We start from the raw sequence: 57,671 nt of genomic DNA on the forward strand, positions 1-57,671 counted from the left end.
AGGACGCGCAGCGCGGCGAGGAGTTCCTGGCCAAGCTGCGCGACTTCTGCGAGACGGAGATCGACGCGGCCCGCATCGAGCGCGAGGCCAAGATCCCCGACGAGACGGTCAACGGGCTCAAGGAGCTCGGCGCGCTCGGCATGAAGATCGACACGAAGTACGGCGGGCTCGGCCTCACCCAGGTGTACTACAACAAGTCGCTCGCCCTCGTCGGCTCGGCGTCCCCGGCCATCGGCGCCCTGCTCTCCGCGCACCAGTCCATCGGCGTACCGCAGCCGCTGAAGCTGTTCGGGACGCAGGAGCAGAAGGACACGTTCCTGCCGCGCTGCGCCCGTACCGACATCAGCGCGTTCCTGCTCACCGAGCCGGACGTCGGCTCCGACCCGGCCCGGCTGGCCACCACCGCCGTCCCCGACGGCGACTCGTACGTCCTCGACGGCGTGAAGCTGTGGACGACGAACGGCGTCGTCGCCGATCTGCTCGTCGTCATGGCGCGCGTCCCGAAGTCCGAGGGGCACAGGGGCGGCATCACCGCGTTCGTGGTCGAGGCCGCGTCCGACGGCATCACGGTCGAGAACCGCAACGCCTTCATGGGCCTGCGCGGCCTGGAGAACGGCGTCACGCGCTTCGACCAGGTCCGGGTACCGGCGGCGAACCGGATCGGTCCCGAGGGCGCCGGACTGAAGATCGCGCTCACCACCCTCAACACCGGACGGCTCTCGCTGCCCGCGATGTGCGTCGGCGCCGGCAAGTGGTGCCTGAAGATCGCCCGCGAGTGGTCGGCGGCGCGCGAGCAGTGGGGCAAGCCGGTCGCGTTCCACGAGGCGGTCGGCGCGAAGATCAGCTTCATCGCGGCGACCACGTTCGCGCTGGAGGCCGTCGTCGACCTCTCCTCGCAGATGGCCGACGAGGACCGCAACGACATCCGCATCGAGGCCGCCCTCGCCAAGCTCTACGGCTCCGAGATGGGCTGCCTGATGGCGGACGAGCTGGTGCAGATCCGCGGCGGACGCGGCTTCGAGACCGCCGAGTCGCTCGCCGCCCGCGGCGAACGCGCGGTCCCCGCCGAGCAGATCCTGCGCGACCTGCGCATCAACCGGATCTTCGAGGGCTCCACCGAGATCATGCATCTGCTGATCGCCCGCGAGGCGGTCGACGCCCACCTCTCCGTCGCCGGCGACCTCATCGACCCCGAGAAGTCCCTGTCCGACAAGGCGCGGGCGGGCGCGAAGGCGGGCGGCTTCTACGCCCGCTGGCTGCCCAAGCTGGTCGCGGGCCCCGGCCAGCTCCCGCGCTCGTACAGCGAGTTCCACCCGGCGGGCCACCGCGACCTGTCCGGCCATCTGCGCTACGTGGAGCGCTCGGCCCGCAAGCTGGCCCGCTCCACCTTCTACGCCATGTCCCGCTGGCAGGGCCGCATGGAGACCAAGCAGGGCTTCCTCGGCCGCATCGTCGACATCGGCGCCGAACTGTTCGCGATGAGCGCGGCCTGCGTACGCGCCGAACTCCTGCGCACCACCGAGGAGTACGGCCGCGAGGCGTACCAGCTCGCCGACGTCTTCTGCCGCCAGGCCCGCATCCGCGTCGACGAACTCTTCGACCGGCTGTGGACCAACACGGACGAGCCGGACCGCAAGGTCGTCAAGGGCGTCCTCGGCGGTACCTACACCTGGCTGGAGCAGGGCGTCGTCGACCCGAGCGGCGACGGACCGTGGATCGCGGACGCGTCCCCCGGTTCCAGCAAGCGGGAGAACGTGCACCGGCCCATCCGCTGATGCCGGCCCGGGCGTCCCGGCGACCGCCGCACGCGGACTTGCCGGGACGCCCTGTCGGCCACACGGCCCGCGCGCGCAAGAATGGGGCAATGACCGACAGCCCCGACAGCTCCGTCAGCCCGTCCCCGCTCGCGGACCCGCGCCTCGTTTTCGACCCGGCCCCCACCGACGCCCCGCGGGACATCGCCGTCCTGGGCTCGACGGGCTCGATCGGCACCCAGGCCATCGACCTGGTCCTGCGCAACCCCGACCGCTTCCGCGTCACCGCCCTGAGCGCCGCGGGCGGCAGGGTCGAACTCCTCGCCGAACAGGCCCGCCGCCTGGGCGTGCGCACGGTCGCCGTGGCCCGCGAGGACGCCGTGCCGGCGCTGCGCGAGGCGCTGGCCGCCCAGTACGGCGCGGGCGAGCCGCTGCCGGAGATCCTGGCCGGGCCCGACGCCGCCACCGAGATCGCGGGCCGCGGCGACTGCCACACCGTGCTCAACGGCATCACGGGTTCCATCGGCCTGGCCCCGACGCTCGCCGCGCTGGCGGCGGGCCGCACCCTCGCCCTGGCCAACAAGGAGTCGCTGATCGTCGGCGGCCCGCTGGTCAAGAACATCGCGAAGCCCGGCCAGATCATCCCGGTCGACTCGGAGCACGCGGCGCTCTTCCAGGCGCTCGCGGCGGGCACCCGCGCCGATGTGCGCAAGCTGGTCGTGACGGCGTCGGGCGGCCCGTTCCGCGGCCGGACCCGGGCCGACCTGGAGCGGGTCACCGTCGAGGACGCCCTCGCGCACCCCACCTGGGCGATGGGCCCGGTCATCACCATCAACTCCTCGACCCTGGTCAACAAGGGCCTGGAGGTCATCGAGGCGCACCTGCTCTACGACATTCCCTTCGACCGCATCGAAGTCGTCGTCCACCCGCAGTCGTACGTGCACTCCATGGTCGAGTTCACCGACGGCTCCACCCTCGCCCAGGCCACCCCGCCCGACATGCGTGGTCCGATCGCCGTCGGCATCGGCTGGCCCGAACGGATTCCCGACGCGGCTCCCGCCTTCGACTGGACGAAGGCCTCCACCTGGGAGTTCTTCCCGCTCGACACCGACGCGTTTCCGTCGGTGGGGCTCGCCCGGCACGTGGGAGAGCTCGCGGGGACGGCCCCGGCGGTGTTCAATGCCGCAAATGAGGAGTGCGTGGACGCGTTCCTGAAGGGCGCGCTGCCGTTCAACGGGATCATGGACACGGTGACGAAGGTCGTGGAGGAACACGGCACACCGGAAACGGGAACTTCGCTCACCGTCGCGGACGTCCTCGAAGCGGAGACCTGGGCACGCGCCCGGGCCCGTGAACTGACGCTGACGGACAAGACGGCCGCGGAGGCTCGTGCATGACGACCTTGATGATGATCCTCGGCATAGTCGTCTTCGTGGTGGGCCTGCTCGTCTCCATCGCGTGGCACGAGCTGGGCCACCTGTCGACGGCGAAGCTCTTCGGCATCCGCGTGCCGCAATACATGGTCGGCTTCGGCCCCACCCTCTTCTCGCGGAAGAAGGGCGACACCGAGTACGGCATCAAGGCGATCCCGCTCGGCGGCTACATCCGCATGATCGGCATGTTCCCGCCCGGTGAGGACGGCAAGATCGAGGCCCGCTCCACCTCGCCCTTCCGCTCGATGGTGGAGGACGCGCGGGCCGCGGCCTTCGAGGAACTCCAGCCCGGCGACGAGACGCGGCTCTTCTACACGCGCAAGCCGTGGAAGCGCGTCATCGTGATGTTCGCGGGCCCGTTCATGAACCTGATCCTCGCGGTCGGCCTCTTCTTCACGGTCCTGATGGGCTTCGGGATCACGCAGCAGACGAACACCGTCGCGTCCGTCTCGGACTGCGTGATCCAGGCCAGCGCCAAGCGCGACACCTGCAAGGCGTCCGACCCGCAGTCCCCGGCGAAGGCGGCGGGCCTCCAGGCCAAGGACAAGATCGTCTCGTTCAACGGGATCACGACGGACAAGTGGAACACCCTGTCCGACGAGATCCGCGAGAGCGCGGGCAAGACCGTCCCGATCGTCGTCGAGCGCGACGGACAGCAGAAGACCCTGACCGCGAAGATCGCCACGAACCAGGTGGCGAAGAAGGACTCCAGCGGCCAGATCACCGACGGCTACGTGAAGGCCGGCTTCCTCGGCTTCACCGCCGCCACCGGCGTCGTCCACCAGAGCTTCGGCGACTCGGTGTCCTGGATGACCGACCGGGTCGGCGACGCCGTCGACTCCATCGTCGCGCTGCCCGCGAAGATCCCCGCGCTCTGGGACGCCGCGTTCGGCGACGGCCCGCGCGAGGCGGACTCCCCGATGGGCGTGGTCGGCGCGGCCCGCGTCGGCGGCGACATCGCCGGGCTCGACATCCCCGCCACCCAGAAGGTGGCGATGTCGCTGATGCTGGTCGCCGGCTTCAACCTCTCGCTGTTCCTCTTCAACATGCTCCCGCTGCTGCCGCTGGACGGCGGACACATCGCGGGCGCGCTCTGGGAGGCGCTGCGGCGCAACTTCGCGCGGGTGTTCCGGCGTCCCGACCCGGGCCCCTTCGATGTCGCGAAACTCATGCCGGTGGCCTACGTCGTCGCGGGAATCTTCGTCTGTTTCACGATCCTGGTGCTGATCGCCGACGTCGTTAACCCGGTGAAAATCTCCTGATCGCGTGAGGTTCAGGGCGGCCGGGCACCCTGGGTGCCCGGCCACCCACCTTTGAGTGGTGCAGCGGGGCGCGATGTGCTCCACCGTGCGCCGGTGACGTAATCTCGGAAACCTCTGGACTCGATCCTCGATCCACACCTTGGGGTTGCACAGCAGATGACTGCGATTTCTCTCGGCATGCCGGACGTACCGACCAAGCTCGCCGAGCGGCGCAAGAGCCGGCAGATCCAGGTCGGCACGGTGGCCGTGGGCGGCGACGCCCCGGTGTCGGTGCAGTCGATGACGACCACGCGGACGTCCGACATCGGCGCCACGCTCCAGCAGATCGCCGAGCTCACCGCGTCCGGCTGCCAGATCGTGCGGGTGGCCTGCCCCACGCAGGACGACGCCGACGCGCTGCCGATCATCGCGAAGAAGTCGCAGATCCCGGTGATCGCCGACATCCACTTCCAGCCCAAGTACGTCTTCGCGGCCATCGAGGCCGGCTGCGCCGCGGTCCGCGTCAACCCGGGCAACATCAAGCAGTTCGACGACAAGGTCAAGGAGATCGCCAAGGCGGCGAAGGACCACGGCACCCCGATCCGCATCGGGGTGAACGCGGGCTCGCTCGACCGGCGCCTGCTCCAGAAGTACGGCAAGGCGACCCCCGAGGCGCTCGTCGAGTCGGCCCTGTGGGAGGCGTCGCTCTTCGAGGAGCACGACTTCCGCGAGATCAAGATCTCGGTCAAGCACAACGACCCGGTCGTCATGGTCAACGCCTACCGGCTGCTCGCCGAGAAGTGCGACTACCCGCTGCACCTCGGCGTCACCGAGGCCGGGCCCGCCTTCCAGGGCACCATCAAGTCGGCCGTCGCCTTCGGCGCGCTGCTCTCCGAGGGCATCGGCGACACGATCCGCGTCTCCCTCTCGGCCCCGCCGGTCGAGGAGATCAAGGTCGGCAACCAGATCCTGGAGTCGCTGAACCTCAAGCCCCGCCGCCTGGAGATCGTCTCCTGCCCGTCCTGCGGGCGCGCCCAGGTCGACGTCTACAAGCTCGCCGAGGAGGTCACCGCCGGGCTCGACGGCATGGAGGTGCCGCTCCGCGTCGCCGTCATGGGCTGCGTCGTCAACGGCCCGGGTGAGGCCCGCGAGGCCGACCTCGGCGTCGCCTCCGGCAACGGCAAGGGGCAGATCTTCGTCAAGGGCGAGGTCATCAAGACCGTTCCCGAGTCGAAGATCGTGGAGACGCTCATCGAGGAGGCGCTGAAGATCGCCGAGCAGATGGAGAAGGACGGCGTGGCCTCCGGCGAACCGTCGGTCGCGGTCGCCGGCTGATCACTCATCACCGTCTGCCGCGCTCTCCCGTCGGGAGGGCGCGGCTTTCGTCGTGGCCGGTCGCGCAGTTCCCCGCGCCCCTGAAGCGAGCGAAGCTCGCCCTTCAGGGGCGCGGGGAACTGCGCGAGAAGAGGCCACCGGCCGGTGGCCGCCGACGCACGAGCACCCGGCAGACGCCCTGGCGGAAGGCAGCCGAAGGCAGCCCCAGTACACCCGCTGCCACCGCCAGGTACAGTGCGGAGATCAGCCCTCCCCGCCAAAAAGGCCCCGCACGTGTTGACTCAGACCACCACCCGGGTCCTCGAACCGAGTGACCTCGACGCAGCGCTCGCCGTCCTCGACCGCGAGCCGGTCGTGAACGCCTTCGTCACGGCCCGCGTCCGCATCGCGGGCCTCGACCCCTGGCGACTCGGCGGCGAGATGTGGGGGTGGTACGAGGACGGCATGCTCCGCTCCCTGTGCTACGCGGGCGCCAACCTCGTCCCCATCTGCGCCACCGAGCGAGCCGTCAGAGGCTTCGCCGACCGCGCCCGCAGAGCCGGCCGCCGCTGCTCCTCCATCGTCGGCCCGGCGGAGCCCACGGCCCGCCTGTGGCAGCTCCTCGAACCGTCCTGGGGCCCGGCCCGCGAGGTCCGCGCGCACCAGCCCCTGATGGTCACCGACCGGCTGCCGGCCCACGTCGAGCCCGACCCCTACGTCCGTCGCATCCGCAAGGACGAGATGGAAACGATCATGCCGGCGTGCGTGGCGATGTTCACCGAGGAGGTCGGCGTCTCCCCGCTGGCCGGTGACGGCGGCCTGCTCTACCAGGCGCGCGTCGCCGAACTGGTCGGCTCGGGCCGCTCCTTCGCCCGCCTCGACGAGCACGGCAAGGTGATCTTCAAGGCGGAGATCGGCGCCGCGACCCCGGAGGCCTGCCAGATCCAGGGCGTCTGGGTGGCCCCCGAGCACCGCGGCAAGGGCCTCGCCGCCCCCGGCATGGCGGCCGTGGTCCGCTACGCGCTCGCGGACGTCGCCCCGATCGTCAGCCTCTACGTCAACGACTTCAACACCCCGGCCCGCGCCGCCTACCGCAGGGTCGGCTTCGAAGAGGTCGGCGCCTTCATGAGCGTCCTGTTCTAGAACCCCGTCGGCGACCCCGTGTGGTGCCCGTCTCATCTCTTAGGCGGCATTTGACATTAGTGAGTCTTATGAACAATAAAGGGAGGGCTTTGGTTTAAAGTTCACTGACTGTAGGTGCCACACGATGTCTGATTCCGGTTCCGGCATAGCCGCCTGGCAGGAATGGCGTGCCGACCGGCACCGCTCCGTCACCGCCCCCACCGGCAACCTCGCCCTCGTCGAGACCCGCTGGCTGCCCGCCGGCGAGCCCCCCGACCTCGACGCCGCCCGCGAGGGACAGCCGGAGACCGTGACGGTCACCGCCCTCGAACGCACCGACATGGTCACCGGCGCACCCGAGCACGGCCTGCGCTTCTGGGACGCGCAGTCCCCGGCGATCCGGGCCTTCGACCGCGTCGACGCCTTCCCGTACGACCCCGCCTGGGTCCTCGACGCCACGTACACGCCCGTCGAGGGCGCCCGCCAGGTCGCCTTCGAGCACCTCCGGGACAACGGCGGCACCCGCGACAAGGTCGTCCCCGGCGACATCGCCCTGACCGTCGACGGCACCGCGTACACGCTGTCCGCCTTCGACGACGACGGCACCCTGCTCCTCGTCTTCGGCGACCCGACCAACGGCGACTCGACGTACGGCGCCGGCCGCTTCCTCTTCGTCGAGCACACCGGCGAGGGCCGCGTGCGCCTCGACTTCAACCGGGCCTTCGTACCCCCATGCGGCTTCTCCGATCAGTACAACTGTCCGATGCCGCCGCGCCAGAACCGCTTCCACCTGCCTGTCGAGGCGGGCGAGAAGCTCCCGGTCCTGCGCGGCGGCGGCGCCGACAGCGCTCACTGATCACCCTCCCCGCACCACTCCTCGTAAGGCCCCCTCATGAACCTCCCCAAGAAGCCCCTGTCCGCGGGCGTGCTCACCGTCGCCCTCGCCGTCACGCTCGCGGCCTGCGGCGGTGGCAGCGGATCCTCGAACTCCGGCTCCGCGAACGGCAGTTACGACAAGAACGCCACGGTCGACATCGGCTCCCTCTACGAGCCGCAGAATCTCGACAACACCGCGGGCGGCGGCCAGGGCGTCACCGAGGCCCTCAACGGCAACGTCTACGAGGGCCTGTTCCGGCTCACCGACGACGGCAAGGTCGACAAGCTCCTCGCCGACGACTACAAGGTCAGCGGCGACGGACTCACGTACACCTTCACCCTGCGCGACGGCGTCACGTTCCACAGCGGCAAGGCGCTCACCAGCAAGGACGTCAAGTACAGCCTGGAGAAGGTGCTCGCGAAGGACTCGCAGTCCGCGCGCAAGTCCAACCTCGAGGTCATCAAGGACGTCGCCACCCCCGACGCGAAGACCGTCAAGGTCACGCTGTCGAAGAAGTCGATCTCCTTCGTCTACAACCTCTCCTACGTCTGGATCATCAACTCCGACGCGAAGAACCTGAAGACGACCGAGGACGGCACCGGGCCCTACAAGCTCAACAAGTGGACCCGCGGCTCCGCCCTCAGCCTCGACCGGTTCGCCGGCTACTGGGGCTCCGCCGCCAAGAACAAGCAGGTCGCCTTCCACTACTACAAGGACGCGACCGCCCTCAACAACGCGCTCCTGACGAACGCCGTCGACGTCGTCACCAGCGAGCAGTCGCCGGACGCCCTCGACCAGTTCAAGTCCAACCAGAACTACAAGGTCAACGACGGCGACTCCACCACCAAGCTGCTCCTCGCCTTCAACGACAAGGCCAAGCCCTTCACCGACGTCAAGGTCCGGCAGGCCGTCTCCGCCGCCATCGACGACAAGAAGCTCCTGGAGTCGGTCTGGGGCGGCTACGGCAAGGAGATCGGGTCGATGGTGCCGCCCACCGACCCCTGGTACGAGGACCTGACCGACGTCAACGCGTACGACGTCACCAAGGCCAAGAAGCTGCTGAAGGAGGCGGGTTACGCCAAGGGGTTCAGCTTCACGCTCGACACCCCGAACTACGACCCGCACCCCACCGCCGCGACCTTCATCAAGTCCCAGCTCGCCAAGGTCGGCATCACCGTCAAGATCAACACGATCACGCCCGACGAGTGGTACACGAAGGTCTACAAGAACCACGACTTCTCGGCCACGCTCCAGGAGCACGTCAACGACCGCGACCTCGTCTGGTACGGCAACCCCGACTTCTACTGGGGCTACGACAACAAGCAGGTCACCAAGTGGGTCGAGCAGGCCGAGGCGGCCTCCAGCACCCAGGCGCAGACCGACCTGCTGAAGAAGGTCAACCGCAAGACCGCCGAGGACGCGGCCAGCGACTGGCTCTACCTGTATCCGCAGATCGTCGTCGCGAACACGAAGCTGTCGGGCTACCCGCTCAACGGCCTCAACTCGCAGTTCTTCGCGTACGACATCAAGAAGAGCAGCTGACCCTCCCATGGTCAGGTACCTCCTGCGGAGGCTGGTGTTCCTGCTGGTTTCCCTCGTCCTCGCGAGCATCGTGCTGTTCGTGCTGCTCCGCATGCTGCCGGGCGACCCGGCGAACGCGCTCACCTCGGTGGGCGCCTCGCCGGAGCAGATCGCCGCGGCCCGGCACGCGATCGGCTCCGACAAGCCGCTGCCCGAGCAGTTCACGCACTGGATCGGCCAGTTGGCGAGCGGTGACCTCGGGACGTCCTTCGTGTCGTCCCTGCCGGTCGGCCCCGAGGTCTCGCAGCGCCTGAACGTGACGCTGCCGCTGACCCTGTCCGCCTTCGTGCTCGCGGTCCTCGTCGCCGTGCCCGCCGGGTTCGTGGCCGCGTACAAGAAGCACACCTGGTACGGGGCGCTGCTCAGCGGTGTCTCCCAACTGGGCATCGCCGTACCGGTGTTCTGGCTCGGCATGATCCTCATCGCGGTCTTCGCGCTCAACGCCGGCTGGCTGCCCTCGGGCGGCTTCCCGCAGGACGGCTGGGACGCACCGGCCGACGCGATCCGCTCCCTCGTCCTGCCGGTGCTGACGGTGGCCCTGGTGATGTCGGCGTCCCTGATCCGCTACGTGCGGTCGGCCACGCTCGACGTCCTGGACAGCGAGTACCTGCGCACGGCGCGGGCGCTGGGATCGTCGTTCGGCCGGGCCATGTGGCGGCACGGGCTGCGCAACGCGTCCGTGCCGGTGATCTCCGTCCTCGGCATCGAACTCGCCTCCACCCTGCTCGGAGCCGTCGTCGTCGAGTCCGTGTACGCGCTGCCCGGACTCGGCTCGATGCTCGCCACCGGGATCGCCCAGCACGACTACCCGGTCATCCAGGGCGTGCTGTTCGTCTCGACGTTCGGCGTCCTCGTCATCGGGTTCGTCGCCGACCTCGTCCAGCGGCTCGTGGACCCGCGGCTGCGCGGACGGCTCTCCGGAGGCGCCCGATGAAGCGACGCCGTACCTCACTGACCTTGTGGACCGGCGGAGTCCTCGCGGGCATCGTCGTGCTCCTCGCGCTCGTCTCCCTGTTCTGGCTGCCCTACGACAGCGACGACACCTCCGGCGGCCGGCTCGCAGGACCGGGCGACGGACACCTCCTCGGCACCGACAAGCTGGGGCGCGACCTGTTCACCCAGCTCATGACGGGCTCCCGGATCGCCCTGGAGGCCGGTCTCGGATCGGTCGCCGTGGCCGCGCTGCTCGGCGTGACCCTGGGCGTCCTCGCCGCCTTCGCGCAGGGCTGGTTCGACGACACGCTCTCCGCGCTCCTCGACATCCTCATCGCGTTCCCGACGCTGCTGCTCGCCATGCTGATCGTCGCCGCCCGCTCGGCGACCCTCGGCTCCGCGATCCTCGCGATCGGGCTCGCCCAGAGCGCGGTCGTCGCCCGGCTGACCCGCATCCTCGTCAAGCGGGTGCTCGCGCAGGACTACATCACGGCGTCCCGCACCTCGGGCACCTCCTGGCCGCGGATCGTCGGCGGCCATGTCCTGCCCAACATCTGGCCCACACTCGGCGTGAACCTGGCGCTCCAGTTCGGACTCGCCGTCCTCGCCGAGGCCGGGCTCTCGTACCTGGGCCTGGGCGCGCCCCCGCCCAACGCCTCATGGGGCCGCATGCTCCAGGAGGCCCAGGCCACCTTCACGACGGCACCCGCCGGAGCGCTGGCCCCCGGCATCCTGCTCGTCCTGCTGGTGATCGGCGTCAACCTCATCGCGGACGGACTGCGCGACGTCCTCGACCCGACGGCCCGGAAGGGAAGGGCGGCGGCATGAGCGAACCCCTGCTCTCGGTGCGCGACCTGACCGTCCGCACCGGCGACCGCGTCCTCGTCTCGGGGCTCGACCTCGACGTCGCGCGCGGCGAACGGCTCGGCCTGATCGGCGAGTCCGGCTCCGGCAAGTCCCTGACCACCCTGGCCGTCCTCGGCCTGCTGCCCGCCGGCATGACCGTGACCGGCAGCGTCGAACTCGACGGCACCCAGATCGTCGGGGCCCCCGAGAAGACCCTCGTCGGGATCCGCGGCCGGAGCGCGGCCGTCGTCTTCCAGGAGCCGCTGACCGCCCTGGACCCGCTCATGCGCGTGGGCCGGCAGATCGCCGAACCCCTGCGCAGGCGGCGGCAGTTGAAGGGCGCGGCGCTCAAGGCCGCCGTACTGGAACTGCTCGAACAGGTCCGGCTGCCCGACCCCGGGCGCATCGCCCGCGCCTTCCCGCACGAGATCTCCGGAGGCCAGCGCCAGCGCGTCGCCCTCGCCACGGCCCTCGCCTGCGACCCGGCGCTGCTCATCGCCGACGAACCGACGACGGCGCTCGACGTCACCGTCCAGGCCGAGATGCTGGCCCTCATCGAGGAACTCGTGCGCGCCCGCGGCATGGCCGTGCTGTTCGTCAGCCACGACCTGGCCGTCGTCTCGGCGGTCACCGACCGGGTCCTCGTCATGAAGGACGGGCGCGCCGTCGAGACCGGCGCCGTCACCGACGTCGTACGGGCCCCGCGCGAGGCGTACACCAAGGCGCTGGTGGACAGCGCACGGCAGCTGGAAGCGGCGCTCGACCTGGAAGGCACACGATGACGGCCCCTGTCCTGGAACTGGACTCCGTGTCCTACGCGTACCGGGGGAGCGCGGCGCCCGTCGTCACCGACGTGTCGGTGGCCGTCGAGCCCGGGCAGAGCCTGGCGCTGGTCGGCGAGTCCGGCGCCGGCAAGACGACCCTGCTGCGCATGCTGCTCGGCCTGGCCGCGCCCACGTCGGGCACCGTGCGCTTCGACGGCGACGCGCTGCGCCTGCGCGACCGTACCCGGATGAAGGCGTTCCGGCGCAGCGTGCAGTGCGTCTTCCAGGACCCGTACGCCTCGCTCGACCCGCGCCAGCGGGTCCGCCGCATCGTCGGCGAGCCCCTGCGCTCGCTGGGCGTCGCGTCCGGGGAGGCGGCCGAGCGGCGGGTCGCGCAGGCCCTGGAGCGGGTCGGGCTGCCGGCCGACGCCGCCGAGCGCTACCCGCACGAGTTCTCCGGCGGGCAGCGGCAGCGGATCGCCATCGCGCGCGCCACCGTCTGCGACCCACGGGTGCTGCTCGCCGACGAACCGGTGTCCGCGCTCGACGTCACCACCCGGGTCAAGGTCGTCGACCTGCTCGCGGAGCTGAAGGAGACCGCCGGTCTGACGGTGGTGATGGTCTCCCACGACCTGTCCGTCGTGGCCGCCCTGTGCGAACGCACCGCCGTACTGGAGCGCGGGCGGGTCGTCGAGGCGGGCGCCACCTCCGAGGTGCTCGGGGCGCCCGTCCACGCGTACACGCGGCGCCTGCTGTCGAGTGTGCCGAGGCTGCCGGCGCGGCCCTGACCCCGCCGGGCCCCGGCCGCGTCGAGCCCGCAGAACCCGTACAGAAGGGTGCCCGCCCCGGGGTACCCTCCCGGCATGCCGTACCGGAACCGGATGGACGACAACGCCGTCACCATCGGCCCCCTCGACCTGCGCAGCCGCGTCGACGAGGCCCTTGCCGTTCAGGCCCACGCCTTCGGCCTCAGCGACGACGAGATCGCGGTGCGCCGCCAGATCGTCCTGCGGCACATCACGTACCCGGGCGCCCGCGCCCTCGGCGCCACCACCGAGACCGGCCGCCTCGTCGGCTTCGTCTACGGCATGCCGAACGACCGCACCCACTGGTGGTCCACGGTCGTCGAGCCGTACCTGCGCTCCCGGGGCACCGACCACTGGCTCGACGACTCCTTCGTCATCACGGAGCTGCACGTCCACCCCGGCCACCAGAACCGCGGCATCGGCCGCACCCTGATCACGACGATCACCGACACCGCGTACCAGCCCCGCTCGATCCTCTCCGCGATCGACCATGAGAGCCCCGCACGCGGCCTGTACCGCTCCCTCGGCTACACGGACCTCGCCCAGCAGGTGCTGTTCCCCAGCGCCCCGAAGCCGTACGCCGTCATGGGCGCCCCGCTCCCGCTGCTGCGTCACCGCCCCTGACCGACAACCGATTTCCGGCCGCCGGGGCCGCACGGCTAACCTCCTGGGACCACCCTTTTCCAGCAGGAGTCAAGAATCATGGCCAAGGCCCAGGTCCAGCGCATGTCCCGGTTGATGGTGAAGACCCTGCGCGACGACCCGGCGGACGCCGAGGTGCTGAGCCACAAGCTCCTCGTGCGCGCCGGGTACGTGCGTCGCACCGCCGCCGGAATCTGGTCCTGGCTGCCGCTCGGCAAGAAGGTCCTCGCCAACGTCGAGCGCGTGGTCCGCGAGGAGATGGACGCCATCGGCGCCCAGGAGGTCACCCTCCCCGCCCTGCTGCCCAAGGAGCCCTACGAGGCGACCGGCCGCTGGACCGAGTACGGCGCCGAGCTGTTCCGCCTGAACGACCGCAAGGGCGGCGACTACCTCCTCGGCCCGACCCACGAGGAGATCTTCACCCTCCTGGTCAAGGACCAGTGCACGTCCTACAAGGACCTGCCCGTGATCCTCTACCAGATCCAGTCGAAGTACCGCGACGAGGCCCGCCCCCGCGCCGGCATCCTGCGCGGCCGCGAGTTCCTGATGAAGGACTCGTACTCCTTCGACCTGGAGGACGAGGGCCTCGCCCACTCCTACGCGCTGCACCGCGCCGCGTACCAGAAGATCTTCCAGCGCCTCGGCCTCGACCACCGCATCTGCGCCGCCACCGCGGGCGCCATGGGCGGCTCGAAGTCCGAGGAGTTCCTGGCCCCGGCCGCGGCCGGCGAGGACACCTTCGCCGACTGCCCGAACTGCGACTACGCGGCCAACACCGAGGCCGTCTCCTTCGCGCTCAAGCCGGTCGACGCCACCGGCGCCGCGGCCCTCGAAGAGATCCCCACGCCCGACACCCCCACCATCGAGACGCTCGCCGCGCACCTGAACGTCCAGGCGTCCGAGACCCTGAAGAACCTCCTCGTGAAGGTCGACGGCGAGATCGTCGCCGTCGGCGTCCCCGGCGACCGCGAGGTCGACCTGGACAAGGTCGAGGCGCACTTCGCCCCGGCCGCCGTCGAGCTGGTCACCGCCGAGGACTTCGAGGGCCGCGACGACCTGGTCCGCGGCTACGTCGGCCCGCAGGGCCTGGAGAAGGTCCAGTACATCGCCGACCCGCGCGTCGCCCCCGGCACCGCCTGGATCACCGGCGCCAACAAGACCGGCGTGCACGCGAAGAACGTCGTCGCGGGCCGTGACTTCGAGGTCGACGAGTACGTCGACGTCGTCGTGGTCCAGGAGGGCGACCCCTGCCCCGCCTGCGGTACGGGCCTGAAGCTGGACCGCGCCATCGAGATCGGCCACATCTTCCAGCTCGGCCGCAAGTACGCCGACGCCTTCCAGCTCGACGTGCTCGGCCAGAACGGCAAGCCGGTCCGCGTGACCATGGGCTCGTACGGCATCGGCGTCTCCCGCGCCGTCGCCGCCCTCGCCGAGCAGCACGCCGACGACAAGGGCCTCGTCTGGCCCGAGGAGATCGCCCCCGCCGACGTGCACGTGGTCGCCGCCGGAAAGGCGCTCCAGACCGAGCTGGCCCTGGAGGTCTCGGACCTGCTCGCCGAGGCCGGCGTCCGCGTCCTGGTCGACGACCGCCCGGGCATCTCGCCCGGCGTGAAGTTCACCGACTCCGAGCTGATCGGCGTCCCGAAGATCCTGGTCGCGGGCCGCCGCAGCGGTGACCGCGTCCTGGAGCTGAAGGACCGCCGCACCGGCGAGCGCGAGGAACTCACGGTCGAGGAGGCCGTGGCCCGCCTCACCGGCACCGTGTAGGGCCCGTCTGCCAGGCGCGGCTCTCGTCGTGGCTGGTCGCGCAGTTCCCCGCGCCCCTGAAGCGAGCTTCGCTCGCCCAGGGGCGCGGGTCTTCCTCCACTATCGTGACGCCATGCCCGAACTCCAGCGCCTGACCCCGGACCACGCGGCAGCGGTCCTCGTCTTCGAGCGCGAGAACCGTGAGTTCTTCGCCGCGAGCGTTCCCGACCGCGGCGACGCGTACTTCGACCACTTCGCGGAGCGCCACGCGGACCTGCTCGCCGAACAGGCCACGGGCACCGTCCACATGCACGTCCTGGTGGGCGACGACGGCGAGATCCTCGGCCGCTTCAACCTCTACGACCCGGCCGACGGCAGCGCCGAACTCGGCTTCCGGGTCGCCGAGAAGGCGACCGGGCGGGGCCTGGCCACCGCCGCGGTCCACCGCCTCTTCGAGGTGGCCGTCACCGACTACGGCCTGGACCGGCTCACCGCCGCCGCGGCCCGGACCAACCACGCCTCCCGCACGGTCCTCACCCGCACCGGCTTCCGCCCGGTCGGCGAGCGCCTCCTGAAGACGGGCGGCCCCGGCATCACGTACGTACGCGACCTGACCGCCTGAACTCTCAGAGCCAGCCCGCGAATTCGAGCAGGTTCTCGGCGTCCCGCTCGCGCCCCACGCGCAGCGCCCGCACCCCGGACTCCACCGCCCGGAACAGCGTCCAGCCGCGCAGCCGCTCCTGCTCCACGTCCAGCGACTCGGCGAGCTTCTTCACCCGGCGCCGGGTGATCGCCGGCCCCGACGGCGAGCCGATCAGGTCCTCCACCCGGTCGCGCACCAGCCGCGCCAGATCGAAGGCGCACTCGCCGACCACCGGGTCGGGGCCGACCGCCAGCCACGGCGTGCGCTCCCCGGACAGCACCTTGGACTGCCGGAACGTGCCGTGCAGCAGCCGCAGTTCGGGCGGCGCGGCCATCAGCTCGTCCCGCGCCTCCAGCGCCGCGTCCACCAGCGGCGCCACCTCGGGGAAGGCGTCCACGCTCGCGCGCATCGCCGTCGCCTGCCGGCCCGTGCGCTCGGGCACCGTCTCGCAGTTGCGCCCGGCCGGCGGGTCCACCCACAGCCGCCGCAGCGTGCCCGCCGCCTCCAGGAGCGCCTTCGCCTCCGGCAGCGTCCGCACCGAGACCTCCGGGTGCAGCCGCTCAAGCAGCAGCGCGCCGTCGTTCACCCCGGCATCGAGCAGCCGCACCGCGCCGAACCCGTTCCAGTGCGTCAGGGCCGCCCGCTCCGCCTCCGGCCGGAACCGCTCCGGCGCCAGCTTCAGGATCGCGGGCGCGCCGTCCCGGTCACGCACCTGGGCGACCAGACTGCTGCGCCCGCCGGGCACGTGCACCCGCTCCACGGTCACCGCGCGGCGGGCCGCCGCCTCGTCGAGCAGCGCGCCCAGATCGGCGAGCCACGCGGACGCCCCGTCGTCGCGCACCTCGCCGAGCGCGTTCACCAGCCGCTGCGGCGGTTCGAAAGCCATACGCGCGTGATTCCCTTCCGAAGACTCCTCAGGTGCCGGGCGTCGCCGTGGAACCGGAGGCGGACGCCGAAGGCGCCGCGGCCCGTTCGGTGAGCCCAGGGAAGGCTACGCTGCTGCCGCGCCAGCGCACCGCACGGACCGCCGCCTCCCGCAGTGCGTCGGCCGCCGCCCGCCGCCGCTCGCCGCTCGCGGCCCGGACGAGATCCGAGTAGACCCCGGCGACCTTGTCCTCGATGTCGGCCGCGAGCCGGGCCGCCGCGGCCGAGTCCGGCACCGGGAAGGGCAGCGCGTACGCGCCCGCCGACTCCTCGGGGGTGCCGCCCAGCTCGCCCACCGTGCGGCGCAGCTCGTCGCGCCGGGCGCGATGGGCGTCGTACGCGGACTTGGCCTCGTCGCCGCGGCCCGACCGGATCCGGCCGCCCACCACGCCGTACCCGTACACGGCCGCGTGCTCGGCACGCAGCGCCGCCTGCACGGCGGCCAGCAGATCCTGATCGGTCATCGCGACCCTCACCCCTCACCCAGCAGATACGCGTGCCCGGCACCGGCCGCCGCCACCGACGCGAGCAGCCGCGCCAGCTCCGCCGGGGTGTCCGGTTCGGCCAGGGCCTTCATCCGGCGGTCGGTCAGCTCCCGCTCGGCCGCCGCCAGCGCCCTCAGCACGTCCTTCTCGGCGACCGGCGGCGTCGAGGCGCTGCTCGCCGCGCTCGGCCGGGCGGCCCCGCCGAACGCCTTCACGTGCCGGGCGACCTCGTCCCGCAGCGGGTTCAGCCGGGCGGCCAGCGACGGCTGCGCCGCGAGCGCCCGGTCGTACTGGCCGAGCAGGTCGGCGCTCTCCCGGGCCGCCTTCGCCCGCAGCCGCTTCTCCCGGGAGACGGCGGGCGCCCCCTCGGCGCCACCGCCGTCACCGCCGCCGTCCGAGCACCCGGTGAGCAGCGCGGCGCCGGCCAGCGAGACCAGCAGACTCCTACGAGTGGTGAGCGGCACGGCGGACGTCCTTGGGGCAGGAGCGGGCGGGAAACGGGGAGTGACCGGTGATCACCGTACAGTCGGCCCCCGTCCGGTGGACGGCAACACCCCCCTGGACCGGATACCCTTTGACCTGACGCGCAGGGAATGTCAGCAACCACAACAGCACACGCGGCCGAGGAGTCACCCGGATGAGCACGACCCAGAACGAGAGGCTGCGGGAACTACTGGAACCGCTTGTCGGCTCGCAGGGACTCGACCTGGAAGAGGTCGAGGTGGCCTCGGTCGGACGCAAGCGTGTGCTGCGTGTCGTCGTCGACTCGGACGAGGGCGCCGACCTGGACGCGATCGCCGATGTGAGCCGCGCGCTCTCGGCGAAGCTCGACGAGACGGACGCCATGGGCGACGGCGAGTACGAGCTGGAGGTCGGGACGCCGGGCGCCGAGCGCCCGCTGACCGAGCACCGCCACTACGTCCGCGCCACGGACCGCCTCGTGAAGTTCACGCTGAACGACGGCGCCGAGCTGGTCGCACGCATTCTCACGGTCGACGACGAAGGTCTCGACCTGGAAGTACCGGGTGTGAAGGGCCGCAAGCCCACCTCCCGACGGCTCGACCTCGCCGATATCGCCAAGGCGCGCGTGCAGGTCGAGTTCAACCGCAAGAACAAGAACGACGTAGACGACGTAAACGACGTAACTGAAGAGGAGGCGTAGCCGTGGACATCGACATGAGTGCCCTGCGGGGTCTGGTCCGGGAGAAGGAGATCTCCTTCGATCTGCTGGTCGAGGCGATCGAGTCGGCCCTCCTCATCGCCTACCACCGCACCGACGGCAGCTTCCGCCGGGCGCGCGTGAAGCTGGACCGCGAGAGCGGCCACGTGACGGTGTGGGCGACGGAGGACCCGGCGGACCTCGAAGAGGGCCAGGAGGCCAAGGAGTTCGACGACACTCCCTCCGACTTCGGCCGGATCGCCGCCACCACCGCCAAGCAGGTCATCCTGCAGCGGCTGCGCGACGCCGAGGACGACGCGACGCTCGGCGAGTACGCCGGCCGCGAGGGCGACATCGTCATGGGCCAGGTCCAGCAGGGCCGCGACCCGAAGAACGTGCTGGTCGACATCGGCAAGCTGGAAGCGATCCTGCCGGTGCAGGAGCAGGTGCCGGGCGAGGAGTACCCGCACGGGCTGCGGCTGCGCTCCTACGTCGTCCGCGTCGCCAAGGGTGTGCGCGGTCCGTCGGTGACGCTGTCGCGCACGCACCCGAACCTCGTGAAGAAGCTCTTCGCGCTGGAGGTCCCGGAGATCGCCGACGGCTCGGTGGAGATCACCGCCATCGCCCGCGAGGCCGGCCACCGCTCGAAGATCGCCGTGCGCTCGACGCGGAGCGGACTCAACGCCAAGGGCGCGTGCATCGGTCCCATGGGCGGGCGCGTGCGCAACGTGATGGGCGAGCTGAACGGCGAGAAGATCGACATCGTCGACTGGTCGGACGACCCGGCGGAGATGGTGGCCAACGCCCTGTCCCCGGCGCGCGTCTCGAAGGTCGAGATCGTCGACATGGGCGCCCGCTCGGCCCGGGTCACGGTGCCGGACTACCAGCTGTCGCTGGCCATCGGCAAGGAGGGGCAGAACGCCCGCCTGGCCGCCCGGCTGACCGGCTGGCGGATCGACATCCGTCCGGACACCGAGCAGCCCGGATCCGACGCCGGGGAATAATTCCGGGCGCTGCGCGCTTGGATCACGACAGAATGTGACGTAGACGGCCGTTCGATTCTTCCCCCAAAGGGGTGAGGTCGCTGCGGGGAGGTAGACTTAACCGTGTCTGGCCGGACGCAAGCCCGCGCCTGCCCTGAGCGAACCTGCGTGGGATGCCGGGAGCGAGCGGCCAAGAGCGATCTGCTGCGGATCGTGATCGTCGAGGGTGAATGTGTCCCCGATGATCGCGGTACGCTGCCCGGCCGGGGTGCCTATGTGCATCCCGCCGACATCTGTCTCGACCAGGCGGTCCGCCGCCGGGCGTTCCAGCGGGCGTTCAAGTCCCCTGGTCCGTTCGACACAGCGGCCCTTCGCCGCCGCGTCGAGCAGGCAACACCGTAAGAAGCGCCGTACGGAACCCCCGTGCGGCCCTGGTACCCCGCGAGTTGGAAGTAGGTCGAGATTGCGATGAGCACTCGATGAGCACGCGATGAGTACGCCCATGAAGTAGCGACGGTCCGGCGTAACCCGGACCTAAAAGGAGCGAAGTGGCTAAGGTCCGGGTATACGAACTCGCCAAGGAGTTCGGCGTGGAGAGCAAGGTCGTCATGGCCAAGCTCCAAGAACTCGGTGAATTCGTACGTTCGGCGTCCTCGACGATCGAGGCGCCGGTTGTACGCAAGTTGACTGATGCCCTGAATCAGGGCAATGGCGGCAAGCCCGCCGCGAAGAAGGCCGCGCCCGCCAAGCCGGCGGCGCCGCGTCCCACCCCTTCCCCCGCGCAGGCCTCCAAGCCTGCCGCTCCGCGTCCGGGCCCGGCTGCGCCGAAGCCCGCCGCCGCGGAGAAGCCCGCTGCCGCGACCCCCGCCCCCGCGGCGCCGGGCCCGCGGCCGACCCCGGGTCCGAAGCCGGCTCCCAAGCCCGCTTCCCCGGCCCCGGCAGCGCCCGAGTTCACGGCGCCGCCCGCCGCCCCGGCCGCTTCGTCGGCCCCGGCGCCGGCCGGCCCGCGTCCCGGTGCCCAGGGTGCCCGTCCCGGCGCCCCGAAGCCCGGTGGCCGTCCGGCCCCCGGCCAGGAGCGCACCGACCGCGGTGACCGCGGCCAGGGCCAGCGCGGTGACCGTCAGGGTGCTCCGCGCCCCGGCGGCCAGGGCGCGCGTCCCGGTGGTGCCCGTCCCGCGGGTCCCCGTCCGGGCAACAACCCCTTCACCTCTGGTGGCTCCACCGGCATGGCGCGCCCGCAGGCGCCCCGTCCGGGCGGCGCCCCGCGTCCCGGCGGCCAGGGTGCCCCGGGCGGCCCCCGCCCGCAGGGTGGCGGCCAGGGTGGTCCCCGTCCCCAGGGTCAGGGCGGCGCCCGTCCGACCCCGGGCGGCATGCCCCGTCCGCAGGGCGGCGCAGGCGCTCCCGGCCAGGGCGGTCCCCGTCCCGGCGGCGGCAACCGTCCGAACCCGGGCATGATGCCGCAGCGTCCCGCTGCCGGCCCGCGTCCCGGTGGTGGCCCCGGCGGTGGCCGTGGTCCCGGTGGCGGCGGTCGTCCCGGCGGTGGCGGCGGCGGTCGTCCCGGCTTCGCCGGTCGTCCCGGTGGCGGCGGCGGTGGCGGTTTCGCCGGTCGTCCCGGTGGTCCCGGTGGCGGTGGCGGCGGTTTCGCCGGTCGTCCCGGTGGCGGCGGTGGCCGTCCCGGCTTCGGCGGTCGTCCCGGTGGTCCGGGTGGCCGTGGTGGCACGCAGGGTGCGTTCGGCCGTCCCGGCGGGCCCGCCCGTCGTGGCCGCAAGTCGAAGCGGCAGAGGCGCCAGGAGTACGAGGCCATGCAGGCCCCGTCGGTCGGCGGCGTCATGCTGCCTCGCGGCAACGGCGCCACCGTGCGCCTGTCGCGCGGTGCGTCCCTCACCGACTTCGCCGAGAAGATCAACGCCAACCCGGCGTCGCTCGTCGGCGTGATGATGAACCTCGGCGAGATGGTCACTGCCACGCAGTCCGTCTCCGACGAGACGCTGAAGCTCCTCGCGGACGAGATGAACTTCGTCCTCGAGATCGTCAGCCCCGAGGAGGAGGACCGCGAGCTGCTCGAGTCCTTCGACATCGAGTTCGGCGAGGACGAGGGTGGCGAGGAACTCCTCGTCGCGCGTCCGCCGGTCGTGACCGTCATGGGTCACGTCGACCACGGTAAGACCCGACTGCTCGACACCATCCGCAAGACGAACGTCATCGCGGGTGAGGCCGGCGGCATCACGCAGCACATCGGTGCGTACCAGGTCACGACCGAGGTCAACGACGAAGACCGCAAGATCACCTTCATCGACACCCCGGGTCACGAGGCGTTCACCGCCATGCGTGCCCGTGGTGCGAAGTCGACCGACATCGCGATCCTCGTCGTCGCGGCCAACGACGGCGTCATGCCGCAGACGGTCGAGGCGCTGAACCACGCCAAGGCCGCCGAGGTCCCGATCGTCGTCGCGGTCAACAAGATCGACGTCGAGGGTGCCGACCCGACCAAGGTGCGCGGTCAGCTGACCGAGTACGGCCTGGTGGCCGAGGAGTACGGCGGCGACACCATGTTCGTCGACATCTCCGCCAAGCAGGGTCTGAACATCGACTCCCTGCTCGAGGCCGTGGTCCTGACCGCGGACGCCTCGCTCGACCTGCGGGCCAACCCGGAGCAGGACGCGCAGGGTATTGCGATCGAGTCGCACCTCGACAAGGGCCGCGGTGCCGTCTCGACGGTCCTGGTCCAGCGCGGCACGCTGCGCATCGGCGACACGATGGTGGTCGGCGACGCGTACGGCCGTGTCCGGGCGATGCTCGACGACAGTGGGAACAACGTCGAGGAAGCGGGTCCCTCGACCCCCGTCCTCGTGCTCGGTCTCACCAACGTCCCGGGTGCCGGCGACAACTTCCTGGTGGTCGACGAGGACCGTACGGCCCGTCAGATCGCCGAGAAGCGTGCCGCTCGCGAGCGCAACGCCAACTTCGCGCGCCGCGGCGTCCGGTTCTCCCTGGAGAACCTGGACGAGGCCCTCAAGGCCGGTCTGGTGCAGGAGCTCAACCTCATCATCAAGGGCGACGCGTCCGGTTCGGTGGAGGCTCTCGAGTCCTCGCTGCTCCAGCTCGACGTCGGTGAAGAGGTCGACATCCGTGTCCTGCACCGCGGTGTGGGTGCGGTCACCGAGTCCGACATCAACCTGGCGACCGGCTCCGACGCCATCGTCATCGGCTTCAACGTCCGGGCAGCCGGCCGTGCGCAGCAGATGGCGGAGCGCGAGGGTGTCGACGTCCGGTACTACTCGGTGATCTACCAGGCCATCGAGGAGATCGAGGCGGCCCTCAAGGGCATGCTCAAGCCGGAGTACGAGGAGGTCGAGCTCGGCACGGCGGAGATCCGCGAGGTCTTCAAGTCGTCCAAGCTGGGCAACATCGCCGGTGTGCTCGTCCGGTCCGGAGAGGTCAAGCGCAACACCAAGGCGCGCCTGCTGCGCGATGGCAAGGTCATCGCGGAGAACCTCAACATCTCCGGTCTGCGTCGCTTCAAGGACGACGTCACCGAGATCCGCGAAGGGTTCGAGGGCGGTATCAACCTCGGCAACTTCAACGACATCAAGGTCGACGACGTCATCGCGACGTACGAGATGCGCGAGAAGCCGCGCGTCTGACCTGAGCGTCACGTTTCGGGGCCGATCGGCGGGACTTATTTCCGTCGATCGGCCCCGGCCGTTGCGTGTACGGTTCCCGTATCGGTGTCCGGAACCGGCGCCTTTACGACCCCGAACCGGCGGGACATCCGGACCTATATGTACGTGGGGACTCTGTCCTTCGACCTGCTCCTCGGCGACGTCCACTCGCTGAAGGAAAAACGCTCCCTCGTCCGTCCGATCGTGGCCGAACTCCAGCGCAAGTACGGAGTGAGCGCGGCGGAGACGGGGAACCAGGACCTTCACCGCAGGGCCGAGATCGGCCTCGCGGTGGTCTCCGGGGACACGGGACATCTCACCGATGTACTGGACCGCTGCGAACGGCTCGTCGCCGGGCGGCCGGAGGTGGAACTGCTCTCGGTTCGACGCAGGCTCCACAGCGACGAAGACTGAAGCCTGAAGCAACAAGAAGTAAGCACTTAAAAGGAGACGGACCAGTGGCCGACAACGCGCGCGCCAAGAGGCTGGCGGACCTCATCCGAGAGGTGGTGGCCCAGAAGCTGCAGCGCGGGATCAAGGACCCGCGGCTCGGCACCCACGTCACCATCACGGACACCCGCGTCACCGGTGACCTGCGGGAGGCGACCGTCTTCTACACGGTGTACGGGGACGACGAGCAGCGGGCCGAGGTGGCCGCCGGTCTGGAGAGCGCCAAGGGCATCCTGCGCTCCGCGGTCGGTGCGGCGGCCGGCGTGAAGTTCACGCCGACCCTGACCTTCGTCGCGGACGCCCTGCCGGACAACGCCAAGACGATCGAGGACCTCCTCGACCGGGCGCGGTCCTCGGACGCCCAGGTGCGGGAGGCGTCCGCGGGCGCCTCGTTCGCCGGGGAGGCCGACCCGTACAAGAAGCCCGAGGACGCCGCCGACGACACCGACGCCGCCGACAAGGACGGCGACGCCTGAGCATGTCCGACCGCACCCCTCCGCCCGACGGCCTGGTCATCGTCGACAAGCCGTCGGGCTTCACCTCGCACGACGTGGTGGCCAAGATGCGCGGGATCGCCAAGACCCGCCGCGTCGGCCACGCGGGCACCCTCGACCCCATGGCGACGGGTGTCCTGGTGCTCGGCGTCGAGCGCGCCACCAAGCTCCTCGGCCATCTCGCGCTGACCGAGAAGGAGTACCTGGGCACCATCCGGCTCGGGCAGAACACCCTCACCGACGACGCGGAGGGCGAGATCACCTCGTCCACGGACGCCTCCGGGGTCCGGCGCGACGCGGTCGACGCGGGCATCGCCAAGCTGACCGGCGACATCATGCAGGTGCCGTCCAAGGTCAGCGCCATCAAGATCAACGGCGTACGTTCGTACAAGCGGGCGCGGGACGGCGAGGACTTCGAGATCCCGGCCCGGCCGGTGAAGATCTCCTCCTTCGCCGTGTACGACGTCCGGGACGCGGTCGCCGAGGACGGCACCCCGGTGCTCGACCTGGTCGTCTCCGTGGTCTGCTCGTCCGGTACGTACATCAGGGCTCTGGCCCGGGACCTGGGCGCCGACCTCGGCGTCGGCGGGCATCTGACCGCGCTGCGCCGCACCCGTGTCGGCCCGTACAAGCTGGACCGGGCCAAGACGCTCGACCAGTTGCAGGAGTCCTTCTCCGTGATGCCGGTGGCCGAGGCCGCCGCTGCCGCCTTCCCGCGCTGGGACGTCGACGCGCGGCGCGCCGGGCTGCTGCTGAACGGTGTGCGGCTCGACGTGCCCGGGGAGTACGCGGGGGCCGGGCCGGTCGGGGTCTTCGACCAGGACGGCCGGTTCGTGGCGCTCATCGAGGAGTCGAAGGGCAAGGCGAAGAGTCTCGCCGTCTTCGGCTGAGCCCGTGTCTGCGTGATGTCCCGCCGGTTTTTTTCGGTGGAGCGGCGGTTGCCAGGTCTGCTTGGTGGCCGCCGCTCCACGTTCCCCCTCTCCAAGGTGTATCCGCCCGGCCCGCCGACTTCACCCCTTCGAGCAGGCGCTCGGAGTGAAGCGGGGGAGCGGAAGGGGGCGCGTTCGGGCCGAGTTCTGTTCCGCTGATCACCGCGCGCCTACCGTCGGTCGGGACGGGGTGGGGCGGGAGGTTGCGGGCATGGTGGATCCGCCGCTGGTACGGATCTGTGATCTGGCCGGGCGGCCGCGCGGGGCCGGGTTCGCGGCGGACGACCGAGGCACCGTCGTCACCAGTCATGAGGCGGTGGACGGGCTCGGCCGGGTGGTGCTGCACGCGCCGGACGGCTCGGGCACGTGTGTCGTGGGGCCCGAGTCGGTCGTGGAACTGCCGGAGGCCGATCTCGCGCTCGTACGGACCGAGGGGCTCGGGGTGGCGCCGGTGCCGGTGGCGGCGTCCGGGACGCCGGCGGCGGGGGCGTACGTCAGGATCCCTGCGAGCGGCTGGCGCGAGGCCCGGGTACTCGGGCACGCGGAGGTGACCTACGCGGCGAGCGGCCGCCGCCATGTCCTCGACGGCGCCCTTGAACTGGCGGTCGGCACGGCGGGCGCCGACGCGCTGCTGCGGGGCGGGGGCGCCGCCGGCGGGCCCGTCGTCGATGCCCGGACCGGGGCGGTCGTCGCCGTGCTCGGGACGGCGCTCGACGCCGGGCACTCGGTGGCCGGGTGCGCCGTGCCGCTGCGCGCCGCGGCCGCCGCCGATCCGTACGGCCCGCTCGCCGACCTGCTCGCGCGCAACGAGGCGACGGTGCCCGCCTATGGCCCCGACCTCAATCTGGCGGGCGTGCTCCAGGTGGCCGCCGTCTCCGTGGGCAGCGACGGGCCGGGCTCGGGCGCCGGCCCCGAGCCGGTCGAACGGCCTGATGTGGCACGGGAGTTGACGGAGTTCGGGCGCGGGGAAGCCTCCGTCGTCGCCCTCGTGGGGGAGCCGGGGAGCGGACGGACCACGGAGCTGGCCGCCTTCGCCGCGCGGCGGACCGACGCGCCCACGCTGTGGCTGCGCGGCGCCGATCTGCGCGGGGACGACGCGTCGGTCGCGGACGCGGTGGAGCGCGCCCTGGAGCGGGCCGGGCGGATCGTGGCCGCGTCCCGGGAGGACGGCGCCCCGGGTGGCCTTTCGCCGGAGCGGGTCGCCACGGCGGCCCGGGCCGCGGGGCGGCCCCTCGTGCTGCTGCTCGACGGGCCCGAGGAGATGCCGCCCGTGCTCGCCCATCGGCTCGCCGCCTGGTCGCGCGGGACCGAGCGGTGGCTCAGCCGGTGCGGGGTGCGGCTCGTGGTGGCGTGCCGCGGGGAGTACTGGGAGCAGGCGGGGACGCTGTTCTCCGCCGAGGCGCTGTACGGGTGCGTGCGGCTGGGGGATCTGACGGGGGAGGGGGCGCGGCTCGCCCGGGAGCGGTTCGGGATTCCCGCGGGCGCGCTGGCGGACCGTGACGCCGGGCATCCGCTCGCGCTGCGGCTGCTCGGGGAGGTGCGGGCCGCCGTGCCGGCGGGCGGGCCGGACGGCTGCCCCGACCGCGACGAGGTCTTCGCGGCCCATCTGGACCTGATGTGCCTGCGGGTGGCGGTGCGGCTCGCGGCGCCCGCCGGAGTGCGGGGGAGCGGGGTGCGGCGGCTGGCGGCGCGGGTGTCGGGGCGGCTGCACGAAGCGGCGCGGCGCAGTCTGGGGCCGGGGCAGGGGGGCCTGGACCGGGAGACGTTCGAGGAGCTGTTCCCGTGGGGCGTGCTGCACGGCGTCTCGGGGTGGGCGTCCGCCGTGCTGGCGGAGGGGCTGCTGGTGCCCGCAGGGGCCGGTTACCGGTTCGCCCACGAGGAGGTCGCCGACTGGATCCAGGGCATGCATCTGGATCTGGACGCGGCCCTCGCGGCGCTGGTGTTCCGGCGGCGGGGCGGCGACGGGGGTGTGCCGGTGCCGAGGCATCGGGCGGGGCCGGTGGTGCGGGCGCTGTTGCTGGTGGGGCGGGAGCGGGGTTCGGGTGAACTGGACCTTCGGCTTGAGGAGTTGGCCGGTCGGGTTGCCTCGGGTGAGTGTGCCGAGGCGTCCTGGTGGGCGGCGCATCTGTTGCGTGGGGTGCTGTTGCGGGTTCCCGATGCGGGCGTCCATCTTTCTGTGCTGGAGGAGTTGGCGGAGCGTGGGGTGTTCGGGCCGGGGTTCTGGCGGGCGCTGCCCGTCGCCGACGAGGTGCGGTTCGAGCTGGTGCGGCGGCTTGTCGTGCGTGATCCGGAGCCCGGGGCGGGGGAGCGGCATCTGGACGCCGTCGCCGAGCAGCTCGTCGCCGAACCGGCACGGGTGCAGCGGAAGTTGATCCGTTGGTTCGATGACGAGCGGGTGCTGCCGGCCATGCCGGATGCCACCGTCGGGACCGCCGCGCAGGCTCTGCTGCACACGCATCGGCATCGGGACGTCGACGATCTCATCGAGGCTCTGGTGGATTGCGGGCATGCGCGTGCCGTTGAACTGCTCGGCACGCTTGCCGATGAGGAGCCGTCGGCCGTGTGCCGGGCCGTTGAGCGGTGGGCGCGCGATGAGCGGGGCGATCGTCGTGGGGCGGCGGTTTCCTTTGGGCTGCGGGTCGCGGGGCGGGTGACTCTTGAGGTGGACCTGGGGCTGTTGCGGCGTGCTGCGCTTGCGCTGCTGGCTCGGCCTGGGGACGGTGCGTTGCACGGCGGGGCGCTTGCGTTGCTTTTGCGGGAGCCGGGGTGCTGCGGTGGCTCTTCGGGCGCGGCCCGCTGGGGCTTCTCGCGCAGTTCCCCGCGCCCCTGATCGGGTTGTCGGCCGGGTGCGCCACCGTCGTGGCCGGTCGCGCAGTTCCCCGCGCCCCTGAAAGCGAGCTTCGCTCGCTCCTGGGTCGGTTCTTCGTCCGCGGGCCGGTGGCCGCTTCTCGCGCAGTTCCCCGCGCCCCTGAAGGCGTGCGCTGCGCGCAGCCTTCCCCTGAGGCTGCGCTCCGCGCGCCTCCGGGGGGAGTGGTGGCGCGCCTCTCCGATGAGGGCGGCGGTGGTGCGCTTCTCTGATGAGATGGCGCACGAAGTGCGCATCTCAGGGGCGCGGGGAACTGCGCGACCAGCCACGACGGTGGTGCACCCGATGGATGGGGGATGCGGGAGTCAGGGCTGGAGGTTGCGGTGGTGGCCCACCGGGGACGTCAGGAGGTAGAGCGCGGGGACGAGGGACGCCGCGCAGATCGTCCAGAGGGCCGCGTGCGTGCCCGCGTACGTGGCCAGCACCCCGGCGCACAGCGCGCCCAGCGGCAACGCGCCCCACGACACGAAGCGGACCGTCGCCATCACCCGGGACAGCAGCTCGGGCGGTGACTGGGTCTGGCGGTAGGTGCGGGTGGTGATGGAGCCGATGACGCTGCCGAAGGCGAACCCGGCGTTGCCGAGGGCGAACCAGTAGGCATCCCCGGCGGACGTGGTGAGAGGGGCCAGGAGCAGCAGCGCGCCACCCGCGAGGTCGGCCACGATGATCCCGCGTGCGGTGCCGAGGCGCCGGGTGACCCGGACCGCGACGGTGGCCCCGACGAGCGCGCCGACCCCGTCCATGGCGAGGACGAGCCCCAGCTGTACGGAGTTCAGGCCGGCCTCGCGGACCAGGTAGAGCGGGGTGAGGGCGACCAGGGCCGCGTTCAGGAAGTTGGCGGCGGTCGCCCAGACGGTGCAGGGCAGCATGACCGGGTGCCGGGTCACGTACCGCCAGCCCTCGCGCATCAGCCGCAGCGCGCTCTGCCCCGTGGCCGGGGCGGGACGGCGTTCGGGCAGGGTGCGCAGCAGTACGGCCGAGGCGAGATAGCTGGCCGCGTCCACGACCAGCGCGCCGACCGGCCCGGTCGCGCTCACCAGGACCCCGCCGAGCGACGGCCCGCCGGTCTCGGTGACGGCGTGCGTCCCGGACACCACGCTGTTGCGGGCGGCGAGCTGCCGGGCCGGTACGACGGCCGGCAGGAACGTCGAGTTGCCGATGTCGAAGAGGACCGTGGCCGCGCCCGTGACCAGCGCGGCGAGCAGCAGATGCGGGTACGTCAGCGCGCCGAGCCACCACGCGAGCGGCAGCGAGCCGAGCGCGGCGAACCGGACGAGGTCGAGCCCGACCTGGAGCCGGCGCAGCGGCACCCGTTGCGCGACGACCCCGGCCGGGAGGCTGAGCAGCAGCCAGGAGATCTGCCCGGCGGCGGCGAGCAGCGCGGACTCGAAGGCGGTGGCGTCCAGCACGGTCAGGGCGATCAGCGGCAGGGCGAGCGCGGTCACGGCGGTGCCCGCGTTGCTGATCGTGGCGGCCGTCCAGTACCGCCAGAAGACGCCCGGGGGCGCGCTGTCCTCCCGTACGGACGTGTCGTTCTTGTCGGGCTCCGCCGCTGTTCGCGATACGGCCACAGGTGGTCTCCCCCACTGGGTTCCTTTTCGGAACTCACTCGTTCCAAGTGAGTTCCTATCGGGAACTGACCCGATGGCGCAAGATGGTTCTCCAGAAGAAGGCGGTGCGGGAGGAAGGCGGGGCAGTCATGGTCAGGTCGGTGCCGGAGCGGGACGCGGCCTGTGCGATCGCGCAGGCCGCGGCCGTGGTCGGCGACTGGTGGAGCCTGCTCCTGATCCGCGAGACGGCCCGCGGCCACCACCGCTTCGACGCGCTCCAGGAAGAGCTGGGCATCTCCCGCAAGGTGCTCACCGAGCGCCTCGGGCACCTGGTGGACGCCGAGATCCTGGAGAAGGTGCCGTACCAGAGCAACCCCGTGCGCCACGAGTACCGGCTCACCCCGAGCGGCCGCGGGCTGCTGCCCGTCCTGCTGTCCATGCAGGACTGGGCGGACCGCTGGGTCTTCGGCGACGGCTCGCTCAGCGGCACCGCCGACGAGGAGAGCGAGCAGGCGCGGCGGACGGCGGGCCTCGGCGGCGAGCGCCTGCCGCGCCTCGAACTGCCGCGCCACCGGGACGGCGCGCCCCTCGACCCGGTCGCCGACGCCCCGGCCACCGTCCTGTTCTGCTACCCGGCGACCGGCCGCCCGAGCCCGCTGCCGGAGGGCTGGGGCGACATCCCCGGCACCGTCGGCTGCACGCTGGAGAACCGGCTGTTCCGGGACGCGTACGACGACTTCCGGGCGGCGGGCGCCGAGGTGCGCGGCGTCAGCACCCAGCGCCCGGACGAACAGCGCGTGTTCGCCGTCGAGGAGGGCATCCCCTTCGACCTGCTCTCGGACGTCGACCTGCGCCTGGCCGCCGCCCTGCGGCTGCCCGTGTTCCGCGCCGGTCAGGCGCTGCGCCTGAAGCGGGCCGTCCTCGTCGTGGACCGGGACCGGACGGTGCGGCACGTGCGCTTCCCCGTGACGGACATCCCGGAGGCGGTGGCCGAGGCGCTGGCCGTGGTGCGCGCACTGACCGGGTGACCTGCACCGGGTGGGCCGGGGAGAGGCGCGGACCCTCGGCATGGCACTCTTAGACCTGCGTATTCGGTAATCAGTGATGGGTTGCGGAGATACGCGGACACAGAGATGAACCGTCGTACACAGGTTTGCGAGGAGCAATCACCGTGCAGCGCTGGCGTGGCTTGGAGGACATCCCCCAGGACTGGGGGCGCAGCGTCGTCACCATCGGCTCCTACGACGGCGTGCACCGCGGACACCAGCTGATCGTCGGCCGCGCCGTGGAGCGCGCCCGTGAGCTGGGCGTCCCCGCGGTCGTCGTCACCTTCGACCCGCACCCCAGCGAGGTCGTGCGGCCCGGCTCGCACCCGCCGCTGCTCGCGCCCCACCACCGGCGCGCCGAACTGATGGCCGCCCTCGGCGTCGACGCGGTGCTGATCCTGCCGTTCACCACCGAGTTCTCGAAGCTGTCCCCGGCCGACTTCGTGGCCAAGGTGCTCGTCGACAAGCTGCACGCGCGCCTGGTCGTGGAGGGCCCCAACTTCCGGTTCGGGCACAAGGCGGCGGGCAATGTGGAGTTCCTCGCCGAGCAGGGCGCCACGTACGACTTCGAGGTCGAGGTCATCGACCTGAAGGTCAGCGGGAACGCCGGGGGCGGCGCCCCCTTCTCCTCCACGCTGACCCGCACCCTCGTCGCCGAGGGCGATGTGGAGGGCGCCGCCGAGATCCTCGGACGGCCGCACCGCGTCGAGGGCGTCGTCGTGCGCGGCGCGCAGCGCGGCCGTGAGCTGGGCTTCCCGACCGCCAACGTCGAGACGCTGCCGCACACCGCGATCCCCGCCGACGGCGTCTACGCGGGCTGGCTGCACGTGAACGGCGAGGCGATGCCCGCCGCGATCTCCGTCGGCACGAACCCGCAGTTCGACGGCACCGAGCGGACCGTCGAGGCCTACGCCATCGACCGGGTCGGGCTCGACCTGTACGGGCTGCACGTCGCCGTGGACTTCCTCGCCTTCGTGCGCGGGATGTCGAAGTTCGACTCGCTGGAGCAGCTGGTCGAGGCCATCGCGAACGACGTGAAGCGGTCCCGGGAACTCATCGAGGCGTGCGAGGCGTGACCCCCGGCCGGGAGTGACGCAGGTCACTTCCGGCCCTGTCACATCTCCGTGAGCGGCTCCGTCATAGGTGTGTCAGCACGTACGACGCACTGAGGAGCCCACCATGGAACCCCGCCTCAACCTCTTCGCCAACCCGGCCCTCGGCAAGGCGCTCAAGCACATCGTCGCCGCGGCCAAGGCCGTCGAGAACGCCGGAGTGCCCGCCGCCACGCACCAGCTCATGCTGATCCGGGCCAGCCAGATCAACGGCTGCGCCGGCTGCCTCGACATGCACACCAAGGACGCCGCCGCGGCCGGTGAGACCTCGGTCCGGATCAACCTCGTCGCGGGCTGGCGCGAGGCCAAGGTCTTCACCGAGGCCGAGAAGGCCGCCCTCGCCCTGACCGAGGCCGGCACCCGGATCGCCGACGGCACGGGCGTCTCGGACGAGGTGTGGGCCGCCGCGGCCAAGCACTACGACGAGAGCCAGCTCGGCGCGCTCGTCGCGACGATCGCCATCATCAACAGCTTCAACAGGATCAACGTGATGACCCAGCAGCCCGCCGGCGACTACGAGCCCGGCATGTACAGCTGAGACATCCGCCGACGGGCCCGGCTCCACCGAACCGGGCCCGACCGTGGTTACTCCGCCGCCACCTTGGCCGCCGCCCAGTGGCACGCCACCTGCGACGCGCCGCCGCCGGACAGCACCGGCAGATCCTCGGTGCGGCACTTGTCCGCGACACCGGCCCGCTCGGCCTCGCCGCCCGCCAGGATCTGGCAGCGCGCGTGGAAGCGGCAGCCGCCCGGGATCCGCGACGGATCCGGCGCCTCGCCCGTCAGCACCACCGGCTCGCCCGGCGCCTCCGGAAGCACCGACAACAGCGCCTGGGTGTACGGGTGCTGAGGTGACGTCAGCACATCCTCGACGCGGCCCGTCTCGACGATCCGGCCGAGATACATCACCGCGACCCGGTCCGCGATGTTCCAGGCAAGACCCAGGTCGTGCGTGACGACCAGCGCCGAAAGCCCCAGCTCCTCACGGAGCTTGAGGATCAGGGCGAGGATCTCGCCGCGCACCGACGCGTCCAGCGACGCCACCGGCTCGTCCGCGACGATGAGTTCGGGCTCCAGGACCAGCGCGCCCGCGATCACCACACGCTGACGCTGACCGCCCGACAGCTCGTGCGGATAGCGCAGGAAGAACCGCTCCGGCGGACGCAGACCCGCCCGCGACAGGGCGTCGGTCACCGCCGCGCGCTCGTCGCCCGCGTGCCCGTGGATGCGCAGCCCCTCGGCCACGGCCTCGTACACCGTGTGCCGCGGGTTGAGCGAGCCGCTGGGGTCCTGGAGGACAAGCTGGACCCGCTTGCGGTACGCCTTCAGCGCGCGCGACGCGTAGTCCAGCGGCCTGCCCGCGAACGTGACCTGCCCCGCCGTCGGCTTCTCCAGGCCGAGGAGGGTGCGCGCCAGGCTCGTCTTGCCGCAGCCGGACTCGCCGACCAGGGCGACGATCTCGCCCGGCGCGATGTCCAGGTCGACGCCGTCCACGGCCCGCGCCGCGGGGGCGCCGCGCCGGCCGGGGAACGTCACCCGGAGCTGCTCGGCACTCAACAGAGACTCGGTCATACGGTCTTGCTCCCTGCTTCGACGCCCTGTGCGGACGAGTCGCCCGATCCCACGTGCACGCATGCCGCGCGCCGCCCCGGGCCCGCCTCCCGCAGCACCTGGTCCTCGCTCGCGCACCCGTCGAGCGCGACCGGGCAGCGCGGGTGGAACGTGCAGCCGGACGGCAGCGCCGCCGGGTCCGGCGGATCGCCGGGCAGCCCGCGCGGGGCGAACCGCGACGCCGGGTCGCCGATCGTCGGGAACGCCGCCGACAGCGCCCTGCCGTAGGGGTGCACCGCGTTCTCGTAGACCTCGCCGGCCGGACCCTCCTCGACGACGCGGCCCGCGTACATCACGGCGAGCCGGTCGCAGGTGTCGGAGAGGACCGCCAGGTCGTGGCTGATCATGACGAGGCCGAGGTCCTGCTCCGCCACCAACTGCTCGATCAGGCGCAGGATCTGGGCCTGGATCATCACGTCGAGCGCGGTCGTCGGCTCGTCCGCGATGATCAGTTCCGGGTCGCAGGCGAGCGCCATCGCGATCATCACGCGCTGGCGCTGACCGCCGGACAGCTCGTGCGGATACGCCGCCGCGCGCGCCGCGGGCAGTCCCACGTGCTCCAGGAGTTCGGCGACCTTCTTCCTCGCCTCGTCCGGCGTCGTCCTCCGGTGCAGCAGGATGGGCTCGGCGATCTGGTCGCCGATGCGGTGCACGGCGTTCAGGGAGTGCATCGCGCCCTGAAAGACGATCGACGCGCCGGCCCAGCGGACCGCGCGCAGCCGGCCCCACTTCATGGCGAGGACGTCCTCGCCGTTCAGCAGGATCTCGCCGGTGACCTTCGCGCTCGCGGGCAGCAGCCGCAGCAGGGCCAGCGCCAGCGTCGACTTGCCGCAGCCGGACTCACCGGCGATGCCCAGCTTCTGGCCCGCCTCCAGGGAGAGGTTCACCCCGCGGACGGCCTGGCTCCCGCCCGCGTACGTCACGTGGAGGTCGCGTACTTCGAGCAGCGTCATGAGCGCACCCCCAGCTTCGGGTTGAGGACGGATTCGACCGCGCGGCCGCACAGGGTGAAGGAGAGCGCCACGATGGCGATGGCGATGCCGGGCGGTGCCAGGTACCACCAGTCGCCCGCGCTGACCGCGCCCGCCTCGCGGGCGTCCTGGAGCATGCCGCCCCAGGAGGTGATCGTCGGATCGGACAGGCCGAGGAAGGCGAGCGTCGCCTCGGTCAGGATCGCCGAGGAGATGATCATCGTGGTCTGGGCGAGGACCAGCGGCATCACGTTCGGCAGCACGTGCCGCAGCATGATGTGACCGTGGCCGCCGCCCAGCGCGCGGGCCCGCTCGATGTACGGGCGCGACTCGACCGCGAGGGTCTGGGCGCGCACCAGGCGGGCCGTGGTCGGCCAGGTCGTCACGCCGATCGCGATGATGACGGTCCACATGGACCGGTCCATCACCGTCGCCAGCGCGATCGCGAGGACCAGCGTCGGCATCACCAGGAACCAGTCGGTGACCCGCATCAGGACCGTGGAGTACCAGCCGTGGAAGTGCCCGGCGACGATCCCGACGACCGTGCCGATCGCCACGCACAGGAACGCGGCGAGCAGCCCCACGGTGAGCGACACGCGCGCCCCGTACACGAGCAGCGCGAGCACGCTGCGCCCGAACTGGTCGGTGCCGAGCGGGAACTCACCGCTCGGCCCGGCCAGCGGAGCGCCGTCGGCATCGGTCACGGACTGCGAGTCCGCGCCGACCAGGAGCGGCGCGAAGATCGCGATGAGCGCGATCAGGATGAGCAGGCCCAGGCCCCACAGCCCGCTCCGGTGAGAGCGGTACGAGGTCCAGAAGCGGGCCAGCGACTGGCGCTTGCGGGCGCGGGCCAGCGCGCGCGGATCGGCGGCTGGGCCGGTGGAGGCGGTCTGCGTGGTCATCGGCCCACCCTCGGGTCGAGCAGCGGATAGAGAATGTCGGCGAGGGTGTTCGCCAGGATCACGGCGGTCGCGAAGACGAAGAACAGGCCCTGCACGAGCGGCAGATCGGGCACGGACAGGGCCGAGTAGAAGAGCCCGCCGAGGCCCGGCCAGGAGAACACCGTCTCGACCAGGATCTGTCCGGCGACCACATGCCCGAGGTTCACGAACATCAGCGTGAACGTGGGCAGCATGGCGTTCGGCACCGCGTGCCTGCGGCGCACCGCGTCGTCCCGGAGTCCCTTGGCGCGCGCGGTCGTCAGATAGTCGCTGCCCATCTCGTCGAGCAGCGAGGAGCGCATGACGAGCAGCGTCTGCGCGTAACCGACCGCGACCAGCGTGATCACCGGCAGGACGAGGTGATGGGCGACGTCGATGATGTACGCGAAGCCGGTCTCGCCGCCCGATTCGAGGCCGCCGGTGGGGAACATGCCGGGGATCGGGCCGATGCCGACGGCGAAGACGATGATGAGGAGCAGGCCCAGCCAGAACGACGGGACCGAGTACAGGGTCAGGGCGAACGCGGTGTTGAAGCGGTCGCTGCGCGATCCGTTGCGCCACGCCGTGCGGGTGCCCAGCCAGATGCCGAGCGCCGAGTAAAGGACGTACGCCGTGCCGGTCAGCAGCAGCGTCGCCGGCAGCGCGTCCATGATCTTGTCGATGACGGGTGTGTGGTACTGGAACGAGATCCCGAAGTCGCCGGTCAGCGCGTCCCCGACGTAGCTCGTGAACTGCTTCCACATCGGCTGGTCGAGGCCGTACTGGTGGCGCAGGTTGGCGAGTTGCTCGGTGGAGACCTTGCGGCCGCCGGTCATCTGCTTGACCGGGTCGCTCGGGATGAGGCGGAAGAGGAAGAAGCTGGTGACGAGGACGGCGAAGAGGGAGACCACGGCCCCCGCGATCTTCGCCCCCGCGTACTTCAGGTATTCCGTGGTGGTGCGGGCCCGGGGGCCGCGGGCGGCCGACAGCGGCCCGGCCGGGGTGGCCGGGTCGTCGTCGGGACCGTCCGCGGGCTGCACGAGCGCCGGAGTGCTGTCAGCTGTCATGGTTCACGTGTTCTCTGCTGGTCATGCGAACTCTCGTTGCTCGTGCGGGTGTTGAGGTCCGAACCTGCGCCGGTTACTCGCGCTCGTCGGCCGTCGTGCGGCGGCGCCTGGTGAAGAGGATCCCGCCGCCGATGACCACCAGGGCGGCGACCACGATGCCGATCACCACTCCGGTCGTGCTGGACGAGTCCGAACTCCCGCTGTCGGAGGAGGACACCGGCTCGGCCGACCACCAGCTCCAGTAGCCGTCCTGGCCGTAGATGTTGCCCGCGGCGGTCGGCATGGTCTCGATGGACTTGATCTGGTCGGTGCGGTAGGCCTCGACGGCGTTCGGATACGCCATGACGTTCATGTACCCCGAGTCGTACAGCCACGACTCCATCTGCTTGACGTAGTCCGCGCGCTTGGCCGGGTCGTACTCGGCGAGCTGCTTGCCGTACAGGTCGTCGAACTTCTTGTCGCAGATGAAGTTGTCGGTCGCCGCGCTCTCCTTCGCCTTCGCGGGCAGGGCCGCGCAGGTGTGGATGCCGAGCACGAAGTCCGGGTCGGGGTTGACCGACCAGCCGTCGAACGCGAGGTCGTACTCACCGGCGTACCAGGGGACGGAGACGTCGTCGAGGCAGTCGACCTTCAGGCCGATGCCGATCTTGCCCCACCACTCCTTGAGGTACTTGCCGACCGCCTTGTCGTTCGGGTCGGTGGCGTGGCACAGGATGCGCAGGTTCAGCGCCTTGCCGTCCTTGCCGACGCGCTTGCCGTCCTTCAGCTTGTAGCCGGCCTCGTCGAGGAGCTTGCCCGCCGCGTCGGGGTCGTAGGCCAGCTTCTGGCTGTCCTCGGGCGTCCAGAAGTAGTCCTTGAAGCGCGGCGGGATGTACCCCTCGCCCTGCACGGCGTGGCCCCGGAAGACCTTGTCGACGATGGTCTTGGTGTCGACCGAGCGGAACAGCGCCTGGCGGACCTTCTGGTCGAGCAGCGCCTTGTTGCCGTCGCCGAACTTCTTGCCGTCCTTGGTGCGGGCGCCGGGGTTGGTGGCGATCGCGTAGAAGCGGCGGCCGGGACCCTCGTTGACCTTGATGTTCTTCTCGCCCTTGAGCGAGGCGGCCTGGGCCGGGGTCAGGGCGGGCGAACCGGCGACGAAGGAGACCTCGCCCTTGCGCAGGGCGGCGACCGCGGCGTCCTGGTCCTTGTACGTCTTGAAGACGATCTCGTCGAACTGCGTCTTCTTCGACTTGCGCCAGAAGTCGGGGTTCCGCTTCAGCTTCACGTACTGGTCGGTCTTGTAGTCCGTGAGGATGAACGGCCCGTTGCCCACGATCGGGAACTTCTGGTCGTTGTTGAACTTCGAGTAGTCCTTGACGTCCTTCCACACGTGCTCGGGCACGATCGGGACGTCGAGCGAGGTCATCGTCGCCTGCGGCTTCTTCAGCTTGATGACGAGCTCGGTGTCGCTGGGCGCGGTGACCTTCTCGAAGTTGCCGACGAACGAACCATTGGCGGTGGCCGCCGCGTCGTCCGTCATCATCTTGTTGAACGTGAAGGCCGCGTCGTGCGCGGTGGCCTTCTCACCGTCCGACCACTTGGAGTCGGAGCGGATGGTGTACGTCCAGGTGAGCTTGTCGGACGACGGCTCCCACTTGGTCGCGAAACCCGGGACTACGTGGTTGTCCTTCGGGTCGTAGTTGGTGGGGTAGTCGTACATCAGGCGCAGGATGCTGGTGCTGACCAGCCGGGTCGCCAGGAACGGGCTCAGCGAGTCGACGCTCTGCGCGAGCGCGACGGTGAGGACCTTCTTGCCGCCGTCGTCGGCCGCCTTCGCCTCGTGGGGCGCGGGGTTGAGCGGCGTGGCGAGGGCCGCGGTCAGGCTGAAGGCCGCGGCGCCGGCCGCGAGGAGAACCCGCATGCCGCGGTGGTTCGTTCTGTCGTGCTGATCGTGCGTATCTCGCTGAGCTTTCGTGGCCATGGGGCGGACACCTCGCGTCGTGAATCTCACAGCAGGCTGAATGAAGTGAGTGTCTATCAGCGGCTCTTGACGTGCGTCAACGGCAGGTGAACCCCATGTGGCCTGCGGAAATAACGAGTTGACCTGCATTTCACGCACATTGGTCAAGACCTCTGATGCTTTGCAGGCCAGCGGGTGGCGACGTAGCGGACGTATGTGCGTGATGTACGTGAAAGGCCCGCACCGGTAACGGTGCGGGCCTTTCACCGAGTTGGCGAAATCGTTGCTACTGGTGGGGCGGGGGTGGCTGCGGGGACCACTGGACGGGGGGTGCGGGGGGCTGGCCCTGCTGGGGGTGGGGCTGAGGATGCGGCTGTTGGGGCTGCGGATGGGGTTGGGCCTGTGGTGGCTGCTGGGCCCAGGGGTTGGCCTGCTGCTGGCCCCGCGCGAAGCCCTCGGCGACCAGCGCCGAGAGTTCGAAGTACGCCTCCCGCACCTTGGGCCGCATCATGTCGAGGTCGACCTCGGCGCCGGCCGCCAGGTGCTCGTCGAACGGGATCACGACGACACCGCGGCAGCGCGTCTCGAAGTGGCCGACGATGTCCTCCACCTTGATCATCTTGCCGGTCTCGCGCACTCCGGAGATGACGGTGAGGGAGCGCGCCACCAGTTCCGAATAGCCGTGCGCCGACAGCCAGTCGAGGGTGGTGCTGGCGCTTGAGGCGCCGTCGACCGACGGGGTCGAGATGATGATCAACTGGTCGGCGAGGTCGAGCACTCCGCGCATCGCGGAGTAGAGCAGGCCGGTGCCGGAGTCGGTCAGGATGATCGGGTACTGCTTGCCGAGCACGTCGATGGCGCGGCGGTAGTCCTCGTCCTGGAACGTCGTCGAGACGGCCGGGTCCACGTCGTTGGCGATGATCTCCAGGCCGGAGGGCGCCTGCGAGGTGAACTGCCGGATGTCCATGTACGAGTGGAGATTCGGGATCGCCTGCACCAGGTCGCGGATGGTCGCCCCGGTCTCCCGGCGCACACGGCGGCCGAGCGTGCCGGCGTCCGGGTTGGCGTCGATCGCGAGGATCTTGTCCTGCCGCTCGGCCGCGAGGGTCGAGCCCAGCGCCGTGGTCGTCGTCGTCTTGCCGACGCCGCCCTTGAGGCTGATCACGGCGATCCGGTAGCAGGACATGACCGGCGTACGGATCAGCTGGAGCTTGCGCTGCCGCTCGGCCTCCTCCTTCTTCGCCCCGATCTTGAAACGGCTGCCGGACGCGCTGGGCGCCTTGCTCTTGGCCTTCTGCCGCTTGTTGTTGAGCAGCCGGTCGGCCGACAGCTCGACGGCGGCCGTGTAGCCGAGCGGGGCACCGCCGACGCTCGTGGGCTGCCGCTGATCGTGCTGCACCGGCTGCGGCCAGGCGGCGCCGGTGCGGGGGTCTACGGCGGGGTGGGGCGGTTGTGTGCCGGGTGCGCCCGGTGTGCTTTGTACGGGCGGGCCGGGGTTGGCGTGCGGCGGGGTCGGCGGCGGGCCGGTCTGTGGGGGGAAGGGCTGGTTCGGAGCGGGTTGCGGGGGAGGGAAGCCGTAGCCCGGCTGGGGATGGGGGTGCGGCTGGGCCGGGGGCTGGGGGAAGCCGTAGCTCGGTTGGGGCTGACCGGGTTGGGGGAAGCCGTAGCCGCTCTGCGGGGTAGGGGGGGTGGGGTCGGGCTGGGCCGGGGGCTGCGGCGGGCCGTAACCGGCTTGCGGGGCAGGGGGGTTGGGGTCGGGCTGGGCCGGGGGCTGCGGCGGGCCGTAACCGGCCTGTGGTGCGGGGGAGTCGGGCGCGGGCTGAGCGGGCGGGGGCGGGCCGTATCCGCCCTGCGCCGCGGCAGGGGGTGGCGTCGGCTGAGGGTGTTCCGGCTGGGCCGGGGGTTGCGGCTGAGGTTGGCCGGGCTGTGGGAAGCCGTAACCGGTCTGCGGGGCAGGGGTGTTGGGGTCGGGCTGGGTCGGGGGCTGCGGCGGGCCGTATCCGCCCTGCGCCGCGGCAGGGGGTGGCGTCGGCTGAGGCTGTTCCGGCTGGGCTGGGGCTGGCGGGAAGCCGGAGCCGTCCTGGGGCTGCGAGGCCGCCGCCGGGGGCTGCACGGGCCAGGCGGCCGGGGCGGGTGTGGGGTCGGTCCACTGCGGCGCCGGATTCGGCGCGGCCGGCTGGAACGTGGGCGGCAGCGGCGGAACCGCGCTGTCCGGCGCGGGCGGGGGAGTCCAGCCCGTGGGCGCGCTCGGTGCGGCCTCGGGCACCGGGGCGGGAGTGGGAGCGGAATCGTCGGTGGCAGCAGCACCGCTGGCGGCCGCCGCGGTGCCGCCGCTGCGGTCGAACTCCACGTGCACCCGGTGGGCGTCCACCCAGGAAAGCTCGGCCTGCGGGGCGGACGGCTCCGCGGTCGCCGGTTCCGGGGGCGCCGCAGACTCTTCAGGCTCCCGCTTCAACGGCCCGGAGAACCGCATGGTCGCACCGCTCTCCAGATCCCCGTCCCCGGCATCCGGCGTGGGCGTGGGCTCCGGCGCGGGTGGCGGCGGAGGCGGCGGCGGGGCAACGGTGGACGGAGCCGCGGGCGGTGCCGACGAAGGCGGTGCGGGCGGTGCGGGGGCCTCCGGCGCGTTCTGCGTGTACCAGGGCGGTGGCGCGTAGTCGATGGTGAACTCGCCGGTCCGCTCGACACTGGACTGCGCGTCGGACTGATCGTCGACGGGTGAGTCCGAGCCCCCGTGGAGACCGTCCCGATCGCTGTTCACAATGCCTCCTGGTGTGGTCGAGCACCCGCGTCCCGTGCTGGGGTGACCGGTTTGCGTGGTCTGGTCATCACTTCCGGGGACCGTCCCCCCGGCCCCTGGCGTACGCCTCACCCGCACACGGGTGTACGTGACACGTCCAGACCCAGCCTAATCACGAAAACCAGCAGCACGGCAGGCCCGCCCACTCCTCTCCGCTGTCCGCTGCGTCACGTGGCCTCGCAACGACGCGGCTGGAAGCGGTTCTTGGTGCGGGTGCTTCCCGAGGACACCTCTGTGGTCGCTGGGACGCCGTCGACCGAAATCTCCGGACCGTGCGATCTATGCCTGCGGCGGCGCGGCGACTTCCCCCGGCGCCTGGGCGCCCCCGACGGCAGTGAGAAATGGCGTGGCGCTGTACGTCATCGCCCATGTGCGAGTCTCCAGCCGTCGCCGACGAGAGTCTCCACGGCATGCCTCACGGCGGGGTACTCAGAACCTCCGGGACACCAGGGCGTCCAGTACGCCGAGACCTTCAGCTCGAGTTCCCCCCTACTCCTGAGAGATCCGGCATTCAAGGGGAGCCTCCATCATGGCCGGCGAGCTGGGCCCGGCGGCCCACTTCCCGTCGTCGAGCTGCCCGAGGGCAACGATTCGAGGGGAAGTGGCACCTCGGGCGACGCGCGAGGGCCGTGGCTCCCGCCGTATCGGCGGGAGCCACGGCCCTCGATGGGCTTTCCCTGCGGGAGCTGCCTACGCGTCGAGCCCGCCGTTGTGCGGCGCCGGCTCCAGGTCGAACTCACCGTCGCGCGCACCCAGCACGAACGCAGTCCACTCCGCCTCGGTGTACCGCAGCACGGTCTCGGGCTCCAGCGACGAACGCATCGCCACCGCGCCGTCCGGCAGATACGCGATCTCGACGCGCTCCTCGTGCTGCTCGGTACCGGGCGCGCTGTGCCACTCGACGCCGGAGATGTCGAGCGCGTAGAGCTCGTTCTTCTCGCGCTCCTTGCGGGCCTTCATCTCCTCCGGCGTCTCTTTCGGCGCCTCGCCATTCGTCCCCACGCCGCATCAGCCCTTTCCGTTGCCTTGCGGTAAACGCGGTCAGCTTAACGGGAGTTCACCGACCGTGACGGTCAGTAGCCCTGATGCCCGCCCTGCTGCTGGCCGCCGTACGGGCCCGCGGGCGGCTGTTGGGGGTAGGGCTGCTGCTGGCCGTACGGCTGCTGTTGGTACGGCTGGTTCTGGTAGGGCTGCTGCGGGGCTCCGGGCCCGCCCCAGCCGCCGGGGCCTCCGGGGCCGCCCGGTCCTCCGCCGTTGTTGTTCTTCTTGCGGGTGGCGAGGACGACGATCAGGACGATGACGATGAGGACACCGGCGCCGATGCCGACGTAGAGCATGGTGTTGGAGCTGTCGTCGTCGCTGCTGTCGGAGGCCGTTGCGCCGGAACCGGAGGGTGAGGACTCCGCGCCGCTCTTGTCCTGCTCCGTCTTGGGGAGTGAGGACAGGTCCCAGGGGCCGTTCTCGCTGCCCTTGGGGATGTTCTCGGTGAGGGCCTTGAGCGGGCTCAGGTCGCCGTAGCCGTGGCGGTCGTCCGGGAGGCTTGCCTTGTCTACGCCCTTGGCGATGTAGGTCGACTTGATGACACGGTTGGCCAACTGGCCGGGGGTGTCGTCCGGGAACTTCTGCTTGAGGAGGGCGAAAGCGCCAGAGGCGATGGCTGCGGACATCGACGTGCCGTCAGTGGTGAGGTAGTCGCCCTTGACGGTGTTGCCGCCGGCGTCCAGGTAATCGCCGTTCGCGGTGCTGACCGTGATGCTCTTGGCCGGAGCCGTGAGCATCAGCGTCTTGGAGGTGTTCTCGTCCTCCCAAGGGGTGCCGTTCTGGAGTGAACCGCCGACCTGAACGACGCCGGGAAGGGAACCGAGACCGCTGTTGCGCGCGATTCCGTCGTTTCCGGAAGCCTGAACCACAACGACGTTGTGGGCGACCGCGTAAGCGATCGCCTCCTTGTCTGATTCTCCGGAGTAGTCCTGCGAGATAGAGATGTTGATGACGTCAGCGCCTTGATCGACGGCGTAGTGAATCGCCTCGCTCCAGTCGCAGGCAGTCTTCTTCTTCTCGTCGACCGCGCCGCCCTCGGTGGCATAGATGTCCACAGGGAGGATCTTGGCGTCAGGGGCCAGTCCCAGCATCCCCTGGCTGTTGCCGGATCCGTGACCGTGCCCCGCGATCAACGAGGACATGCCTGTTCCGTGATCGTCGAGGGTCTCGCGATTGGCGGGGCGTCCGTCCTGGCAGCGTTTGCCGGGCAGCACATTGCCAGAAAGATCGGGGTGCGTGCCGTCCACGCCGTCGTCGAGCACGGCGACGGTGACGCCTTTACCTGTGGCGACCTTGTGGACGGCGTCGATATCGAACGCCTTGTTCTGCCACTGGCCATTTCTGGTCGCGTCCGCCGATGCGGCCGGTGCGGTGCCGAGCACCAAGGCTCCCACCATCGCCGCGCCGCCCATCGCGCGGAGCGTCGTTTGCGCGAAGCGCATGCTCTGACACCTTTCTGGATTCCATGCTGCTGTCGGACGTGAGGCCCGCGACCAAATGGTCACGGGCCTCACGAAGGCTAGCCGGTCACTCGATGACGGGAGGGTTGACCTTGCGCTCCTTGGGCGTCCAGGTCTGTTCGTCCTCGTACAGGTAGTCGGGACGACGGCTGCTGTTTCCGCCCTCGCCACGTTGCTTCCCTGCACCGCGTCCGCCGGCCGCTCCGCCGGGTCCCATGCCGTTACGGCCGTTCTGGCCCTTGGCGCCGGTGCCGGCTCCCGCGCTGCCGCCGCGGTTGCGCAGACCCGTACCACCCGGGGTGAACGCCCCGCCGGTCTTGCCCTTGGGAGCGCCTACGACGCCTCCCTTGGCCCGAGCCGAGGCGCCCGTCCGGCCCGCTCCGCCGAGGCCGCCCTTACCGGCGCCTGCGCCTCCTGCGCCGCCGCCCATGCCGCCCATGCCGCGTCCGGCACCCGTGCGACCGGCCGCACCGGCCGATCGTCCCGCACCGGCTCCGCCCGCGGACCGACCGAGCCCGGCCGCACCTCCGGCCATGCCACCCGCCAGACCTCCGGCCATGCCACCGGCACCGAGGCCCGCTCCCGCACCGCCGCCGATGCCACCACCGGCTCCACCGCCGATGCCACCACCTGCTCCGAGACCGGCACCCGCGCCGCCGCCAAGGCCTGCGCCGCCTCCCGGGCCCAGGCCAGTCCCAGCACTGTCGAGGCCCGTGTTGATCTGAGAGGCTCCGCCGCCGAAGGGGTTCGAACCTGATGCGGGCATCGTCGAGACACCGGAGACACCGGAGACACCAGAGTCTGGCGTCGGCATGGTCGAGATGTCCGGCGACTTGATGCCGCCCAGCCCGGAGCCGCCGATACCGTTCCCCAGCGAACCCGAGCCGATGCCGCTACCACCCGGAATGCTCGGGTTGACGCCCCCTGAGCTCGGTACGTTCCCGATGCCCGTGGTGTCAGGGACCTTGACGTTGGGTGGCGTGTAGGAGCCGTCCTTGCCCGCAGTCTCGAGCTTCTGCGCATTCGCCTTGTACACCGACCCCAACTGCTCCATGTACGTGGCTGCCCTGAGACCTGCCTCCTTGTCGGCGCCCATCTTGTCGCCCCACTTTTGGATGACCGTCTCTGTCGGCATCCCGCTGGCGATGTCCCCTTCCATGCCGCCGGACTGGCGCGCAGCCGACACGGCCTTGTACGTCACATAGTCGGCGTAGAGCGCTCCGAACGGACCCGCGCCTGCGGCAGCGACCATGGTGGTGATGTCTGTGGCGCTCATGTTGCTGAACGTATCGGAGACGCTGTCCCAGGCCCGGTCCCACCAGCTGACATCGAGGTCGTCGACCGCGGTCTTGAATCTGTCGAGGTTGTCCGCGGAGTTCTTCATGGCATCCGAGGCGAACTGCGCGTAATTGCCGCCGGCGGCCATCTCCTGGCTGATTTTGGCAGCCTCTTCCTGGAACTTTGCGGCAGAGGCGCCCTTCCAGCTCTCCAGGACCTTGGCCACTGCGTTGTCGAACTGCTTCTTCAGACCGCTGGCGCCGTCCGCACCGACCAGATCGTCATGAACCTCGACCCACTTTTGCGCAACGTCGCGAACCAGCCCCGGCTTGACGTCCGCGACCATGCCTTTGAGAGCGTCGAGGTCATGGGTGTTGAACGGAGTGTCCCACTCTTTCCCGGATGTTCCGCCCGATGCCAGATTCCCTGTCATCTCTTCGCTCCCCCTCAGGCGTTCCGGTCCGCGACATCCGTGTCGGACATCGTGTTCTCAGCCTCGGCGTCCTGGTACACGCCCCGTGCCTTGTCCGTCTTACGGCCGAACTTATCGACGAGCTTCTCGATCTTGTCGATCATGTCTTCTTCGATGCGCTGCTTCATCTTCCCGTGCGCTTCGTACAGGTCTTGAGCCTCCGAGAACCCGTTCCCCAGCGCACCGGACGGCACGTACGTGCCGTACTTCGCTTTGTCCTTCGGCGCCGCCATGTCCTTCAGGACCTGATTGAGCTCCTTGACCACCTGGTCCAGCGCGTCGAGATCGACCTCGTACCCGTCAGCCATCTCCGGCTGTCCTCCCCGTTTACGTCAACGACCCACACCTGGCGCCCACTTACGCCTACTGCATGTGCATGCCTTGACGTACAGGGTGCCCTGCTTTACTAGCCCCTTACAAGTTTCCTCACAAACCGCTCACAGCACGTCGACCCCGCGCTTGCGCAGCCAGTCTCGGCGGGCCATGGCGCCCGCCGAGATCACTCCGAGCAGCAGCGCGCCCCCGATCACCAGGTACGTGCCGTACCGGGCGTTGCGCTCCGCCGGGGTCTCGCCGAGGGTCAGCTTCGCGGGGATGATCTTCTCGTCCTCGCCCCTGCTCGTCACCGCTGCCGCCTGCAGGTCCTCGTCGGTGATCTGCCGGGTCGGCTCGGTCTCGTCCTTGATCGCCGTGACGGGGTCGATGACGCCCCAACCGATGTTGTCGTCGTGCTTCGGGTGCGAGCGGGTCGCCGTCGCCTCCAGGTGCCAGATGACCTGCTTCGCCGACCACTTGGGGTGCTTCTGCCTGAGCAGGGCGGCCACCCCGGCCGCGTACGGGGCCGAGAACGACGTTCCCTGGTCGACGCACTGGCCGCTGACCGGCACGGTCGAGACCATGTCGACGCCGGGGGCGGCGATGTCCACCTGGTCGTTCGGGGTGGAGAAGGTGGCGCGCTCGTTGTTGCGGTCGGAGGCGGCGACCGACAGGACGTTGGAGTTGGGCAGGGCCGCCGGGTAGGTGTTGGACTTCTTGCCGGACGCGCCGTTGTTGCCCGCCGAGGCCACGATGAGGATGTCCGCCTGCTCGGCGCTGTTCACCGCGGCCTGCAGGGTGGCGAGTTCCGACGGGTTCGCCGTGGTGCCCTGGGAGATGTTGATGACGTCGACCTTCGCCTTGACGGCCGCGTTGATGGCGCTGACCATCGTCCCCAGGTTGCCGCCCTCCTCCTGCGTGCTGGTCTGCAGGGGGAGGATCTTGGCGTGCGGGGCCAGGCCGTGGAACCCGGTGCCGCCGATCGGCTGGGCCACGATGATCCCGGCCACCTTCGTGCCGTGGCCGACGCCGTCGTTCGTGGCCTTGTTGCCCTTGCCGGCGAACGACTGCCCGCCGAGGACCTTGCCCCTCAGCTGCGGGTTGCTCTCGGCGACGCCGGTGTCGATGACGGCGACGACCTGACCGTCACCCTTGAGTTTCTTGTCTTCCCACAGCTGCTTGGTGATGACCCGTTGCAGCGACCACGGGGTGCCCTTGATGACGGAGCCGCCGAACTGGCAGTCGGTACTGGCGAGTTGAGGATCGGTGCCGTCGGCGGCGGCGGGAGTCGCGGTCAGCCCGGCGAGTGCGGCGGTGGCCGCCAGCGCCGCGGCCGCGCGCCGCGCAGAGGCGAAGGAGGCCATGGATGCCATGAATGCCACGGTGTCTGCTCCCCTAGGAGTTCTGCGTCTGCTTGGCGGCATCGGTCGTCAGGTCCGGGCCGGACGGCAGGAGCTTGGACCACTGGGCGGGCACGTACACCTTCTGCGCCTTCTCGTAGCCGAGACGGACCTGCGCCTGGTTGACCTCTTGCTGGTCGTTGCCCGACTTGACGTCGGAGTCGTTGCCTACGGGGATGTGGTAGCGCAGGCCGGTGTCGGTCACCAGGTAGTTGAAGCCGGATTTCGACTTGCCCTCCGCGTCCTGGTAGAGCAGGCCGCTGCCCGGGCTGACGTACGAGGACGCGCTCGCCGCGATCGACTTGATGGGCAGGGACGGGCCGGCCCAGGTGGTCATGGCGCCGGACTCGTCGCCGTGGTAGACGGAGCACGAGGTGTCGTTCGACCCGGCGTTGGCCGCGGTGACGGCCTCCTTGGGCCACTCGGAGGCGCCCGCGAGGGTGCCCTTGTTCTTCGTGAAGTCGATCTCGCGGATCGTCCTCGCCTGCCGGTTGGTCAACGTCTCCTGGAGCAGGGCCGTCTGGAAGTCCGTCACGGCGATGACGCGGTCCTTCTCGACCAGGTAGTGCTGGCCGTTGTTCGTCCGAAGGAGCGTGCCGGTCTTCCGGAACTCGGACGGTACGCCCGCGGTGGAGGAGCCGCCGTCGCCCGGCACGTACGGCATCGAGATCGGCTGCGAACTCTTCTTCAGGGTGCTGAGCCAGGCGTCCGTGACGGTGGTCGGCTCGGCGTCGCTGCCGAAGAACGTACGTACGAGTGCGTCGAGGTCGTTCGGGGTCTTCCCCGTGAGCTCGTAGAGCCGGCCGGAGCTGCTCACCATGTACTGCGTGCCGTTCTTGTCCTGGACGTACAGGGCCTTGTCGGCGGCGAGCTTGCCCGAGCCCTGCTCCGTGACCTTCTTCGCGTCCTTCTGGTCGAGCACGAAGACGGTCTGCTGCACCGAGGACTTGTCGCTGCTGCCGCTGCTCGTCTGCTGGCACAGCGCCCACACCTTGGGCGTGCCCGCGTCCTTCTCGTTCGGCAGCCGGTCGGGTGCGTACGGAATTCCGACCATCGAACCCTGGGCGATATTCGAGTCGTCGAGGAATTTCTCCTTGACGGTCTTCACGGAACCCTCACCGCTGTTTTTCGGGTCCAGCAGAAGTCGCGCCGAGGCGAGGTTGAGCACCGGGTGCAGAACAGGAATTTCCTTGCCGCTCTTGTCCTTTTTGCCTGACTTCAGAACGACATACCGAGTGGCCGACGGGTCCGTCACGATGATCCCGGCCTCCGGGGTGTCCCACCCCTTCGGCGCCACGGGGCTCAGCATGCCGCAGGCCCCGAACCCGGCCAGGATCACGACGCTCATCACGATGCCGGAGATCGCGTGCTTCAGCGGCTTGGGTGCCGACTCCACGGAGCCGTTGGGAAGCGGCTTCAGGAAAGAGGCAACTGTCCGCTTCCGTGAGAAGTTGTAGGCATTCAGCTCATCACGACGTGACGCCATCGTTACGTAATCTCCCCGTTCTTGCCGGACCGTACTGGTAACTAGCTGGGTCCACTTCTCGACCACCCCCGGCGCACGCGCCGCATGGGCCTCTACTATGCCGTGTGACGATCGACCCGTGGCGTACGGGTATGAATTTTCGACGCGCCAGTGAAACTCAGGGCCCGGAGGCCTGTCGACCCGGCGCCACCGCCGGACCGGGCGGGTCACCACAGCAGCGAGCGAAGGAGCAGGGCGGGGGATGTCCAGCGCCAGCAGGACCCGACAGCGCGGTAATCAGGGGCGGTCGGCCCCGGCCGGGCGCCGTGGGACGGGAAGGCCCCAGCAGGGCCGCCCGCCCGCCCGGCGCGGCGGCCGCACCACACCACCGGCGCAGCCCGAGGCGGCCGCACCCGTGCCGACGGGGCCGGTGCGCCCGAAACTGCCGCGCACGGCGGGCAGCTTCGGGCCGGTCAGCGCCCACCATCTGCTGATCATCCAGATCGCCCTCGCGCTCGTCGTGGCGGCCGCGGCGATCAGCCCCATCCTGATGGTGCCCGCGGCCGTCGTCGGCGGGCTGCTCGTCTTCTTCAACCTCGGCCGCCGCAGGCGCCACCCGCTGCCCGAATGGATGGCGATCGGCCGCGCCCTCAAGCGCCGCCGCCGCACCTTCACCGGACCGCCGCCCACGGACGTCGACAGCTCCTTCGCGCCGCTGCTCGAGGCGGACCCGGCGCTGCGCACCCACGAGTACGAGTCCCGCGACCGTCGCCTGATCGGGTTCGTCGGCGACGGCACGTTCCTCACCACCCTCGTCCAGGTCGACTCCGCGCCCGGCCCGCTGCGGCCCACCAGCGACGCGCGGCCGCTGCCGGTCGAGATCCTCGCCGACTCCCTGGACGTCGAGGACATCCACCTCGAATCGGTGCAGCTGGTCCAGTACACCCAGCCCGCCCCGGCCCCGCACCTTCCCCCGCAGGCCCTCGCCGCCCAGGCGTACGCGGCCGTGCAGGCGCAGGCGGGCGCCCCCGCGGTACGGATGACCTGGGTCGCGCTCAAGCTCGACCCCGAGCTCTGCCCCGAGGCCGTCGAGGCCCGCGGCGGCGGCGTGCGCGGTGCCCAGCGCGCGCTGCTGCGCGCCTCGGACCAGCTGATCAGCCGGCTCAACGGCCTCGGCTTCCGCGCCGAGGCCCTCGACGAGACCGGCATCATCTCCGCGCTCTCCACAGCCGCCTGCGTCAACCCGCGCGCCAACCTCAACGCCCAGTCGCGCGGCGGCAGTTCGGGTCCGCGCACCGAGGAGACCGTGCGGGCCTGGCGCTGCGACGACCGCTGGCACGCCTCGTACTGGGTCGGCACGTGGCCGCAGCTCGGTCACGGCGCGACCCCGCTCGGCGCGCTCACCGGCGGGCTGTCCACCACCCGCACCATGGCCACCACCGTCTCCCTCGCCGTCTCGGGCGCCGGCCGCGACGACGTCGCGCTCAGCGGGCACGTCCGGCTGTCGGCGCGCAGCGAGAACGAGCTGGACCAGGCCAAGCGCGAGCTCGAACGCTCCTCCACCGCGCTCAAGGCCGGCCTCGTCCGCCTCGACCGGGAGCAGCTGCCCGGCCTCCTCGCCACCCTTCCCCTCGGAGGCACGCACTGATGAGCACCCCCGAAAACCGCGATCCCCGGGACCCGGGCGGCCAGTTGACCCCCGAGGAGTACGCCGAGCAGCAGCGCCGCGCCGCGGAGGCCGCCGAGCGGCGCCGCCAGTGGGAGGCCCAGCAGGCCGCTGCCGCCGCCCAGCAGCAGGGCGGTTACGGGTACCCCCAGCAGCAGCAACCACAGCAGCCGCAACAGCAACAGCCCACGCCCGAGCAGCAGGGCGCCTACGGCTACCCGCAGCAGCAGCTCACACCCGAGCAGCAGGCGGCCCAACAGCAAGCGGCCCAGCAGCAGGCAGCCGAGCAGCAACGCCGGGCCGCGGAGGCCGAAGCGCGCCGCCAGCAGTGGGAGGCCCAGCAGGCGGCGGAGCAGCAGGCCGCCGCCCAGCAGGCAGCTCAGCAGCAGGCCGCGGCCGAACAGCAGGCCGCGCAGCAGCGGGCCGCCGCCGAACAAGCGGCAGCCCAGCAGGCCGCCCAGCAAGCGGCGCAGCAGCAGGCGGCAGCCCAGCAACAGGCCGCCGCCGCCCAACACGCCGAAGAACAGCGCCAGTTGCGGGCCCGATACCAGGAGGAGCAGCGCCGGGCCGAGGAGGCCGAGGCGCGCCGCCGCCAGTGGGAGGACCAGCAGCGGCAGCAGCAGGCGGCGGCCCAACAGCAGTACGCGCAGCCGCCCCAGCCCCAGCAACCCCAGCAGCCACAACAGGTCCCGCCCCAGGCCGCCTTCCCCGGAGGCATGCAGCAGCAGGCCGCGCCGGAGCCCGTCACCTCCACCACGATGACGTACGCGCCGGCGCCCGAGATCGGCTCCGGCCGGCCCACACACCGGGCGCTGCCCGACGAACCCGACGCGAACGACGACGACTTCGCGGAGTTCGAGGAGGAGTTCAGCCACGCGGGTTACGGCCTGCGCGGCCCGCGCCGCCGCCGGCACGTCCTGCCGAAGAAGTCGCTCGGCTCGCTCGGCGTCAACGTCGGCGACGACGGTGTCGTCATCGGCGTCGACCCGCAGGGCATGCCGGCCGTCCTCGACGTGCTGCGGCCCAAGCCCCTCGAAGTGGTCGTCGTCGGCTCGATGTGGACCGCGCAGATCATCGCGCTGCGCACCGCGGCCGTCGGCGCCCGGATCGCCGTCGAGTCCGTACGCCCCCAGGCGTGGGCCCCGATGGCCCAGGCCGCGGGCGGCGGCCTCCAGTGCGTCGCGGTGTACGAGCCGAACCAGCTCGCCGCGCAGGGCGCGTCCGTCGCCAGCCCCGTCCTCGTCGTACGCGACCTGGGCGCGCAGCCCGGACGGTCGCAACTCGCCCCGATGCCCTGGCAGTCGACGCTCACCGTGGTCCCGTTCCTCGGTCCGCGCGCGCCGCGGCTGCTCACGCGGGCCGACGTGATCGGCCTGCAGAGCGTCTCCCCCCAGGAGGCCGAGGTCATCGGGCGCATCCTGCGGCTGCCCGAGCAGCTCACCCAGACGCTGCCGACGCTCAGCGACGCGACGATGCTGTGGATCGCGGGCGGCAAGCACCAGTACGTGATGGTGCAGCCGACGGACCCGGAGACCGGTCTGCTCGGCGGCCCGCGCCGCATGGACTGACACCTGAACGCCGCACCCGGCCCCGCCGAGGGGGCGGTACGAGAGTCGTGCGTACCGCCTTTACGGCGGGTGCCCCGGAGCGTTTAGGCTGTCTTGACGAACGGCAATGACGCATGTGGTGCGGGACCGCTTCAGCGGTCCGGGGGACGACCGGGGAGCCGTGCCAGGCCGAGTCGTTCAGATGCACAGCCAAGACCAGGAGGCGTAGTGACCAGTGACCGGGACCAGCGGAACCCGGACCTCGGCGACGGATCGATCGAGACGGAACTGACTGGCGAGTTCCACCTCGACTTCGACGCGCCGTCCTGGTACACGAATGCGGGTGAATCGGGCGCCCCGGCGACGCCCGCGCCCCCTTCCTCCGACGCGCCCGCCACCCCTCCGGCCGGGACGCCCGCACCCCCTCCGCCCGCCCAGGGCGCGGCTCCGGCCGCGCCCGGCTTCCCGAGCTTCGGAAACCCGGGGGCCACCCCGGGTCCCGGTACGGAACCGGCCGCAGGCACGAGTGCGGGTATGGGTACGGGTACTGGGGACGCCGCGACGCCCGCACCCGCCGCGCCCCCGGCCCCGCCCGCTCCCGCCGAGTCGAGCCGCCGGTCCGGCACCGTCGACCCCACGGGTGACCTGTGGGGCGACGACGACGATGACGACGAGTCGGCCCCCGCGGCGAGCGAGGAGTCCGGCACCGACACGGGTGCGCAGGCCGCCCCGGCACCGCAGGCCGCTCCGCCGGCCCCGGCGCCCGCTCCCGAGGCACCCGCTCCGGCGCCGGCCGCACCGCCTGCCGCGCAGCCGGTCGCCCCCGCGCCGGCCGCACCGCAGCCCCAGCAGCAGATCCCCGGCCAGCCCACGCCTCCGGTGCCGGGCGCGCCGCTGCCGCCCGCGGACCCGCAACAGGCGTACGGCTACCCGCAGCAGCCCGCCCCGCAGGCCGCGCCGGGTGCCCCGCTCCCGCCCGCGGCGCCGCAACAGGCGTACGGCTACCCGCAGCAGCAGCAGCAGCCCGTGCCGGGCCAGCCCACGCCGCCGCCCGCGGCCGGCGGTTACGGCTACCCGCAGCCTCAGCCGCAGGCCCAGCCCCCGCAGGCGGCGGGCGGTTACGGCTACCCCCAGCCTCAGCCCCAGCAGCAGGTTCCGGGCCAGCCGGCCCCGGGTCACCCGCAGCCCCAGCCCGCCCCGGGGCAGCCGATGCCGCCGCAGCAGCCGGGCCCGTACGGTCAGCAGCCCGCGCCGCAGCAGCAGCCGCCCGCCGGTTACGGCTACCCGCAGCAGCCCGGCCAGCCCCAGCCCCCGCAGCAGCCCCAACCGCAGCCGGGCCAGGCCCCGTTCGCCGCCTACGGGCAGCAGCAGCCGTACCAGCAGCCTCCGCAGCAGGCCGCTCCGCAGGCCGCCGCTCCGGCGCCCGCCCCGACCCCGTACCCGCAGCCCGCCGCGCCCCAGCCCTCCGCGCCCGACCCGCGCGCGGGCTGGGACCCGGGCGCGGGCCAGCAGCGTTCGGCGCCGGGCGCGCCGCTCGGGTACAACGCGCAGGTCGAGCTGAGCTCCGACCGCCTCCTGCGCCAGCAGCCGAAGCGGAAGAACAACAACAAGGGCCCCAGCAAGTTCAAGCTGGGCGCCAAGGCCGCCGAGGCCGAGCGGCAGCGCAAGCTGGAACTGATCCGCACGCCCGTCATGTCCTGCTACCGCATCGCCGTGATCAGCCTCAAGGGCGGCGTCGGCAAGACGACCACGACGATGTCGATCGGCGCCTCGCTCGCCTCCGAGCGGCAGGACAAGATCCTCGCGATCGACGCCAACCCGGACGCCGGCACGCTCGGCCGCCGTGTGCGCCGTGAGACCGGGGCGACCATCCGCGACCTGGTGCAGAACATCCCGCACCTGCACTCGTACATGGACATCCGCCGCTTCACCTCGCAGGCGCCCTCCGGCCTGGAGATCATCGCCAACGACGTGGACCCGGCCGTCTCGACGTCCTTCAACGACGCGGACTACCGCGCCGCGCTCGACGTCCTCGGCAAGCAGTACCCGATCATCCTGACCGACTCCGGTACGGGTCTCCTCTACTCCGCGATGCGCGGAGTCCTGGACCTGGCCGACCAGTTGGTCATCATCTCGACGCCGTCGGTGGACGGCGCCTCCAGCGCCAGCACCACCCTGGACTGGCTGTCGGCGCACGGTTACGCGGACCTCGTCCAGCGTTCCCTCACCGTCATCTCGGGGGTCCGCGAGACCGGCAAGATGATCAAGGTGGACGACATCGTCAGCCACTTCGAGACGCGCTGCCGCGGTGTGGTCGTCGTCCCGTTTGACGAGCACCTGGCGGCCGGTGCCGAGGTAGACCTCGACATGATGCGGCCGAAGACCCGGGAGGCGTACTTCGAGATCGCGGCACTGATCGCCGAGGACTTCGCCCAGCGCAGCCAGCAGCAGATGCAGGCGGGCGGCATGTACGGCGCCCAGCCCGGCATGCCCCCCGCGGGCTACCCGCCACAGCAGGGCTACGCCCCGCAGCCCCCGGCCCCCCAGCCGGGCTACGGCTACCCGCAGCAGCAGCCCCCGGCCCCGCAGCAGCAGCCGCAGCAGCCTCCGCAGCAGGGCGGCGGCGGCCTCCCGTCGGGCTGGACGCAGCAGCAGCCGCCGCAGTAGGAGCGGCAGTACGAGCATGACGAGAGGGGCCCCGTCCGCACCGCGGACGGGGCCCCTCACTCATGGCTCGCTCAGCGCTGGAAGGTCGACCGCAGATGCTGGTCGAGCCAGGCCGTCCACCCCGCGACGTCGATGGTGGCGTACGGGAAGGGGTACGGCCCGTACGAGCCGGTGACCAGGTCGAGCGAGTCGTGGCGCGCGAAGAAGATGGACTCCAGCTGACCGCCCGGCCGCCGGTACTCCGGCGGGAACCACATCTCGATCTCCTGCCAGAAGTCGACCTGCGAGTTCTGACCGCCCTTGGGCGTCCCCTTCTTGACCTCGGCCTCGTCGAACCGGAACCCGAGGTTCGAGTACGCCTGCAACAGCGCGTCCTGCGCGGGCAGGGCATGGACCTGGATCTCGTCGAAGTCACCGGGGTCGACGGAGTTCTCGATGGACAACTCGGTACGAACAGCCACCCGCGCCCCCTTGAGCGGCCGCCCGCCGAGCACATGCGTCAAGGGCGTCTCCCACGGCACCTCCATGGTGACCTGCCCGTTGACCGAGTCCCCGGCACGCAGCGCGACGTTCTCCCCGAGCACCAGAGACTTGAGCACACCGGGGTTGCCCCACAGCACCTCCGTCTCCTCCAAGTCCTCGAAACGCGCGACGAGTTGGATCCGGATCTGCCGCAGATCGATATCGACGGACCCGCCCCGCAGCTCGACATTGCAGTGCAACTGGTCACCCGGCCGCACGGCGGTCGTGTTCAGGGTGGTCTCGACGTCGGGCGCACCGACGCCGAGCGAGCTGAGGAACTTGCGGAATGCCATGAGATCTCCCCGATTTAATGCTCCCCGTACGGGAGCGGTGTCATTGGAAGGGCAATGTGGCCAGCCCGAAGACGGCCATGCCGATGCGGAACAGGACGGCGAGAACGAGTCCGAGGCCACCGATGACGAACACCCATTCCCACGTGGCTCTCAGTGACTTGGGCAACAGCTGGTCCGCCTCCGACGCGGAAGGGCCGATACCCTTTTTCGGGAAGGACCCGGTGAGGGCGCACTTCGACCCGTACGCGAAGAAAAGCATGAAGAAGAAGCCGCCGCACAGGTAATTGACCGCTGATTCCGCGCTGGTGATCGCCAGCGTCCCGTCGGCGGAGCGGTTTACCGCGAGCTTTTCGGCCTTCTCCGTGGTGACCTTCTCCGCGGCGTCGCTCTCGACATTGGCACCCCCGAAGCTCAAGTGGATCTGTGCTGACTTGTCCACGACGGAGCCGTCGGACGAGCGGAACGCACCGTGGCAGGTCACCGATACCGGAGCGCGTTCGGTGCTGCGCTTCGACGAGCCGTACGTCACCTTGCACTGACTGATGGAGAGGTCTCCGTGCGAGCCGACGTACCCGCTGGACAGTACGGAAGTGGTGAAGGTCCAGTACATTCCGCCGAGAGTCAGCAGCACCACCACGATGCCGAAGATCCGCCCGATCAGCGCCGGAGGCGGAACCGGCGAGATCTCATCGGTGGGGCTTTTGTCCGTGGGCGGTTGAGGTGGGGAGGAGGGCGTCTTCACCGGATCTCCAGATGGCGTCGGCAGGACGGCTGTTCATGGCTCGAGTGGGAAAGCGTTCGACGCGGAGCTGAAGAAACTTGAGAAGGCCTGGTGCGGCGCCCGGAGCGGCACTCACATCAGCAGGCTCGCGAAGCCCGCGAACATCAGCAGGATTCGGAAGACGATGGCGAGCACCAGCCCGATGCCGCCGATCACCCACAGCCAACTCTCGGTGTCGCTGGCCCACTTGGGCACCATCGCGGTGCCCTCGCTGTGCGTGGGGCCGATCCCCTGCTTGGGGAAGTGGCCGGCGCCGATGCAGGTGAAGCTGTAGCCGAGGAAGATCACCGCGAGGAATCCCAGGCACAGGCAGTTGGCGATCGACAGCCAGCTCGTGACGTAGAGATCGCCGTCGGAGGAGCGGTTGACGCTCACCTCGTAACCCGGCTTGTAGCCCCGGTCGTAGTCCTGCTTGCGGATCTCGCTGATGGTGTCGCCGTCACCGCCGCCCTGGTTGCCGTCCAGGACGAGCCGCGCGGACCGGTCCACGACGTCGCCGCCGGAGGAACGGAACGTCCCCTCGCACACGAGCTCCCGCACCCGCTTGCTCGGGTGCGAGCCGCTGGAACGCGAACTGCCCGACTCGTACGTCGTGTCACACGTGCTGATGGTCAGCTCACCCCGCGTCCCCACGAGACCCGAGGACATCGCGGCGGTGGAGAAGCCATACCAGATGACCGCGAGCGCGGCGACGGCGACCGCCACCCCGAACCAGCGGCCGATCGGCGACGGCGGTACGGGCTTGGTGGCGGACTCCTCCCCGGGGGGCTGCTGGGCCGCGGAAGCCGACGAAGGAGGAGGGACGGGCGAGGCAGGAGAGGTCATGTCGAAGATTCCGTGAGAGGCCCGGTGGTGGGGGGGAAATGCCAGCTCATCGGCACTGTAATGGGCACTCGTGGCGGACTTACGTCCGGGCCGTGAAGAGTGAGTGCCTGCTGCGCCGCCTGAGGATGTGGTCGACTACAGTACGACATTCGGCTCCGCGGAGCCGGTATCGGCAGGAGAACAGCGGGGGGAACAGGCCATGGCGGGCGTTGGGTACGAGATCGACGCGGACGTTCTGAAGTCCCAGGGACGTGCTTTCGCTCGTCTCGGTGAGGATTTCGGTTCCGCGGCGAAGAAATCGGGCGACGCGATCGAGGGGCTCGAAGAGGGATTCGGCGACGACGACGCCGGAGTCGCCACCACGATTCTCGACTTCTACAAGCCGATCAGCGCCGGAATCCGTGACTCGCTGGAGCACCTCACCGAGGCCCTGAAGGGGGTCGGCGAGAAGCTGGACTCCATGGCCGAGCAGTACGACACCACCGAGCAGGACCATTACCAGGCGCTGATGCAGGCGTCCCAGAACCGCGGGGCCTGACCCCTCCCGATCGCTGAGGAGCAGGCACGTGGCCTGGGACGAGATCACCGTACTGCCGCCGGAACTCGACTGGATTCTCGACCTTCTCGGGTTCGACTGGCCGAACCTCAACGAAGTCAAGATGATCGAGGCCGCCAACGAGTGGCTTCGGCTCGGTCAGGCCGCGGCCGACGCGCAGACGCAGGGCAACGCGGCGGCCCAGCCGATCACCGCCTTCTCCGGCGAGGCCGTCGAGAAGTTCACCGACGAGTGGGGCAAGTTCGCGGGCGGCGCCCTGGGCGTCGGCTACCTCGACGTGATCAGTGTGGCCTCGGGCGCGCTGGCCGGGGCCCTCACGGCCTGCGCGGCCATCGTGGCCGAGATGAAGCTGGCCATCATCATCCAACTCATCGACCTGGCCATCGAGTTCGCGGCTGCCCAGGCGAGCGCTGTCTTCACCCTCGGTGCGTCCGAGGCGGCCTTCGCCGCCCGGGTCGTGATGGTCAGGCAGCTCGTGGGGCGCCTGCTCAAGGAGGCCGCGCAGAAGGTCTGGCAGGCCATCCAGGAGGCCCTCAAGGAGCGGGTCGTCAAGGAGGCGAAGACCATCCTCGAGGACCTGGCCAAGGACACCCTGAAGTCCGTCGCGAGCGAGGCGGCCACCCAGAGCATCAAGGTGAGCCTCGGCGCGGGGGGCGGCCTCCAGGAGTCCCTGCTGGGATTCGGCGCCGCCGCCGTCAACCCGGCGATGGGGA

48 protein-coding genes and 1 pseudogene (2 of these 49 only partly in view) are annotated in these 57,671 nt (G+C 70.9%); 30 read left to right on the forward strand and 19 right to left on the reverse strand.

Annotation, left to right across the window (positions count from 1 at the left end; translation table 11 throughout):
* The 14 genes from K377_RS33105 to K377_RS33170 form a co-directional block, all read left to right on the forward strand.
* Nucleotides 1-1,775, forward strand: the 3' portion of a protein-coding gene (locus tag K377_RS33105) for an acyl-CoA dehydrogenase family protein (protein ID WP_111667301.1). 166 nt of this gene lie to the left of the window's left edge; the window shows 1,775 of its 1,941 coding nt (coding positions 167-1,941); its start codon lies off the left edge, out of view; its stop codon occupies nt 1,773-1,775.
* An 89-nt stretch (nt 1,776-1,864) separates the two neighbouring features.
* Nucleotides 1,865-3,151, forward strand: a complete 1,287-nt coding sequence (gene dxr, locus K377_RS33110) for a 1-deoxy-D-xylulose-5-phosphate reductoisomerase (protein ID WP_111667302.1) — start codon at nt 1,865-1,867, stop codon at nt 3,149-3,151.
* Nucleotides 3,148-4,449, forward strand: a complete 1,302-nt coding sequence (locus K377_RS33115; RefSeq protein WP_111667303.1) for an RIP metalloprotease — start codon at nt 3,148-3,150, stop codon at nt 4,447-4,449. Before dxr ends, K377_RS33115 begins: the two co-directional genes overlap by 4 nt.
* A gap of 156 nt (nt 4,450-4,605) precedes the next feature.
* A complete protein-coding gene (gene ispG / locus K377_RS33120; protein ID WP_111667304.1) occupies nt 4,606-5,763 on the forward strand; it encodes a flavodoxin-dependent (E)-4-hydroxy-3-methylbut-2-enyl-diphosphate synthase in 1,158 nt (385 codons plus the stop codon).
* Between the two features lie 273 nt (nt 5,764-6,036).
* A complete protein-coding gene (locus tag K377_RS33125; protein ID WP_111667305.1) occupies nt 6,037-6,885 on the forward strand; it encodes a GNAT family N-acetyltransferase in 849 nt (282 codons plus the stop codon).
* Nucleotides 6,886-7,009: 124 nt separating this feature from the next.
* Complete coding sequence (locus K377_RS33130) at nt 7,010-7,720, forward strand: DUF1684 domain-containing protein (protein ID WP_111667306.1); 711 nt, start codon at nt 7,010-7,012, stop codon at nt 7,718-7,720.
* A gap of 36 nt (nt 7,721-7,756) precedes the next feature.
* The gene (locus tag K377_RS33135) at nt 7,757-9,283 is read left to right on the forward strand and encodes an ABC transporter substrate-binding protein (protein WP_111667307.1); all 1,527 of its coding nucleotides are present in this window, start codon (nt 7,757-7,759) and stop codon (nt 9,281-9,283) included.
* Nucleotides 9,284-9,290: 7 nt separating this feature from the next.
* Nucleotides 9,291-10,256, forward strand: coding sequence for an ABC transporter permease (locus K377_RS33140; RefSeq protein ID WP_111667308.1), 966 nt, complete (start codon nt 9,291-9,293; stop codon nt 10,254-10,256).
* Entirely contained in the window at nt 10,253-11,083 is an 831-nt protein-coding gene (locus K377_RS33145; RefSeq protein ID WP_111667309.1) for an ABC transporter permease, read from the forward strand. The genes K377_RS33140 and K377_RS33145 overlap by 4 nt, the downstream gene beginning before the upstream one ends.
* Nucleotides 11,080-11,883 carry an ABC transporter ATP-binding protein gene (locus K377_RS33150; RefSeq protein WP_111667310.1) on the forward strand — a complete coding sequence of 268 codons (804 nt, stop codon included), beginning with the start codon at nt 11,080-11,082 and terminating at the stop codon, nt 11,881-11,883. Before K377_RS33145 ends, K377_RS33150 begins: the two co-directional genes overlap by 4 nt.
* Nucleotides 11,880-12,653: an ABC transporter ATP-binding protein gene (locus K377_RS33155; protein ID WP_111667311.1), complete on the forward strand. Its 774-nt coding sequence runs from the start codon at nt 11,880-11,882 to the stop codon at nt 12,651-12,653. Before K377_RS33150 ends, K377_RS33155 begins: the two co-directional genes overlap by 4 nt.
* A gap of 75 nt (nt 12,654-12,728) precedes the next feature.
* Nucleotides 12,729-13,295: a GNAT family N-acetyltransferase gene (locus K377_RS33160; RefSeq protein WP_375605980.1), complete on the forward strand. Its 567-nt coding sequence runs from the start codon at nt 12,729-12,731 to the stop codon at nt 13,293-13,295.
* A 78-nt stretch (nt 13,296-13,373) separates the two neighbouring features.
* Nucleotides 13,374-15,080: a proline--tRNA ligase gene (locus K377_RS33165; protein WP_111667313.1), complete on the forward strand. Its 1,707-nt coding sequence runs from the start codon at nt 13,374-13,376 to the stop codon at nt 15,078-15,080.
* A 112-nt stretch (nt 15,081-15,192) separates the two neighbouring features.
* A complete protein-coding gene (locus tag K377_RS33170) occupies nt 15,193-15,681 on the forward strand; it encodes a GNAT family N-acetyltransferase (protein ID WP_111667314.1) in 489 nt (162 codons plus the stop codon).
* A gap of 4 nt (nt 15,682-15,685) precedes the next feature.
* Here the strand turns inward: K377_RS33170 and K377_RS33175 are convergent, their stop codons facing one another.
* The 3 genes from K377_RS33175 to K377_RS33185 are packed head-to-tail and all read right to left on the reverse strand — an operon-like array spanning nt 15,686 to nt 17,575.
* The gene (locus K377_RS33175; RefSeq protein WP_111667315.1) at nt 15,686-16,588 is read right to left on the reverse strand and encodes an aminoglycoside phosphotransferase family protein; all 903 of its coding nucleotides are present in this window, start codon (nt 16,586-16,588) and stop codon (nt 15,686-15,688) included.
* A 28-nt stretch (nt 16,589-16,616) separates the two neighbouring features.
* Nucleotides 16,617-17,090 carry a ferritin-like domain-containing protein gene (locus tag K377_RS33180; protein ID WP_111667316.1) on the reverse strand — a complete coding sequence of 158 codons (474 nt, stop codon included), beginning with the start codon at nt 17,088-17,090 and terminating at the stop codon, nt 16,617-16,619.
* 8 nt (nt 17,091-17,098) lie between these two features.
* Nucleotides 17,099-17,575 (reverse strand): hypothetical protein, encoded by a 477-nt coding sequence (locus tag K377_RS33185; protein WP_111667317.1) that lies wholly within the window; start codon nt 17,573-17,575, stop codon nt 17,099-17,101.
* A gap of 173 nt (nt 17,576-17,748) precedes the next feature.
* On the opposite strand from K377_RS33185, the gene rimP reads away from it, so the two are divergent.
* The 8 genes and pseudogenes from rimP to K377_RS33225 form a co-directional block, all read left to right on the forward strand.
* A complete protein-coding gene (gene rimP / locus K377_RS33190) occupies nt 17,749-18,273 on the forward strand; it encodes a ribosome maturation factor RimP (RefSeq protein WP_111667318.1) in 525 nt (174 codons plus the stop codon).
* A 2-nt stretch (nt 18,274-18,275) separates the two neighbouring features.
* A complete protein-coding gene (nusA, locus tag K377_RS33195) occupies nt 18,276-19,274 on the forward strand; it encodes a transcription termination factor NusA (RefSeq protein ID WP_111667319.1) in 999 nt (332 codons plus the stop codon).
* A gap of 102 nt (nt 19,275-19,376) precedes the next feature.
* Entirely contained in the window at nt 19,377-19,655 is a 279-nt protein-coding gene (locus K377_RS33200) for a YlxR family protein (RefSeq protein ID WP_111667320.1), read from the forward strand.
* A gap of 146 nt (nt 19,656-19,801) precedes the next feature.
* On the forward strand, nt 19,802-22,897 hold the full coding sequence (gene infB, locus K377_RS33205) for a translation initiation factor IF-2 (RefSeq protein ID WP_111667321.1): 3,096 nt from the start codon (nt 19,802-19,804) through the stop codon (nt 22,895-22,897).
* 138 nt (nt 22,898-23,035) lie between these two features.
* The gene (locus tag K377_RS33210) at nt 23,036-23,329 is read left to right on the forward strand and encodes a DUF503 domain-containing protein (protein WP_111667322.1); all 294 of its coding nucleotides are present in this window, start codon (nt 23,036-23,038) and stop codon (nt 23,327-23,329) included.
* 44 nt (nt 23,330-23,373) lie between these two features.
* On the forward strand, nt 23,374-23,841 hold the full coding sequence (gene rbfA / locus K377_RS33215; RefSeq protein WP_111667323.1) for a 30S ribosome-binding factor RbfA: 468 nt from the start codon (nt 23,374-23,376) through the stop codon (nt 23,839-23,841).
* Nucleotides 23,842-23,843: 2 nt separating this feature from the next.
* Nucleotides 23,844-24,749, forward strand: coding sequence for a tRNA pseudouridine(55) synthase TruB (truB, locus tag K377_RS33220; RefSeq protein ID WP_111667324.1), 906 nt, complete (start codon nt 23,844-23,846; stop codon nt 24,747-24,749).
* Nucleotides 24,750-24,999: 250 nt separating this feature from the next.
* Nucleotides 25,000-27,552: pseudogene (locus K377_RS33225) on the forward strand (serine protease); the annotation flags it as partial.
* A gap of 407 nt (nt 27,553-27,959) precedes the next feature.
* Here K377_RS33225 and K377_RS33230 read toward each other — a convergent pair.
* Nucleotides 27,960-29,225, reverse strand: a complete 1,266-nt coding sequence (locus tag K377_RS33230) for an MFS transporter (RefSeq protein WP_258395210.1) — start codon at nt 29,223-29,225, stop codon at nt 27,960-27,962.
* A gap of 128 nt (nt 29,226-29,353) precedes the next feature.
* Between K377_RS33230 and K377_RS33235 the strand changes: the two genes are divergently transcribed.
* From K377_RS33235 to K377_RS33245, 3 genes are all read left to right on the forward strand, one after another.
* Nucleotides 29,354-30,232 (forward strand): winged helix-turn-helix transcriptional regulator, encoded by an 879-nt coding sequence (locus K377_RS33235; RefSeq protein WP_111667325.1) that lies wholly within the window; start codon nt 29,354-29,356, stop codon nt 30,230-30,232.
* 143 nt (nt 30,233-30,375) lie between these two features.
* On the forward strand, nt 30,376-31,326 hold the full coding sequence (locus tag K377_RS33240; protein ID WP_111667326.1) for a bifunctional riboflavin kinase/FAD synthetase: 951 nt from the start codon (nt 30,376-30,378) through the stop codon (nt 31,324-31,326).
* A gap of 103 nt (nt 31,327-31,429) precedes the next feature.
* Complete coding sequence (locus K377_RS33245) at nt 31,430-31,900, forward strand: carboxymuconolactone decarboxylase family protein (protein WP_111667327.1); 471 nt, start codon at nt 31,430-31,432, stop codon at nt 31,898-31,900.
* A gap of 47 nt (nt 31,901-31,947) precedes the next feature.
* Here K377_RS33245 and K377_RS33250 read toward each other — a convergent pair whose 3' ends face one another.
* The 12 genes from K377_RS33250 to eccB form a co-directional block, all read right to left on the reverse strand.
* Entirely contained in the window at nt 31,948-32,934 is a 987-nt protein-coding gene (locus K377_RS33250) for an ABC transporter ATP-binding protein (protein ID WP_111667328.1), read from the reverse strand.
* Nucleotides 32,931-33,926 carry an ABC transporter ATP-binding protein gene (locus K377_RS33255; RefSeq protein ID WP_111667329.1) on the reverse strand — a complete coding sequence of 332 codons (996 nt, stop codon included), beginning with the start codon at nt 33,924-33,926 and terminating at the stop codon, nt 32,931-32,933. The genes K377_RS33250 and K377_RS33255 overlap by 4 nt, the downstream gene beginning before the upstream one ends.
* A complete protein-coding gene (locus tag K377_RS33260; protein ID WP_111667330.1) occupies nt 33,923-34,846 on the reverse strand; it encodes an ABC transporter permease in 924 nt (307 codons plus the stop codon). The genes K377_RS33255 and K377_RS33260 overlap by 4 nt, the downstream gene beginning before the upstream one ends.
* Nucleotides 34,843-35,931, reverse strand: a complete 1,089-nt coding sequence (locus K377_RS33265) for an ABC transporter permease (protein WP_111667331.1) — start codon at nt 35,929-35,931, stop codon at nt 34,843-34,845. The genes K377_RS33260 and K377_RS33265 overlap by 4 nt, the downstream gene beginning before the upstream one ends.
* Before the next feature lie 73 nt (nt 35,932-36,004).
* The gene (locus K377_RS33270) at nt 36,005-37,831 is read right to left on the reverse strand and encodes an ABC transporter substrate-binding protein (protein ID WP_111667332.1); all 1,827 of its coding nucleotides are present in this window, start codon (nt 37,829-37,831) and stop codon (nt 36,005-36,007) included.
* A gap of 325 nt (nt 37,832-38,156) precedes the next feature.
* Complete coding sequence (locus K377_RS33275) at nt 38,157-40,631, reverse strand: SCO5717 family growth-regulating ATPase (RefSeq protein ID WP_111667333.1); 2,475 nt, start codon at nt 40,629-40,631, stop codon at nt 38,157-38,159.
* 729 nt (nt 40,632-41,360) lie between these two features.
* On the reverse strand, nt 41,361-41,630 hold the full coding sequence (locus K377_RS33280) for a DUF397 domain-containing protein (protein WP_111667334.1): 270 nt from the start codon (nt 41,628-41,630) through the stop codon (nt 41,361-41,363).
* A 113-nt stretch (nt 41,631-41,743) separates the two neighbouring features.
* Nucleotides 41,744-43,153 carry a S8 family serine peptidase gene (locus tag K377_RS33285; RefSeq protein WP_237551750.1) on the reverse strand — a complete coding sequence of 470 codons (1,410 nt, stop codon included), beginning with the start codon at nt 43,151-43,153 and terminating at the stop codon, nt 41,744-41,746.
* 85 nt (nt 43,154-43,238) lie between these two features.
* Complete coding sequence (locus K377_RS33290) at nt 43,239-44,882, reverse strand: WXG100 family type VII secretion target (RefSeq protein ID WP_146614801.1); 1,644 nt, start codon at nt 44,880-44,882, stop codon at nt 43,239-43,241.
* 14 nt (nt 44,883-44,896) lie between these two features.
* Nucleotides 44,897-45,229 carry a hypothetical protein gene (locus K377_RS33295; protein WP_111667336.1) on the reverse strand — a complete coding sequence of 111 codons (333 nt, stop codon included), beginning with the start codon at nt 45,227-45,229 and terminating at the stop codon, nt 44,897-44,899.
* 129 nt (nt 45,230-45,358) lie between these two features.
* On the reverse strand, nt 45,359-46,600 hold the full coding sequence (gene mycP / locus K377_RS33300; RefSeq protein ID WP_111667337.1) for a type VII secretion-associated serine protease mycosin: 1,242 nt from the start codon (nt 46,598-46,600) through the stop codon (nt 45,359-45,361).
* A gap of 31 nt (nt 46,601-46,631) precedes the next feature.
* Nucleotides 46,632-48,122: a type VII secretion protein EccB gene (gene eccB / locus K377_RS33305; RefSeq protein ID WP_111667338.1), complete on the reverse strand. Its 1,491-nt coding sequence runs from the start codon at nt 48,120-48,122 to the stop codon at nt 46,632-46,634.
* A gap of 409 nt (nt 48,123-48,531) precedes the next feature.
* Between eccB and eccE the strand changes: the two genes are divergently transcribed.
* From eccE to K377_RS33320, 3 genes are all read left to right on the forward strand, one after another.
* Nucleotides 48,532-49,749, forward strand: coding sequence for a type VII secretion protein EccE (eccE, locus tag K377_RS33310; RefSeq protein ID WP_111667403.1), 1,218 nt, complete (start codon nt 48,532-48,534; stop codon nt 49,747-49,749).
* Complete coding sequence (locus K377_RS42500; protein ID WP_237551752.1) at nt 49,749-51,335, forward strand: hypothetical protein; 1,587 nt, start codon at nt 49,749-49,751, stop codon at nt 51,333-51,335. Before eccE ends, K377_RS42500 begins: the two co-directional genes overlap by 1 nt.
* Nucleotides 51,336-51,542: 207 nt before the next feature.
* Entirely contained in the window at nt 51,543-53,981 is a 2,439-nt protein-coding gene (locus tag K377_RS33320; RefSeq protein WP_111667339.1) for a MinD/ParA family protein, read from the forward strand.
* Between the two features lie 71 nt (nt 53,982-54,052).
* Here K377_RS33320 and K377_RS33325 read toward each other — a convergent pair whose 3' ends face one another.
* The 3 genes from K377_RS33325 to K377_RS33335 all read right to left on the reverse strand — a co-directional run bounded on the left by K377_RS33325 (nt 54,053) and on the right by K377_RS33335 (nt 56,402).
* Nucleotides 54,053-54,796 (reverse strand): sporulation protein, encoded by a 744-nt coding sequence (locus K377_RS33325; protein WP_111667340.1) that lies wholly within the window; start codon nt 54,794-54,796, stop codon nt 54,053-54,055.
* 40 nt (nt 54,797-54,836) lie between these two features.
* Nucleotides 54,837-55,538, reverse strand: a complete 702-nt coding sequence (locus K377_RS33330; RefSeq protein WP_111667341.1) for a hypothetical protein — start codon at nt 55,536-55,538, stop codon at nt 54,837-54,839.
* A 111-nt stretch (nt 55,539-55,649) separates the two neighbouring features.
* Nucleotides 55,650-56,402 carry a hypothetical protein gene (locus K377_RS33335; RefSeq protein WP_146614802.1) on the reverse strand — a complete coding sequence of 251 codons (753 nt, stop codon included), beginning with the start codon at nt 56,400-56,402 and terminating at the stop codon, nt 55,650-55,652.
* A 199-nt stretch (nt 56,403-56,601) separates the two neighbouring features.
* Between K377_RS33335 and K377_RS33340 the strand changes: the two genes are divergently transcribed.
* Both K377_RS33340 and K377_RS41845 read left to right on the forward strand, forming a co-directional pair.
* Nucleotides 56,602-56,940, forward strand: a complete 339-nt coding sequence (locus tag K377_RS33340) for a hypothetical protein (RefSeq protein ID WP_111667343.1) — start codon at nt 56,602-56,604, stop codon at nt 56,938-56,940.
* 28 nt (nt 56,941-56,968) lie between these two features.
* Nucleotides 56,969-57,671 carry the 5' portion of a hypothetical protein gene (locus K377_RS41845; RefSeq protein ID WP_111667344.1) on the forward strand. 350 nt of this gene lie beyond the right edge of the window, so only the first 703 of its 1,053 coding nucleotides appear in the window; it begins with the start codon at nt 56,969-56,971; its stop codon lies beyond the right edge, outside the window.

Source organism: Streptomyces sp. PsTaAH-137, from assembly GCF_003259365.1.
In the GTDB taxonomy this organism is placed as follows: Bacteria; Actinomycetota; Actinomycetes; order Streptomycetales; family Streptomycetaceae; genus Streptomyces.

Bases quoted from the DNA above. Each gene is read 5' to 3' on its own strand.
- dxr (WP_111667302.1), top strand. From the start codon at position 1,865: ATGACCGACAGCCCCGACAGCTCCGTCAGCCCGTCCCCGCTCGCGGAC.
- K377_RS33115 (WP_111667303.1), top strand. From the start codon at position 3,148: ATGACGACCTTGATGATGATCCTCGGCATAGTCGTCTTCGTGGTGGGC.
- ispG (WP_111667304.1), top strand. From the start codon at position 4,606: ATGACTGCGATTTCTCTCGGCATGCCGGACGTACCGACCAAGCTCGCC.
- K377_RS33130 (WP_111667306.1), top strand. From the start codon at position 7,010: ATGTCTGATTCCGGTTCCGGCATAGCCGCCTGGCAGGAATGGCGTGCC.
- K377_RS33135 (WP_111667307.1), top strand. From the start codon at position 7,757: ATGAACCTCCCCAAGAAGCCCCTGTCCGCGGGCGTGCTCACCGTCGCC.
- K377_RS33140 (WP_111667308.1), top strand. From the start codon at position 9,291: ATGGTCAGGTACCTCCTGCGGAGGCTGGTGTTCCTGCTGGTTTCCCTC.
- K377_RS33145 (WP_111667309.1), top strand. From the start codon at position 10,253: ATGAAGCGACGCCGTACCTCACTGACCTTGTGGACCGGCGGAGTCCTC.
- K377_RS33150 (WP_111667310.1), top strand. From the start codon at position 11,080: ATGAGCGAACCCCTGCTCTCGGTGCGCGACCTGACCGTCCGCACCGGC.
- K377_RS33155 (WP_111667311.1), top strand. From the start codon at position 11,880: ATGACGGCCCCTGTCCTGGAACTGGACTCCGTGTCCTACGCGTACCGG.
- K377_RS33160 (WP_375605980.1), top strand. From the start codon at position 12,729: ATGCCGTACCGGAACCGGATGGACGACAACGCCGTCACCATCGGCCCC.
- K377_RS33165 (WP_111667313.1), top strand. From the start codon at position 13,374: ATGGCCAAGGCCCAGGTCCAGCGCATGTCCCGGTTGATGGTGAAGACC.
- K377_RS33170 (WP_111667314.1), top strand. From the start codon at position 15,193: ATGCCCGAACTCCAGCGCCTGACCCCGGACCACGCGGCAGCGGTCCTC.
- K377_RS33175 (WP_111667315.1), bottom strand. From the start codon at position 16,588: ATGGCTTTCGAACCGCCGCAGCGGCTGGTGAACGCGCTCGGCGAGGTG.
- K377_RS33180 (WP_111667316.1), bottom strand. From the start codon at position 17,090: ATGACCGATCAGGATCTGCTGGCCGCCGTGCAGGCGGCGCTGCGTGCC.
- rimP (WP_111667318.1), top strand. From the start codon at position 17,749: ATGAGCACGACCCAGAACGAGAGGCTGCGGGAACTACTGGAACCGCTT.
- K377_RS33210 (WP_111667322.1), top strand. From the start codon at position 23,036: ATGTACGTGGGGACTCTGTCCTTCGACCTGCTCCTCGGCGACGTCCAC.
- truB (WP_111667324.1), top strand. From the start codon at position 23,844: ATGTCCGACCGCACCCCTCCGCCCGACGGCCTGGTCATCGTCGACAAG.
- K377_RS33235 (WP_111667325.1), top strand. From the start codon at position 29,354: ATGGTCAGGTCGGTGCCGGAGCGGGACGCGGCCTGTGCGATCGCGCAG.
- K377_RS33245 (WP_111667327.1), top strand. From the start codon at position 31,430: ATGGAACCCCGCCTCAACCTCTTCGCCAACCCGGCCCTCGGCAAGGCG.
- K377_RS33250 (WP_111667328.1), bottom strand. From the start codon at position 32,934: ATGACCGAGTCTCTGTTGAGTGCCGAGCAGCTCCGGGTGACGTTCCCC.
- K377_RS33255 (WP_111667329.1), bottom strand. From the start codon at position 33,926: ATGACGCTGCTCGAAGTACGCGACCTCCACGTGACGTACGCGGGCGGG.
- K377_RS33260 (WP_111667330.1), bottom strand. From the start codon at position 34,846: ATGACCACGCAGACCGCCTCCACCGGCCCAGCCGCCGATCCGCGCGCG.
- K377_RS33265 (WP_111667331.1), bottom strand. From the start codon at position 35,931: ATGACAGCTGACAGCACTCCGGCGCTCGTGCAGCCCGCGGACGGTCCC.
- K377_RS33270 (WP_111667332.1), bottom strand. From the start codon at position 37,831: ATGCGGGTTCTCCTCGCGGCCGGCGCCGCGGCCTTCAGCCTGACCGCG.
- K377_RS33280 (WP_111667334.1), bottom strand. From the start codon at position 41,630: ATGAAGGCCCGCAAGGAGCGCGAGAAGAACGAGCTCTACGCGCTCGAC.
- K377_RS33285 (WP_237551750.1), bottom strand. From the start codon at position 43,153: ATGCGCTTCGCGCAAACGACGCTCCGCGCGATGGGCGGCGCGGCGATG.
- K377_RS33290 (WP_146614801.1), bottom strand. From the start codon at position 44,882: ATGACAGGGAATCTGGCATCGGGCGGAACATCCGGGAAAGAGTGGGAC.
- K377_RS33295 (WP_111667336.1), bottom strand. From the start codon at position 45,229: ATGGCTGACGGGTACGAGGTCGATCTCGACGCGCTGGACCAGGTGGTC.
- mycP (WP_111667337.1), bottom strand. From the start codon at position 46,600: ATGGCCTCCTTCGCCTCTGCGCGGCGCGCGGCCGCGGCGCTGGCGGCC.
- eccB (WP_111667338.1), bottom strand. From the start codon at position 48,122: ATGGCGTCACGTCGTGATGAGCTGAATGCCTACAACTTCTCACGGAAG.
- K377_RS42500 (WP_237551752.1), top strand. From the start codon at position 49,749: ATGAGCACCCCCGAAAACCGCGATCCCCGGGACCCGGGCGGCCAGTTG.
- K377_RS33325 (WP_111667340.1), bottom strand. From the start codon at position 54,796: ATGGCATTCCGCAAGTTCCTCAGCTCGCTCGGCGTCGGTGCGCCCGAC.
- K377_RS33335 (WP_146614802.1), bottom strand. From the start codon at position 56,402: ATGACCTCTCCTGCCTCGCCCGTCCCTCCTCCTTCGTCGGCTTCCGCG.
- K377_RS33340 (WP_111667343.1), top strand. From the start codon at position 56,602: ATGGCGGGCGTTGGGTACGAGATCGACGCGGACGTTCTGAAGTCCCAG.